54 protein-coding genes, 3 tRNA genes and 1 pseudogene (1 of these 58 running past the window's edge) are annotated in these 55,478 nt (G+C 63.7%); 15 read left to right on the top strand and 43 right to left on the bottom strand.

Features of this window, described 5'->3' with window-relative positions:
• Nucleotides 1-110: 110 nt before the first annotated feature.
• From IFT60_RS06000 to IFT60_RS06045, 10 genes are all read right to left on the bottom strand, one after another.
• Nucleotides 111-1,655, bottom strand: a complete 1,545-nt coding sequence (locus IFT60_RS06000; protein WP_192050546.1) for a 2-isopropylmalate synthase — start codon at nt 1,653-1,655, stop codon at nt 111-113.
• Between the two features lie 52 nt (nt 1,656-1,707).
• Entirely contained in the window at nt 1,708-2,577 is an 870-nt protein-coding gene (gene pssA / locus IFT60_RS06005; protein ID WP_192050548.1) for a CDP-diacylglycerol--serine O-phosphatidyltransferase, read from the bottom strand.
• A gap of 139 nt (nt 2,578-2,716) precedes the next feature.
• On the bottom strand, nt 2,717-3,481 hold the full coding sequence (locus IFT60_RS06010) for an SIMPL domain-containing protein (RefSeq protein ID WP_192050550.1): 765 nt from the start codon (nt 3,479-3,481) through the stop codon (nt 2,717-2,719).
• 251 nt (nt 3,482-3,732) lie between these two features.
• Nucleotides 3,733-4,749, bottom strand: a complete 1,017-nt coding sequence (gene ilvC / locus IFT60_RS06015; RefSeq protein WP_192050552.1) for a ketol-acid reductoisomerase — start codon at nt 4,747-4,749, stop codon at nt 3,733-3,735.
• Nucleotides 4,750-4,893: 144 nt separating this feature from the next.
• Nucleotides 4,894-5,385 (bottom strand): acetolactate synthase small subunit, encoded by a 492-nt coding sequence (ilvN, locus tag IFT60_RS06020; RefSeq protein ID WP_192050554.1) that lies wholly within the window; start codon nt 5,383-5,385, stop codon nt 4,894-4,896.
• On the bottom strand, nt 5,386-7,119 hold the full coding sequence (locus IFT60_RS06025) for an acetolactate synthase 3 catalytic subunit (protein ID WP_192050557.1): 1,734 nt from the start codon (nt 7,117-7,119) through the stop codon (nt 5,386-5,388).
• Between the two features lie 590 nt (nt 7,120-7,709).
• Nucleotides 7,710-8,597: an ABC transporter permease gene (locus IFT60_RS06030; protein ID WP_192050559.1), complete on the bottom strand. Its 888-nt coding sequence runs from the start codon at nt 8,595-8,597 to the stop codon at nt 7,710-7,712.
• Nucleotides 8,594-9,439 carry an ABC transporter ATP-binding protein gene (locus tag IFT60_RS06035; protein ID WP_192050561.1) on the bottom strand — a complete coding sequence of 282 codons (846 nt, stop codon included), beginning with the start codon at nt 9,437-9,439 and terminating at the stop codon, nt 8,594-8,596. The genes IFT60_RS06030 and IFT60_RS06035 overlap by 4 nt, the downstream gene beginning before the upstream one ends.
• Before the next feature lies 1 nt (nt 9,440).
• Entirely contained in the window at nt 9,441-10,460 is a 1,020-nt protein-coding gene (locus IFT60_RS06040; protein WP_192050564.1) for an ABC transporter substrate-binding protein, read from the bottom strand.
• Nucleotides 10,461-10,472: 12 nt separating this feature from the next.
• On the bottom strand, nt 10,473-11,363 hold the full coding sequence (locus tag IFT60_RS06045) for a TauD/TfdA dioxygenase family protein (protein WP_192050566.1): 891 nt from the start codon (nt 11,361-11,363) through the stop codon (nt 10,473-10,475).
• 214 nt (nt 11,364-11,577) lie between these two features.
• On the opposite strand from IFT60_RS06045, the gene IFT60_RS06050 reads away from it, so the two are divergent.
• The 4 genes from IFT60_RS06050 to IFT60_RS06065 are packed head-to-tail and all read left to right on the top strand — an operon-like array spanning nt 11,578 to nt 13,874.
• Complete coding sequence (locus IFT60_RS06050) at nt 11,578-12,147, top strand: RNA polymerase sigma factor (protein WP_192050568.1); 570 nt, start codon at nt 11,578-11,580, stop codon at nt 12,145-12,147.
• Nucleotides 12,144-12,539 (top strand): DUF3619 family protein, encoded by a 396-nt coding sequence (locus IFT60_RS06055; RefSeq protein WP_192050570.1) that lies wholly within the window; start codon nt 12,144-12,146, stop codon nt 12,537-12,539. Before IFT60_RS06050 ends, IFT60_RS06055 begins: the two co-directional genes overlap by 4 nt.
• Nucleotides 12,536-13,351 carry a DUF3106 domain-containing protein gene (locus tag IFT60_RS06060; RefSeq protein ID WP_192050572.1) on the top strand — a complete coding sequence of 272 codons (816 nt, stop codon included), beginning with the start codon at nt 12,536-12,538 and terminating at the stop codon, nt 13,349-13,351. The genes IFT60_RS06055 and IFT60_RS06060 overlap by 4 nt, the downstream gene beginning before the upstream one ends.
• Nucleotides 13,338-13,874, top strand: coding sequence for an RDD family protein (locus tag IFT60_RS06065; RefSeq protein ID WP_192050574.1), 537 nt, complete (start codon nt 13,338-13,340; stop codon nt 13,872-13,874). The genes IFT60_RS06060 and IFT60_RS06065 overlap by 14 nt, the downstream gene beginning before the upstream one ends.
• Nucleotides 13,875-14,028: 154 nt before the next feature.
• Here the strand turns inward: IFT60_RS06065 and IFT60_RS06070 are convergent, their stop codons facing one another.
• From IFT60_RS06070 to IFT60_RS06125, 12 genes are all read right to left on the bottom strand, one after another.
• Nucleotides 14,029-14,763, bottom strand: a complete 735-nt coding sequence (locus tag IFT60_RS06070; protein ID WP_192050577.1) for an rRNA pseudouridine synthase — start codon at nt 14,761-14,763, stop codon at nt 14,029-14,031.
• The gene (gene ltaE / locus IFT60_RS06075; RefSeq protein WP_192050579.1) at nt 14,760-15,794 is read right to left on the bottom strand and encodes a low-specificity L-threonine aldolase; all 1,035 of its coding nucleotides are present in this window, start codon (nt 15,792-15,794) and stop codon (nt 14,760-14,762) included. Before ltaE ends, IFT60_RS06070 begins: the two co-directional genes overlap by 4 nt.
• A 17-nt stretch (nt 15,795-15,811) precedes the next feature.
• Nucleotides 15,812-16,708 (bottom strand): class I SAM-dependent methyltransferase, encoded by an 897-nt coding sequence (locus IFT60_RS06080; RefSeq protein WP_192050581.1) that lies wholly within the window; start codon nt 16,706-16,708, stop codon nt 15,812-15,814.
• Nucleotides 16,695-16,889 (bottom strand): Fe-S cluster assembly protein IscX, encoded by a 195-nt coding sequence (gene iscX / locus IFT60_RS06085; protein ID WP_192050583.1) that lies wholly within the window; start codon nt 16,887-16,889, stop codon nt 16,695-16,697. Before iscX ends, IFT60_RS06080 begins: the two co-directional genes overlap by 14 nt.
• Before the next feature lie 25 nt (nt 16,890-16,914).
• Nucleotides 16,915-17,256 carry an ISC system 2Fe-2S type ferredoxin gene (gene fdx / locus IFT60_RS06090; protein WP_192050585.1) on the bottom strand — a complete coding sequence of 114 codons (342 nt, stop codon included), beginning with the start codon at nt 17,254-17,256 and terminating at the stop codon, nt 16,915-16,917.
• 155 nt (nt 17,257-17,411) lie between these two features.
• Nucleotides 17,412-19,301 carry a Fe-S protein assembly chaperone HscA gene (gene hscA, locus IFT60_RS06095; RefSeq protein ID WP_192050587.1) on the bottom strand — a complete coding sequence of 630 codons (1,890 nt, stop codon included), beginning with the start codon at nt 19,299-19,301 and terminating at the stop codon, nt 17,412-17,414.
• Between the two features lie 173 nt (nt 19,302-19,474).
• A complete protein-coding gene (gene hscB / locus IFT60_RS06100) occupies nt 19,475-19,990 on the bottom strand; it encodes a Fe-S protein assembly co-chaperone HscB (RefSeq protein WP_192050590.1) in 516 nt (171 codons plus the stop codon).
• Nucleotides 19,991-19,996: 6 nt separating this feature from the next.
• The gene (iscA, locus tag IFT60_RS06105) at nt 19,997-20,320 is read right to left on the bottom strand and encodes an iron-sulfur cluster assembly protein IscA (protein WP_192050592.1); all 324 of its coding nucleotides are present in this window, start codon (nt 20,318-20,320) and stop codon (nt 19,997-19,999) included.
• 25 nt (nt 20,321-20,345) lie between these two features.
• Complete coding sequence (gene iscU / locus IFT60_RS06110) at nt 20,346-20,732, bottom strand: Fe-S cluster assembly scaffold IscU (protein ID WP_192050594.1); 387 nt, start codon at nt 20,730-20,732, stop codon at nt 20,346-20,348.
• Between the two features lie 26 nt (nt 20,733-20,758).
• Nucleotides 20,759-22,015, bottom strand: a complete 1,257-nt coding sequence (locus IFT60_RS06115) for an IscS subfamily cysteine desulfurase (protein WP_192050597.1) — start codon at nt 22,013-22,015, stop codon at nt 20,759-20,761.
• Nucleotides 22,016-22,035: 20 nt separating this feature from the next.
• Nucleotides 22,036-22,509 carry a Fe-S cluster assembly transcriptional regulator IscR gene (gene iscR / locus IFT60_RS06120; RefSeq protein WP_192050599.1) on the bottom strand — a complete coding sequence of 158 codons (474 nt, stop codon included), beginning with the start codon at nt 22,507-22,509 and terminating at the stop codon, nt 22,036-22,038.
• 326 nt (nt 22,510-22,835) lie between these two features.
• Nucleotides 22,836-23,612, bottom strand: a complete 777-nt coding sequence (locus tag IFT60_RS06125) for a uracil-DNA glycosylase family protein (RefSeq protein WP_192050602.1) — start codon at nt 23,610-23,612, stop codon at nt 22,836-22,838.
• A gap of 144 nt (nt 23,613-23,756) precedes the next feature.
• Between IFT60_RS06125 and IFT60_RS06130 the strand changes: the two genes are divergently transcribed.
• Complete coding sequence (locus IFT60_RS06130) at nt 23,757-24,200, top strand: CBS domain-containing protein (protein ID WP_192050604.1); 444 nt, start codon at nt 23,757-23,759, stop codon at nt 24,198-24,200.
• 233 nt (nt 24,201-24,433) lie between these two features.
• Here IFT60_RS06130 and maiA read toward each other — a convergent pair whose 3' ends face one another.
• Both maiA and IFT60_RS06140 read right to left on the bottom strand, forming a co-directional pair.
• Complete coding sequence (gene maiA, locus IFT60_RS06135; protein ID WP_192050607.1) at nt 24,434-25,078, bottom strand: maleylacetoacetate isomerase; 645 nt, start codon at nt 25,076-25,078, stop codon at nt 24,434-24,436.
• Complete coding sequence (locus IFT60_RS06140; RefSeq protein WP_192050609.1) at nt 25,075-26,100, bottom strand: fumarylacetoacetate hydrolase family protein; 1,026 nt, start codon at nt 26,098-26,100, stop codon at nt 25,075-25,077. Before IFT60_RS06140 ends, maiA begins: the two co-directional genes overlap by 4 nt.
• Nucleotides 26,101-26,193: 93 nt before the next feature.
• Here IFT60_RS06140 and IFT60_RS06145 point away from each other — a divergent pair, with 93 nt between their 5' ends.
• The 3 genes and pseudogenes from IFT60_RS06145 to IFT60_RS06155 all read left to right on the top strand — a co-directional run bounded on the left by IFT60_RS06145 (nt 26,194) and on the right by IFT60_RS06155 (nt 28,407).
• Entirely contained in the window at nt 26,194-27,117 is a 924-nt protein-coding gene (locus IFT60_RS06145; RefSeq protein WP_192050612.1) for a LysR family transcriptional regulator, read from the top strand.
• Between the two features lie 17 nt (nt 27,118-27,134).
• Nucleotides 27,135-27,695, top strand: a pseudogene (locus IFT60_RS06150) (gamma-glutamylcyclotransferase); the annotation flags it as partial.
• Between the two features lie 556 nt (nt 27,696-28,251).
• Entirely contained in the window at nt 28,252-28,407 is a 156-nt protein-coding gene (locus IFT60_RS06155; RefSeq protein ID WP_192050615.1) for a hypothetical protein, read from the top strand.
• Nucleotides 28,408-28,526: 119 nt separating this feature from the next.
• On the opposite strand, the gene IFT60_RS06160 is transcribed toward IFT60_RS06155, so the two are convergent.
• Complete coding sequence (locus tag IFT60_RS06160; RefSeq protein ID WP_192050617.1) at nt 28,527-29,714, bottom strand: PA0069 family radical SAM protein; 1,188 nt, start codon at nt 29,712-29,714, stop codon at nt 28,527-28,529.
• Nucleotides 29,715-29,769: 55 nt separating this feature from the next.
• Nucleotides 29,770-30,393, bottom strand: a complete 624-nt coding sequence (locus IFT60_RS06165) for a tRNA-uridine aminocarboxypropyltransferase (RefSeq protein WP_192050620.1) — start codon at nt 30,391-30,393, stop codon at nt 29,770-29,772.
• A 271-nt stretch (nt 30,394-30,664) separates the two neighbouring features.
• Here IFT60_RS06165 and IFT60_RS06170 point away from each other — a divergent pair, with 271 nt between their 5' ends.
• Together IFT60_RS06170 and IFT60_RS06175 are read left to right on the top strand one after the other, a co-directional pair.
• The gene (locus IFT60_RS06170) at nt 30,665-31,957 is read left to right on the top strand and encodes a dienelactone hydrolase family protein (RefSeq protein WP_192050622.1); all 1,293 of its coding nucleotides are present in this window, start codon (nt 30,665-30,667) and stop codon (nt 31,955-31,957) included.
• A gap of 131 nt (nt 31,958-32,088) precedes the next feature.
• Entirely contained in the window at nt 32,089-33,279 is a 1,191-nt protein-coding gene (locus IFT60_RS06175) for an esterase/lipase family protein (protein WP_192050624.1), read from the top strand.
• Between the two features lie 160 nt (nt 33,280-33,439).
• On the opposite strand, the gene IFT60_RS06180 is transcribed toward IFT60_RS06175, so the two are convergent.
• Nucleotides 33,440-34,354, bottom strand: a complete 915-nt coding sequence (locus IFT60_RS06180) for a pyridoxal-phosphate dependent enzyme (protein ID WP_192050626.1) — start codon at nt 34,352-34,354, stop codon at nt 33,440-33,442.
• Between the two features lie 9 nt (nt 34,355-34,363).
• Entirely contained in the window at nt 34,364-36,274 is a 1,911-nt protein-coding gene (locus IFT60_RS06185; protein ID WP_192050629.1) for a hybrid sensor histidine kinase/response regulator, read from the bottom strand.
• Between the two features lie 241 nt (nt 36,275-36,515).
• Here IFT60_RS06185 and IFT60_RS06190 point away from each other — a divergent pair, with 241 nt between their 5' ends.
• Together IFT60_RS06190 and IFT60_RS06195 are read left to right on the top strand one after the other, a co-directional pair.
• Nucleotides 36,516-38,777, top strand: coding sequence for an ATP-binding protein (locus tag IFT60_RS06190; RefSeq protein WP_192050631.1), 2,262 nt, complete (start codon nt 36,516-36,518; stop codon nt 38,775-38,777).
• Between the two features lie 5 nt (nt 38,778-38,782).
• Nucleotides 38,783-39,238, top strand: coding sequence for a response regulator (locus IFT60_RS06195; RefSeq protein ID WP_192050633.1), 456 nt, complete (start codon nt 38,783-38,785; stop codon nt 39,236-39,238).
• 12 nt (nt 39,239-39,250) lie between these two features.
• On the opposite strand, the gene IFT60_RS06200 is transcribed toward IFT60_RS06195, so the two are convergent.
• Nucleotides 39,251-40,903 carry a response regulator gene (locus tag IFT60_RS06200; RefSeq protein ID WP_192050636.1) on the bottom strand — a complete coding sequence of 551 codons (1,653 nt, stop codon included), beginning with the start codon at nt 40,901-40,903 and terminating at the stop codon, nt 39,251-39,253.
• Between the two features lie 169 nt (nt 40,904-41,072).
• Here IFT60_RS06200 and IFT60_RS06205 point away from each other — a divergent pair, with 169 nt between their 5' ends.
• Nucleotides 41,073-41,366 (top strand): hypothetical protein, encoded by a 294-nt coding sequence (locus tag IFT60_RS06205; RefSeq protein ID WP_192050638.1) that lies wholly within the window; start codon nt 41,073-41,075, stop codon nt 41,364-41,366.
• Between the two features lie 83 nt (nt 41,367-41,449).
• On the opposite strand, the gene IFT60_RS06210 is transcribed toward IFT60_RS06205, so the two are convergent.
• The 4 genes from IFT60_RS06210 to IFT60_RS27030 all read right to left on the bottom strand — a co-directional run bounded on the left by IFT60_RS06210 (nt 41,450) and on the right by IFT60_RS27030 (nt 44,302).
• On the bottom strand, nt 41,450-42,082 hold the full coding sequence (locus IFT60_RS06210; RefSeq protein WP_192050640.1) for a PEP-CTERM sorting domain-containing protein: 633 nt from the start codon (nt 42,080-42,082) through the stop codon (nt 41,450-41,452).
• 436 nt (nt 42,083-42,518) lie between these two features.
• Nucleotides 42,519-42,594, bottom strand: a tRNA-Asn gene (locus tag IFT60_RS06215).
• Nucleotides 42,595-42,729: 135 nt separating this feature from the next.
• The gene (locus tag IFT60_RS06220; RefSeq protein ID WP_192050642.1) at nt 42,730-43,929 is read right to left on the bottom strand and encodes an RNA-guided endonuclease InsQ/TnpB family protein; all 1,200 of its coding nucleotides are present in this window, start codon (nt 43,927-43,929) and stop codon (nt 42,730-42,732) included.
• 211 nt (nt 43,930-44,140) lie between these two features.
• Entirely contained in the window at nt 44,141-44,302 is a 162-nt protein-coding gene (locus IFT60_RS27030) for a MerR family DNA-binding transcriptional regulator (RefSeq protein WP_192050644.1), read from the bottom strand.
• Between the two features lie 66 nt (nt 44,303-44,368).
• Between IFT60_RS27030 and purT the strand changes: the two genes are divergently transcribed.
• A complete protein-coding gene (gene purT / locus IFT60_RS06230) occupies nt 44,369-45,583 on the top strand; it encodes a formate-dependent phosphoribosylglycinamide formyltransferase (RefSeq protein ID WP_192050647.1) in 1,215 nt (404 codons plus the stop codon).
• Nucleotides 45,584-45,777: 194 nt separating this feature from the next.
• Here purT and IFT60_RS06235 read toward each other — a convergent pair.
• The 4 genes from IFT60_RS06235 to IFT60_RS06250 all read right to left on the bottom strand — a co-directional run bounded on the left by IFT60_RS06235 (nt 45,778) and on the right by IFT60_RS06250 (nt 48,346).
• Nucleotides 45,778-45,853, bottom strand: a tRNA-Asn gene (locus IFT60_RS06235).
• A gap of 121 nt (nt 45,854-45,974) precedes the next feature.
• The gene (locus IFT60_RS06240; RefSeq protein ID WP_192050649.1) at nt 45,975-46,775 is read right to left on the bottom strand and encodes a PEP-CTERM sorting domain-containing protein; all 801 of its coding nucleotides are present in this window, start codon (nt 46,773-46,775) and stop codon (nt 45,975-45,977) included.
• A gap of 231 nt (nt 46,776-47,006) precedes the next feature.
• Nucleotides 47,007-47,082: transfer RNA gene (locus tag IFT60_RS06245), tRNA-Asn, on the bottom strand.
• Nucleotides 47,083-47,134: 52 nt separating this feature from the next.
• Nucleotides 47,135-48,346, bottom strand: coding sequence for an amino acid aminotransferase (locus IFT60_RS06250; protein ID WP_192050652.1), 1,212 nt, complete (start codon nt 48,344-48,346; stop codon nt 47,135-47,137).
• A 115-nt stretch (nt 48,347-48,461) separates the two neighbouring features.
• Here IFT60_RS06250 and uvrB point away from each other — a divergent pair, with 115 nt between their 5' ends.
• Nucleotides 48,462-50,567, top strand: a complete 2,106-nt coding sequence (uvrB, locus tag IFT60_RS06255) for an excinuclease ABC subunit UvrB (protein WP_197986236.1) — start codon at nt 48,462-48,464, stop codon at nt 50,565-50,567.
• 177 nt (nt 50,568-50,744) lie between these two features.
• Here uvrB and IFT60_RS06260 read toward each other — a convergent pair whose 3' ends face one another.
• From IFT60_RS06260 to IFT60_RS06285, 6 genes are all read right to left on the bottom strand, one after another.
• The gene (locus IFT60_RS06260; RefSeq protein ID WP_192050654.1) at nt 50,745-51,206 is read right to left on the bottom strand and encodes an RES family NAD+ phosphorylase; all 462 of its coding nucleotides are present in this window, start codon (nt 51,204-51,206) and stop codon (nt 50,745-50,747) included.
• A 134-nt stretch (nt 51,207-51,340) separates the two neighbouring features.
• Nucleotides 51,341-51,781 carry an FKBP-type peptidyl-prolyl cis-trans isomerase gene (locus IFT60_RS06265; RefSeq protein WP_192050656.1) on the bottom strand — a complete coding sequence of 147 codons (441 nt, stop codon included), beginning with the start codon at nt 51,779-51,781 and terminating at the stop codon, nt 51,341-51,343.
• 86 nt (nt 51,782-51,867) lie between these two features.
• The gene (locus IFT60_RS06270) at nt 51,868-53,910 is read right to left on the bottom strand and encodes a hybrid sensor histidine kinase/response regulator (protein WP_192050659.1); all 2,043 of its coding nucleotides are present in this window, start codon (nt 53,908-53,910) and stop codon (nt 51,868-51,870) included.
• 1 nt (nt 53,911) lies between these two features.
• The gene (locus tag IFT60_RS06275; protein ID WP_192050661.1) at nt 53,912-54,508 is read right to left on the bottom strand and encodes a MarC family protein; all 597 of its coding nucleotides are present in this window, start codon (nt 54,506-54,508) and stop codon (nt 53,912-53,914) included.
• 154 nt (nt 54,509-54,662) lie between these two features.
• Nucleotides 54,663-55,202 carry a phosphoribosyltransferase gene (locus IFT60_RS06280; RefSeq protein ID WP_192050664.1) on the bottom strand — a complete coding sequence of 180 codons (540 nt, stop codon included), beginning with the start codon at nt 55,200-55,202 and terminating at the stop codon, nt 54,663-54,665.
• A 28-nt stretch (nt 55,203-55,230) separates the two neighbouring features.
• A protein-coding gene (locus IFT60_RS06285; protein WP_192050666.1) for an adenylosuccinate synthase crosses the window boundary here: on the bottom strand, nt 55,231-55,478 show its end. 1,069 nt of this gene lie beyond the right edge of the window; the window shows 248 of its 1,317 coding nt (coding positions 1,070-1,317); the start codon falls outside the window, past its right edge — the gene reads right to left on this strand; it ends in the stop codon at nt 55,231-55,233.

The following is a 55,478-nucleotide window of genomic DNA, read 5'->3' on the forward strand; positions in this document are numbered from 1 at the left end:
GTCTGTTTGAACTCTTTCGTGTACTTCATACCGCTCCAAAAGTTGTGCCCAACTTTTGGGGGTCAGTTCACTTGTGCCCACGCGCCACGCGGCTTATGCGTGTCGAATCCTCACAACTGCGGATTCACCCGCTCCACCTTCGAGTGCAGCTTGTTCAGCCCCGACAGATACGCCTTGGCCGAGGCCACGACGATGTCCGGATCCGCTCCCACGCCGTTCACGATCCGCCCCTGGCGCGACAGGCGCATCGTCACCTCCCCTTGCGACTCGGTGCCGTTGCTGATGGCGTTGATCGAGAACAGGATCAGGTCGGCGCCGGTCTTGGCCTGGCTTTCGATGGCGTTCACCGTGGCGTCGACCGGGCCGTCGCCCGAGCCTTCGCAGGCGAATTCCTGGCCGTCGATCGAGAATACGACGCGCGCATGCGGCAGTTCGCCGGTTTCGGAACGCTGCGCCAGCGAGACGAAGCGGAAGTACTCGCCCTCTTGCGCATGGTCTTCGGCCGATACCAGCGCCATGATGTCTTCGTCGAAGATCTCGCTCTTGCGGTCGGCCAGTTCCTTGAAGCGGGCAAAGGCGGCGTTGACTTCGGCCTCGGACTCAAGCTCGATGCCGAGTTCCTGCAGGCGCGCCTTGAAGGCATTCCGGCCCGACAGCTTGCCCAGCACGATCTTGTTCGCGTGCCAGCCGACGTCTTCGGCGCGCATGATCTCGTAGGTTTCGCGCGCCTTCAGGATGCCGTCCTGGTGGATTCCCGAGGCGTGGGCGAAGGCGTTCGCGCCGACCACCGCCTTGTTCGGCTGCACCGCAAAGCCCGTGATCTGCGAGACCATTTTCGAGGCCGGCACGATTTGCGTGGTGTCGATGCCGACCGTGAGCTTGTAGTAGTCGGCGCGCGTGCGCAGCGCCATCACGACTTCTTCCAGCGCCGTATTGCCGGCCCGTTCGCCGAGGCCGTTGATGGTGCATTCGATCTGGCGCGCGCCGCCAATCGCCACGCCGGCCAGCGAATTGGCGACCGCAAGCCCGAGGTCGTTATGGCAGTGCACCGACCAGATGGCCTTGTCGGAGTTGGGCACGCGTTCGCGCAGGCGGCGGATGGTTTCGCCGAAGACTTCGGGCGTGGCGTAGCCGACCGTGTCGGGGAAGTTGATGGTGGTGGCGCCCTCGGCGATCACCGTTTCCAGCACGCGGCACAGGAAATCCTCGTTCGAGCGGCTGCCGTCTTCCGGGGAGAATTCGATGTCGTCGGTGTGGTTGCGCGCGTAGCGGATGGCCAGTTTGGCTTGCTCGAGCACCTGCTCGGGCTCCATGCGCAGCTTCATCTTCATGTGCAGCTCGGAGGTGGCGATGAAGGTGTGGATGCGCTTGCGCGCGGCCGGTTGCAGGGCTTCGGCGGCGCGGGCGATGTCGCGGTCGTTGGCGCGCGAGAGCGAGCAAATGGTGGAGTCGCGCACCGCGCTTGAGATCGCGCGGATGGCTTCGAAGTCGCCGGGAGAGGCGGCGGCGAAGCCGGCTTCGATGACGTCGACCCGCAGGCGTTCGAGCTGGCGCGCGATGCGGACTTTTTCGTCCTTGGTCATCGAGGCGCCGGGAGATTGCTCGCCGTCGCGCAGGGTGGTGTCGAAAATGATGAGGCGGTTAGGGTCGAACATGGGTACTCCGTCAGCGCTTGTTGATGAACGAGCGCCGACGGTCCACGGGACCCTAGCGGCGCTCGGCTTGATCGTTCTCGATCGGATCGTCGGTCGGGATAATGGAGACCCGCTTGCCCTTGGCGCGCTGGATCACGAACACCACATACCCCGACAAGCCGTAGACTACAAAAATCGGCCACAGGACTTTCGGCGGATCGATCGCCACCAGCGCAAAGGCCAGCGCGATCAGGAACACCACGATGAACGGTACCGACTTGCGGAAGTTCACGTCCTTGAAGCTGTAAAACGGCACGTTCGACACCATCGTCAGGCCGGCGAAGATGGCGATGCACCAGCTCACCCAGTCCACCTGGCGCGCGCTGATGTTGATGTCCGGGTCGGTCATGAACATGATGAAGCCGACCACCAGCGCCGCCGCCGCCGGGCTGGGCAAGCCCTGGAAGAAGCGCTTGTCCACCACCTCGATATTCGTGTTGAAACGCGCCAGCCGCAACGCCGCGCCGGCGCAGTACACGAAGGCGGCGATCCAGCCCAGTTTGCCGAGCCCGCGCAGCGACCACTCATAGATCACCAGCGCCGGCGCCGCGCCGAACGACACCATGTCCGACAAACTGTCGTACTGCGCACCGAACTCCGACTGCGTATTCGTCAGGCGCGCCACCCGGCCATCGAGCCCATCGAGAATCATCGCGATGAACACGGCCCAGCAGGCGTGCTCGAAGCGCTGGTTCATCGCCATCACGATCGCGTAGAAACCGCAGAACAGCGCACCCGTCGTAAAAGCATTCGGCAACAAATAAATGCCGCGACCGCGTGGGCGGCCCTTGTCTTCCGCCCGGCGGCCGAAACGCTTCAGGCGGGAAAATCGTGGCGCACGGGGCGATGTTCCATTTTTCTTACGTCGTGGAAAGGCTGGCATAAGGTTCCGTATTCAAGTAGTGATCGCGCTGCTGGCTTCGAGCGCCGTTGCCCCCATTATAGAGGGGCACACGGCATGTTAGCGAACGGATACTATTGGATTTCAGCCAGCAAACGCGCAGGCTTGCCGGGATGAATCCTTACTTGAACTTCACTTTCCCAACCAATCGCATCTGCAGCGTGGTTTCTCCCGGTTCGAAACTCGGTTCCGGCATCGCGTCCGACATTGGCGCAGGCGCGCCAGCGCGCATCATCATCGCCTTCTCGCTGCGGTCGCCCGCATAATTGCCCGACCCTTCAAAATCCACCGTATCGAGGATCGCATCCGCCGGCTGGCGCCCCATCGCGCGCGCGATCGAGACGATGCGTTCGTTCAGATTGCGGTAGGTCTCGGCAATGCGGCGGTCGTCCAGCATCTTTTCGGTTGCCGGCGCCAGGCCGAAGTTGATGCCGTTGATCTGTAATACTTTCTGCGCCGCGGCTGCCGTCTTCGGCAGTTCGGCCAGGTTGGTCGTCTTCACCTCCAAATATTGACCGACGCGCCAGCCACTCGGCACGGGTTTTATTGGCGTGCGGCTCGCGGGTAGCGGCTGCACCGGCGGCTCCGGATAGACCGGGTAGGTGTAATAACCCTGGGTCTTCAGCTCGGCCTTCGGATCGGCGCGGCGCACGATCTCGGTGCCCTCCTTCATCTTGCGGTTGACGCGGGCTGCGGCCGCCGCCTTGTCCTTATCGAATTCTTCAACGGCGAAGGTGACGATCGCCTGGTCGTTGGCATGGCGCACTTCGCCATTGGCCGGGACGATGACCATGGTGCCGGCGGTAGACGCTGCCGGCTGGGTTTGCGCGCCGGCATGGCTGGCTGCCAGCAAGCTGGCGATGAGGACGAGTTTTGGAAGGGACATGGTTTTCTCCGGGCTAAGTAAAAGTGACTTTACTTATACGATACCGTCGCGTTGCTTTCCGTCGTGATTTTGTAATGGAAAGTTGCATTTGATACCGTAGCCTGACGAACGCCGTCCTCCGCTGTAGGGTGGACCGGGCCACGAGAGGCGGGTTCTCCCGTCCACGCGTTCACCTGGCTTGTCATCCAGCCCGGTGCGACTTCGAGCATGTCACGCGTGGACGGCATAGCCGTCCACCCTACCTGCACTGTTCAGTTCTTCGACTGGTCCACGAGTTTGTTCTTCGCGATCCACGGCATCATCGCGCGCAGCTTGGCGCCGACTTCCTCGATCTGGTGCTCGCTGGTCAAACGGCGGCGCGAGATCAGCGTCGGGGCGCCGGCCTTGTTTTCGAGGATGAAGCTCTTCGCGTATTCGCCGGTCTGGATGTCCTTCAGGCACTGGCGCATCGCGTTCTTGGTGTCTTCGGTCACGATGCGCGGGCCGGTGACGTATTCGCCGTATTCCGCGTTGTTCGAGATCGAATAGTTCATGTTGGCGATGCCGCCTTCGTAGATCAGGTCGACGATCAGTTTCAGCTCGTGCAGGCACTCGAAATAGGCCATTTCCGGCGCATAGCCCGCTTCGGTCAGGGTCTCGAAGCCGGCCTTGATCAGCTCGACGGCGCCGCCGCACAGGACGGCTTGCTCGCCGAACAGGTCGGTCTCGGTCTCTTCGCGGAAGTTGGTCTCGATGATGCCGGCGCGGCCGCCGCCGTTGGCCATGGCGTAGGACAGCGCGACGTCGCGCGCGGCGCCCGACTTGTCCTGGTAGACCGCGATCAGGTGCGGCACGCCGCCACCCTGGCGGTAGGTGCCGCGCACGGTGTGGCCCGGCGCTTTCGGCGCGATCATGATGACGTCGAGGTCGGCCCGCGGCACGACCTGGCCGTAGTGGACGTTGAAGCCGTGGGCAAAGGCGAGCACGGCGCCCTGCTTGGCGTTCGGTTCGACGTTTTCCTTGTAGACCTGGGCGATGTTCTCGTCCGGCAGCAGGATCATGATGATGTCGGCGTTTTTCACCGCGGCGTCGACTTCGGCGACCTGCAGGCCGGCCTGCTCGACCTTGTTCCAGGAAGCGCCGCCGCGGCGCAGGCCGACGGTGACTTTCACGCCGGATTCACTGAGGTTCTGGGCGTGCGCGTGTCCCTGCGAGCCGTAGCCGATGATGGCGACGTTCTTGCCTTTGATGAGGGAGAGGTCGCAATCTTTGTCGTAGAAAACTTTCATGGTCTTTTGTCCTGTATTTTGGTTAGTTACGTTTTATGTGCCACGTGGGTGGCTGTTCATTTGTGCGGTTATTGGCTGCTCGACCTTCCCGCGTGGGCACAAGTGCCCACCCTACGAAGTCAGGCGATTGGGGCGTAGCCCCAATCAGACCTTTAAAATTCGCTCGCCGCGGCCGATGCCGGAGCCGCCGGTACGGACGGTCTCGAGTATGGAGGCGCGGTCGATGGCGTCGATAAAGGCGTCAAGTTTGCTCTTGGCGCCGGTCAGTTCGATCGTGTAGCTCTTCTCCGTCACGTCGATGATGCGGCCGCGGAAGATGTCGGCGGTGCGCTTGATTTCCTCGCGCTCCTTGCCGACCGCCCGCACCTTGAGCAGCATGAGTTCGCGCTCGATGTGCTGGCCCTCGGTCAGGTCGACCACTTTCACCACTTCGATCAGGCGGTTCAGGTGCTTGGTGATCTGCTCGATGATGTCGTCAGAGCCGGAGGTCACGATCGTCATGCGCGACAGCGTCGCATCTTCGGTCGGCGCCACGGTCAGGGTTTCGATGTTGTAGCCGCGGGCTGAAAACAGGCCCACCACGCGCGACAGGGCGCCGGCTTCGTTCTCCAGGAGAACCGAGATGATGTGTCTCATTTACAGGTCCTCCGAGCCGAGCAGCATTTCAGACAGGCCCTTGCCGGCCTTGACCATCGGCCAGACGTTCTCGCTCTGGTCGGTGATGAAGTTCATGAACACGAGGCGGTCTTTCATTCCGAATGCTTCCTTCAGCGAACCCTCGACGTCGGACGGCTTTTCGATGCGCATGCCGACGTGGCCATAAGCCTCGGCCAGCTTCTCGAAGTCCGGCAGCGAGTCCATGTACGACTCGGAATAGCGCGAACCATAGTCGATCTGCTGCCACTGGCGCACCATGCCGAGGAAGCGGTTGTTGAGCAGGATGATCTTCGGCGTCAGGTGGTATTGCTTGCAGGTGGCGAGCTCCTGGATGCACATCTGGATCGAGCCTTCGCCGGTGACGCAGGCGACCGTCGCATCCGGGTTCGCCATCTGCACGCCCATCGCATACGGCAGGCCGACGCCCATCGTGCCCAGGCCGCCGGAATTGATCCAGCGGCGCGGCTTGTCGAACGGGTAGTACTGGGCGGCCCACATCTGGTGCTGGCCGACGTCGGAGGTGATGAAGGCGTCGCCATTCGTCACCTGCCACAGTTTTTCGATGACCGATTGCGGCTTGATGACGAGGCTCGAATCCTCGTACTTCAGGCAATCGCGGCTGCGCCATTCCTCGATCTGCTTCCACCAGGCGGCGAGCGGCGCCGGATTGGCACGCGAAGTACCTGCGGCATCGAGCTGGGCCAGGAATTCGGTCAGCACTTCCTTGACGTTGCCGACGATCGGGATGTCGACCTTCACCCGCTTCGAGATCGACGAGGGATCGATGTCGATGTGGATGATCTTGCGCGGATGGCTGGCGAAGTGCTTCGGGTTGCCGATCACGCGGTCGTCGAAGCGGGCGCCGATCGCGATCAGCACGTCGCAGTGCTGCATCGCCATGTTCGCTTCGTAGGTACCGTGCATGCCGGGCATGCCGACGAACTGCGCGCTGCTCGAGCGCGATCCGCCCAGGCCCATCAGCGTGTTGGTGACCGGCGCGCCGAGCTTGTCGACCAGGCGGTTCAGTTCGTTCGACGCATTGGCCAGGATCACGCCGCCGCCGGCATAGATCATCGGACGCTCGGCGGTTTGCAGCAGCTGCACGGCCTTGCGGATCTGGCCGGCGTGGCCCTTGTCGACCGGTTTATAGGAGCGCATCTCGATTTCGCGCGGATATTCGAACATGCACTTGTGCATGCTGATGTCCTTCGGGATATCGACCAGCACCGGACCCGGACGGCCGGTACGGGCAATGTAGAAGGCTTTCTTGATGGTGTTAGCCAGTTCCTTGACGTCCTTGACCAGGAAATTATGCTTGACCACGGGGCGGGTGATTCCGACCGTGTCGCATTCCTGGAAGGCATCCTGGCCGATCGCATGGCTCGGCACCTGGCCGCTGATCACCACCATCGGAATCGAATCCATGTAGGCGGTGGACAGGCCGGTGACGGCATTGGTGACGCCCGGACCGGAGGTGACGATGGCGACGCCGACGGTGTTCGAACTGCGCGAATAGGCGTCTGCCGCATGGACGGCTGCCTGCTCGTGGCGCACCAGGACGTGCTGGAATTTGTCTTGCTGGAAGATGGCGTCGTAGATGTACAGCACTGCGCCGCCAGGATAGCCAAAGACGTGTTTCACGCCTTCCTCGGCCAGGCAACGGACGACGATTTCAGCACCGGTGATCGGCACTGATGAAGCTTCGTTATTCATGAATCATTCCTTTCAAGACCCAGAGGGAGTTTGATCGGATGCCCGTTCCTAACGAAATACGGTTTACCCCACAGCGCTGTCAGCTTCCCTTCTTTCTGCGGTCACGTCGAACTCCCGGATATCCATTGATACCCTTTGGAACGGCGCTGGGCGCAACTCGTTTGGCTGAGTGTCTGTAGCGGCTCGACGCATCTCTCGCGCTTGTGGCGCGGGTTGGAGCAAACTGCCTACAAATGAAAGCGTGTCATTGCCGAACAGGCCTTGTGTGCCGGTCTGGCTGACGGTGAAGCTTTGGGGGTGCAAAGCGTGAAGAACACCTTACTGCGTTGCACCATTTTGGTCAAGATAAAAAATTGAAAAGAGAATATGCACCGGTTGGGTGCGTATAGGCGGGGGATCGTGCGGTGCAGCGATGAGGTTGGCGCAGGCGGTATGCGGGCGGTGAACGCGTGGAGTCAGGACTCCACCCTACGGTACGCAGCGGCCAACGGTAATTGGATCTTGCAACGGACGGTCGAGCACCGTAGGGTGGACTCCCGAGTCCACGCGTACGTGCAGCGGTGAACCACCACCGCCTGAACTCGCCACTATCAGCGCTCCATCCCCCACTTGCGCACGGTCACCCGTTCCAGCGTCTGGAACACGATATTCTCCACCGCCAGCCCGATGATGATCACCGCCGCCAGCCCGGCGAACACCTTGTCCGTGAACAGCTCGTTGCGGCTCTGGAAAATGAACCAGCCCAGCCCGCCCTGCCCCGACGTGGTGCCGAACACCAGCTCGGCGGCGATCAGCGTGCGCCAGGCGAAGGCCCAGCCGATTTTCAGGCCCGACAGGATCGCCGGCAACGCCGCCGGAATCAGGATCTGCAGCACGAAGCGCAGGCCGTTGATGCCGTAGTTGCGCCCCGCCATGCGCAGCGTCTCCGGCACCGCGCGAAAACCCGCGCTGGCGTTCAGGGTCAGCGGCCACAGCACCGAATGCATCAGCACCATGATCAGGCTGCCTTTACCGAGCCCGAACCACAGCAGCGCCAGCGGCAGCAAGGCGATCGCCGGCAGCGGGTTGAACATCGAGGTCAGCGTCTCGATCAGTTCGCGCCCGACGCGGTTCGACACCGCCAGCCAGGTCAGCAGGAAAGCGCCGGCCACGCCCATCAGGTAGCCCTGCGTCAGCACGGCGAACGACATGCCGATATAGCCGAACAGCTCGCCCGAGACGATGCCGTCGACCAGCGCCCTGCCCGTCTGCAATGCGGTCGGCAGCAGCAGGTCGTTGTCGTACCAGCGTGCCAGCAGCTCCCAGATCACGGCCAGCACCAGCAGCATGCCGGCCTTGCGCAGCCAGGCGTAACCGGTGAAGAGCGAAAAGCCGGGCGCGGCGGTATGCACCTGCGCGGCTGCGACGCCACCGACGGAAGGCGCCGCCAGCGCCAGCTCATATTCGGGACGAATCGGGGGATCTCGGAAAGCGTTCATGCGTGTACAGTCAAAGGTGCGGGGTGGGACGGCGCCAGGGCCGGCGCGGCCTCGAACAGCAGGCGGTGAATGCGTTCGTTGGCCGCCTGGAATTCGACGCTGCCGGCGCTGCCCAGGTCGAACTGGTGGCTGTTGAGCTCGGCACGGACGCGGCCCGGGTGCGGGCTCAGCAGCAGGATGCGGTTGCCGACCACCAGCGCTTCCTCGATCGAGTGGGTCACGAACAGCATCGTGAAGCCGATCTCTTCCCACAGGATTTGCAACTGCTCCTGCATCGTCCGGCGAGTGAGCGCGTCGAGCGCGGCGAAGGGCTCGTCCATCAGCAGGATTTCCGGCTGCATGGCCAGTGCGCGCGCGATCGCCACGCGCGCCTTCATCCCGCCCGACAGGGTGTGCGGGTAGGCATCGGCAAAGCGGGCCAGCCCGACCTTGCCCAGCCAGTGGCGGGCGCGCTCGCGGGCCTCGGGCTTCTTCATGCCGCCCGCCAGCAGCGGGAACATGACGTTGTTCTCGACCGTCTTCCAGGGCGGCAGCTGGTCGAATTCCTGGAATACGACGATGCGGTCCGGCCCCGGTCCGATGATCGGCTTGCCACCGAGGCGCAGGCTGCCGGCGCGCGGCGCGATGAAGCCGCCCACGGCTTTCAGCAGGGTCGACTTGCCGCAGCCCGAGGGGCCGAGCAGCACGAAGCGGTCGCCGCGGTGCACGTCGAAGCTGACGTTTTCGGTGGCGCGCACTGTGCCTTGCGCGCCGGCGTATTCGATCGTCACGTGCTCGGCACGCAGCAAGGGGCCCTGGGGCGGCACGACCTGCAGAGGAGGCACGCTTGTATCAACTCGCATCTCAACTCCCCGAAGCCAGCGCCGGATGCTCGAAGAAGTAATCCTTCCAGCTGGCCGGCTTTTTCTTGATCGCACCGACCTCGTGCAGGAACTGCGCCAGGCCCAGCGTGTTCTGCGGCGCCACCTTGAACTGCACCTTCGGATTCTTGATCACTTTCACCAGCAGCGCGCGGTCGATGCTGCCCTTGTTCACGCGCAGGTAGGCGTCGGCTGCCGCTTCCGGATTGGTGCTGGCCAGCTGCGCCGCTTCCACCAGCGCATCGATAAAGGCGCGGTAGGTCTTCGGATTCTCTTTCACATATTTTTCGGTTGCATACAGCACGGTCGCCGAGCTCGGGCCGCCCAGCACCTGGTAAGAGTCGAGCACGACCTTCGCTTTCGGGTTGCCGGCCAGTTCCTGGTCCTGGAACGGCGGATTGCCGAAGTGGGCGTTGATCTCGGTGCCGCCGGCGATCACGGCGGCGGCGGCGTCCGGATGCGGCACGGCTTGCGTGTACCCGTCGAGTTTCTTGAACTGGGTCGGGCCCCACTGCCTGGCGGCCGCCATTTGCAGGATGCGCGCCTGCACCGAGACGGTCACGGCCGGCAGCGCGATGCGGTCTTTCGGGCCGAAGTCGGCGATCGATTTCACGGCCGGGTTGGTGCTGATCAGGTAGTACGGGAAGTTGCCGAGCGACGCGACGGCGCGCACGTTCTGGCGGCCATTGGTGCGGTCCCAGATGGTCATCAAGGGGCCCAGGCCGGCGCCGACCACGTCCACCGAATTCGACAGCAGCGCGTCGTTGACGGCGGCGCCGCCCGACAGCTTGACCCAGTCGACGTCGATGTCGACGCCATGCTTCTTGCCGTGCTTTTCGATCAGCTTCTGGTCTTGCGCGACATTGAGCAACAGGTACACCACGCCGAATTGTTCGGCGATGCGGATCTTGCCTTCCGCCTGGGCGGCGGGTGCCGCAGCAACCAGCGAGATGGCCACAAGCGCGACCGGCAAGGCGGCGGCGATTTTTTTCAAGCTAAACATGGATTCTCCTGGTCAGAACGGGACATCGCCCGCGATCGTGGTGCGGTATAGCTTGCGGCGCTGTTCGGGCGGGCAACCGGCGGCCAGGTGCATCAGCGAGCGGTTGTCCCAGAACACCACGTCGTGCGGCTGCCACTGGTGGCGGTAGATGAACTCGGGCTTCGTGCTGTGTGCGAACAGGGCATCGAGCAAGGCGCGGCTGCGTTCTTCCGGGATGTCGAGGATGCGCGTGGTGAAATGCTCGCTGACGAACAGCGCCTTGCGTCCCGTTTCCGGATGGGTGCGCACGACCGGATGGCGCACCGCCACCACTTCGTCGATCTGCGCCTGGGTCAGCGCCGGGCGCCATGGGTTCAGTTTGCGCAGGTCTTCGTAGCGCGCCAGGTAGCTGTGCTCGGCCTGCAGGTTTTCCACTTCGCGTTTCAGATCGTCCGGCAAGGTGTCCCAGGCCAGGTGCTGGTTGGAGAACAGGGTATCGCCGCCCTCCGCAGGCAATTCCTGCGCATGCAGCATCGAGCCCAGGCTCGGGGTGGCTTTATAGGACAGGTCGGAGTGCCAGTAATGGCCGGCGTCGCCCAGGCCGATCGGCTCGCCGTTTTCGCGGATGTTCGAAATCACCAGCACTTCCGGCGTGCCGGCCAGCTGGAACTGGCGCAGCACGTGGATCTGCAGTTCGCCGAAGCGGCGCGAGAACTCTACCTGCTGGGCCGGCGTGATGCGGGTGTCGCGGAACACAAGCACGTGGTGGTCGAGGTGGGCACGGTGCACGCGCGCCAGGTCGGCGGTGCCGAGCGGACGGGTCAGGTCGAGGCCGAGCACTTCGGCGCCGAGCGGGGCATCGAGCGGGCGGATGTCGAATTCTTGTCGTAAGGATGTGACGAGAGTCGGATTATCGAGAAGCATGATAGCTGCGCGGAGTCATAGTCAAAGTTGGATTCAGGTTATCCAGCCCGGATGGGCTTGAGAACGAATGATTCCGACTATGCTCATGCGTTTTTTGAAAGCCCGGAGCTTCACTGAGCAATTAGAGTGCAGGCGGAGGGGAATTTTGCTAGGATTCGTGAGTTTTCCATAAAGCACGGACCAAGCATCCGGGCGCATCACCCTCCTTCATCGCATGGCGACAGACAAAGAACTAGGCGACTTCCTCGAGAACGTCGAACGGCGCGCCTTCAAGCAAGCCGTGTATGCGGTGCGCAAGGACGAAGCCGCGCTCGACATCGTGCAGGACGCGATGATCAAGCTCGCCGAAAAATACGGCGACAAGCCGGCCGCCGAATTGCCCATGCTGTTCCAGCGCATCCTGCAGACGACCATCCTCGATTACTTCCGCCGCGAAAAGGTGCGCAATACCTGGGTGAGCCTGTTCTCCGGTCTCGGCCGCCGTGGAAATGAGGATGAGGACTTTGATATACTCGATGCGTACGAAGCGGAAGAAGGTTCGGCCGCGGCGGAATCCAGCATGGATCAGGTCGAACGCGCACAGACCTTGCGCCTGATCGAAGCGGAGATACAAAAGCTCCCGGCGCGTCAACGCGAAGCCTTCCTTATGCGTTACTGGCAGGATATGGACGTGGCTGAAACGGCCGCGGCAATGGGGTGCTCGGAGGGCAGTGTCAAAACACATTGCTCTCGCGCTACGCATACTCTCGCCGATGCCCTGCGGGCCAAGGGAATAAAATTATGAATACCGACGACATCAACCTGGCGTACAAGCTGCGCCACGCCCTGAACGAAAATCTCGACGCGCTGCCGGCGTCCACCACCGAGCGCCTGGCCGCCGCACGCGCGCTGGCGCTGTCGCGCAAGAAAGCGGACGCGCCCGCCGCGCACAAGCGCCGCCGCTTCCTGAATCTCGACTTCCATTTCTCGGGCGCCGGTCTCGGCCGCCTCGGCGTGGCCATTCCCCTGCTGGCGCTGGTGGTCGGCCTGGGCGGGCTGTACCAGTACGACCAGCAGCAGCGCATCGCCGAACTGGCCGAACTCGACGCGGCTGTGCTGGCCGACGAACTGCCGCTGACGGCTTACCTCGACCATGGCTTCAATGCCTACCTGGAGTCGCAACAGCGCCAGCAATGACGACACCCCCTTCCAAGCCCCGCCGCTCCGGCTGGATCGCCGCGGTGGCGGCGCTGCTGGCCGCGCTCGCGGCCTGGCTCGTCTGGCTGGTCTGGCCCGATGCAGGAACCGGCGGTCCCGGCGGCACGCAGGGCGTGGCCACCACCGCCAGCGTTCCCGGCACGCCCGCCAGGAGCGCGCGCCTCGCCGACAAGCCGCTGTGGCGCGACCTGACGCCCGCCCAGCAGGTTGCCCTCGCCCCGCTGCATCCCGAATGGGATGCGATGGATGGCGTGCGCAAGAAAAAATGGCTCGAAATGTCGCGCCGCTTCGGCTCGATGAACCCGGTCGAGCAGGGCCGCGTGCACGAGCGCATGCGCCAGTGGATGCGCCTGACGCCCGAGCAGCGCGACCTGGCGCGCGAAAACTACAACAAGGCGCGCAAGCTCGCGCCCGGCGACCGCGCCGCCAACTGGGAAAGCTACAAGCAGCTCTCCCCCGGCGAGAAACAGCGCCTGGCGCAATCGGCCGCGCGCAAGAACGCGGCCACGGCCATCACCCCGCCGGCCGCCAGCACCATTGTCGCCCCCACCAGTTGCCCGGCCGGCACCACGCGTCGCGGCGCCTCCTGCATTTCGCTGCAGGCGCCGGCCACGCTCCCGGCCGCGCCGGCGGTCACCCAGCCGGCGCCCGTCCCTGCGCCGGCGCCGGTGTCGGTGCCCGCGCCGGCCGGCTCGCCGCCGCCCGCCGCGCCGCCGCCGGCTGCTCCGGCGCCGGCGGCCCCCACCGCCCAACCCGCCACCGCCCCCGCGCCATCGAATGCAAACGGCTAATCCCAGCGCAGCACCCGCCCCTGCCCTTATCGGCACCCCGACCGTCAGGCGCCGCGTCATCGCCATGGTCTATGAAGCCTTCCTGCTGATCGCGGTCGAAGCGCTCGCGGTCTTCATCTACATCTTCGTCACCGGCAACCGCCAGGCGCCGGCCTACCGCGCCGGGCTGATGGCCTTCCTGTTCCTGGTGACGGCGGCGTATTTCGTGCACGCCTGGAGCGGCAGCGGTTTTACGCTCGCGATGAAGACCTGGCGCATCAAGGTGGTCAAGGTGGGCGCTGCGCGCGTGCCGCTGAAGAATGCGCTGGTGCGCTACCTGCTGGCCTGGGGCTGGTTCGCGCCGGCGCTGGCTGTCGGCGCGGTGCTCGACCTGCATCATGTCAGGGAGTGGGCGGTCGTGCTGACGCTGGGGCTGGTGGCCTGGGGGGCGACGGCGTTTCTCGACAAGGACCGGCAATTCCTGCATGACCGGATTGCGGGAACGAGGTTGATTGCGTTGCCGAAGGTGGGGAAAAAGAAGTAACGGGCTGCGTTTGCCGCTGCCTGTTTGCGAACGGTGTAACGCGTGGAGTCGGGACTCCACCCTACGAAAGGCCATCACACGTAGGGTGGAGTCCTGACTCCACGCGTTGCGGAAGCACCTTAGCCCGGCAGCCTGAACTCGCCGGGCCGTCAAATCAAAACCGCTCGTACTCGGTTAAATACCGCCACTGCCCCTGCGGCAGCCCCCCCATCGACATCCGCCCCACGCGCAGGCGCTTGATGTCGGTGACGGTCAATCCCACCGCCGCGCACATGTGCTCGATCTGGCCAGCGCGCATGCCCTTGGCGGCAAAGCGCAGCCGTCCTTCGCTCTGCCAGCTGACCTTCATCGGGTTGACCGGCTTGCCGCTGAAAGTGAGGCCGTGGTTCAGCAGCGCCAGGCCGCCATCCCTGATCCCGCCCGACACCTCGACCACGTACTCGTGCTCGACGCGTTCGCCGTCGTCCAGCAGCTTGCGCACGACGCGGAAGTCCTGGCTGTAGACCAGCAGGCCGCTGGCGTCGGTTTCCAGCGGCGTGCACAGCGTCAGGCGCGCCAGGTGGCGCTTCAGGAAGCGCGGCTGGCCGTGGCCGCCGACGACCAGCGACTCGGGCGTCAGGCAATCCAGCGCCGTGATGCCGCGCGCGCCGACGCCGGAATTCATCCCGGCCGGCTTGTGCAGCAGGATCGTGACCGGCGGCGCTTCGTCCATGCTGGCGCCCGGCAGCAGCACCACGCTCTGCGCCGGTGTCACGCGCGAGGCGGGATCTTCGACCACGAGGCCGTCGACCGTGACGCCGCCATTGGCGATGTAGCGTTCCGCTTCCGCGCGCGAACAGGCCGCCAGTTCGGCGACGCGCTTTGCTAGGCGAATTCCGTCTTCGCTCATACTGTACGCCAGTTCTGGAAGAAGGATTTGAAGGCGGCGACGACGGTATCGACGTCGGCGCGTGAAACGTCCAGGTGGGTCACCAGGCGCGTGCGCGGGCCGATCGAGGCGCGGATGCCCTGCGCGGCCAGATGTGCGCTCAGCGGCGCGCAGGCGGCGGCCGGGATGTCCATCCAGAAGATGTTGGTCTGCGGCGTACCGACCTTCAAGGCGTCGATCTCACCCAGCCCGCGCGCCAGCAGCGCCGCGTTCTCGTGGTCGTCCGCCAGGCGCTGCACGTTCTGCTCGAGCGCGTGGTGCGCGGCCGCGGCCAGCACGCCGGCCTGGCGCATGCCGCCGCCCAGCATCTTGCGCCAGCGCTTGCCCTGCTCGATGAACGCTTTCGGTCCCAGCAGCACCGAGCCGACCGGCGCGCCCAGGCCTTTCGACAGGCAGACCGACACCGTATCGAAGCCCTTCACCACTTCGCGCAGACTGATGTCCTGCTTCACCGCCGCATTGCATACGCGCGCGCCGTCGAGGTGGGTCGCAAGACCCTTGGCATGCGCCAGCGCCGTGGCGGCGGCGATGTAGTCCTGGCCGAGCACGCGTCCGCCGATCGTGTTTTCCAGCGCCAGCAAGCGGGTGCGGGCGAAGTGCATGTCGTCGGGCTTGATGTAGGCTTCGATGTCGGCCAGCGCGATGCTGCCATCGAGCTGGTTGGCGATCGGCTGCGGCTGGATCGAGCCCAGCACCGCGGCGCCGCCGCCTTCGTACTTGTAGGTGTGCGCTTCCTGGCCGACCAGGTATTCGTCGCCGCGGCCGCAGTGCGTCATCAGGGCGATCAGGTTGGTCTGCGTGCCGCTCGGCGCGAACATGCCCGCTTCATAGCCGAACAGGTCGGCCGCGTAGTCCTGCAGGCGGTTGACGGTCGGGTCGTCGGCATAGACGTCGTCGCCGACTTCGGCGGCGGCCATCGCGGCGCGCATGGCCTGCGACGGTTGGGTCACGGTGTCGCTGCGCAGGTCGATCCAGGTGATGTTTTCGCTCATGGTTTCAGGTCGTGTATTCAAAGCGCGTCAGTGGTTGCGGCTTCAGTTTGCGAAGCATAGAAACGCTGGCCCATCTCTTCCAGGCCTAGCGTGGACAGCACTTCCTGCAGGCGCTCGCTCGGACGGCGGCGCGGCAGGTTCTTGTAGGTGGCCACGATCAGCTCGTTCTTCATCGAGTGCTCCCAGCCGACCAGTTCGGTGACGGTCACCTCGTAGCCGTGGGCCTCGAGTTGCAGGCAGCGCAGCACGTTCGTCACCTGGCTGCCGAATTCGCGCGTGTGGATCGGGCGGCGCCAGATTTCGGTGAGCGGGCTTTTCAGGTCCCTGCCCTTGTTCTTGCGCAGCACCGACGCCACTTCGGCCTGGCAGCACGGCACCAGCACCATGTGTTTCGCCTTTTTCTTCAGGGCGAAGTCGATGGCGTCGTCGGTGGCGGTGTTACAGGCGTGCAGCGCGGTGACGACGTCGATCGTCTCGGGGAGCTTATCCGAAGTCGTCGACTCGGCCACCGACAGCGGCAGGAAGGACATGTTCGCAAAACCCAGGCGCGCCGCCAGCGCGGTCGACCTGGCGACCAGTTCGTCGCGCGTCTCGATGCCGTAGATGTGCGAGGCATCTTGCAGGCCCTTGAAGAACAGGTCGTACAGGATGAAGCCGAGGTAGGACTTGCCGGCGCCATGGTCGACCAGCGAAACCGTCCCCTTTTCCGCGCGCACGTCGTTCACCAGCGGCTCGATGAAGTTGATCAGGTGGTAGACCTGCTTGAGCTTGCGGCGGCTGTCCTGGTTCAGCTTGGCGTCGCGCGTGAGGATGTGCAGTTCCTTGAGCAGTTCGATCGACTGCCCGGGACGCACTTCCGCCGGTAATTCCGGCGCTGCCGGAGCCTTGATGGGGGTTTGCTTAGCGTGCTTCATCGATCCATGCTGCCTGAATGGCTTCCAGTACGCGCTCGCCGCCGCGCTTGTGGTCGTCGTCGAAGCCTTCCAGCGCGACGACCCAGTTGTGGAGGTCGACGAAGCGCACGGTCGCGGGATCCACGTCCGGGTACTTCTCGAACAACGCTTCGGCGATGGCCGCCACCTCGTTCCACTTCATGGCAGTTTCCGTTATCCGTGGGTTTTCAGTGATTCTTCTCTGCCGCGTGGTTGATCGTGTACTTCGGGATCTCGACCACGAGGTCTTCTTCCGCCACGATCGCCTGGCACGACAGGCGCGAGTTGGGTTCCAGGCCCCAGGCCTTGTCGAGCATGTCTTCTTCTTTTTCTTCCTGCTCGTTCAACGAATCGAAGCCTTCGCGCACGATCACGTGGCAGGTGGTGCAGGCGCAGACGCGATCGCAGGCGTGTTCGATGTCGATGTCGTTTTCCAGCATGACGTCGCAGACGGACTTGCCGGCAGGGGCGTCGAGGACGGCGCCGTCGGGGCAGAAGACCGGGTGGGGCAGGATGACGATTTGTGGCACGTTGTTACCTCTAAAATAATGTATATCGTTTTGTGGCCGGGGTTAGTAGGGTGGGCACTCGTGCCCACGCGGTGATACGCGGCGGCGAGATCATCGCGCACGATAACGGAGCCCGTACGTATCACCGCGTGGGCTCAAGAGCCCACCCTACGAAATCACACCTCGTCCAGCGACTTGCCGGCCAGCGCCTGGCGCACGCTCTTGTCCATGCGCCGCGCGGCGAATTCTTCGGTGCCGTGCGCGAGTGCCTGGACTGCATCGTGCAGCGCATTCTGGCGCTGGCCCGGCTCGACCGCCGTATCGTTGGAACCGGCGATCGCATCGCGCACGCCCTGCAGCAGCGTCGCCACCGACGCCTGCTCGGCATCGTCGAGCAGCGCGCTGTCGCTGTCCAGCGCCGACTGGGTCGCCAGCAGGATGCGTTCGGCCTCGACCTGCTCTTCGCGCAGCGCGCGCATCTGCATGTCGGTTTGCGCCGAGCTGTACGACTCCTGCAGCATGCGCGCGACGTCGTCGTCGCCCAGGCCGTACGACGGCTTGACGGTGATCGACGCTTCCACGCCCGAACGCGTCTCGCGCGCGGCGACCGACAGCAGGCCGTCGGCATCGACCTGGTACGTGACGCGAATCCGCGCCGCGCCGGCCGCCATCGGCGGAATGCCGCGCAGTTCGAAGCGCGCCAACGAGCGGCAATCCGACACCAGCTCGCGCTCGCCTTGCACGACGTGCACCGCCAAGGCCGTTTGACCATCCTTGAACGTCGTGAATTCCTGCGCACGCGCGCACGGAATCGTCGAATTGCGCGGAATGATCTTCTCGACCAGGCCGCCCATCGTCTCGATGCCGAGCGACAGCGGCGTCACGTCCAGCAGCAGCCAGTCGTCGCCGGCGGCGCGGTTACCGGCCAGCAGGTTCGCCTGGATCGCGGCGCCCAGCGCCACCACGCGGTCCGGGTCGATGTTCGCATGCGGGATGGTGTGGAAAAATTCCGAAACAGTGCGCCGCACGTGCGGCATGCGCGTGGCGCCGCCGACCATCACCACGCCGTCGACGTCTTCCACGCTGACGTCGGCGTCGCGCATGGCCTTGCGGATCGCGTTCATGGTCTTGGCAACCAGGTGCTTGGTGATCTCGGCGAAGGTCTGCGCGGTGACGTTCACGTGCACCAGTTCGCCCGAGTTCAGGACGGCGTCGACCGTCGTTTCGTCGTTGGTCGACAGCAGTTCCTTGGCCTGGCGCGCCTTGACCATCAGGGTCGCGGTGTCTTCTTCCGAAAGCGGCGCCAGCTTGGCCTGTTCGGTAATCCAGCAGAACAGGCGGTGGTCGAAATCGTCGCCGCCCAGGGCCGAGTCGCCGCCGGTGGACAGGACTTCGAACACGCCTTTCGAGAGCTTCAGGATCGAAATGTCGAAGGTGCCGCCGCCCAGGTCATACACGGCATAGACGCCTTCGGAACCGTGGTCGAGCCCGTAGGCGATCGCCGCGGCGGTCGGTTCGGACAGCAGGCGCAGCACGTTCAGGCCGGCCAGCTGGGCCGCGTCCTTGGTGGCCTGGCGCTGGGCGTCGTCGAAGTAGGCGGGCACGGTGATGACCGCGCCGACCAGGTCGTCGCCGAGCGAATCCTCGGCCAGCTGGCGCAGGGTGGCGAGAATCTGGGCCGAGGTCTCGACCGGGCTTTTCACGCCGGCGACGGTGCGGATCTGGACCATGCCTTCGCCGTCGACGAAGTCGTAGGGCAGGTTTTCGGCGTGGGCGATGTCCTTCAGACCGCGGCCCATGAAGCGCTTGACCGAGACGATGGTGTTCTTCGGGTCGGTCGTACGGTGCGCCTGCGCCTTGCGGCCGATGTGGGCGTTGCCGTTGGGGAGATAACGCACGACCGATGGCAGCAATGCGCGGCCGTCCTCGTCGCTGAGCACTTCGGGAATCCCGCTGCGCACGGTGGCGACGAGCGAATTGGTGGTGCCCAGGTCGATGCCCACCGCCAGCCGGTGCTGGTGCGGCGCGGTCGACATGCCGGGTTCGGAGATCTGCAAAAGTGCCATGTTCGTGTTACCTGGTTGTTATTTTGTGTGGTGCGGTGGCCGTTGTAGGGTGGGCGCCCCGTGCCCACGCGGAACGATGCGCCAACGTGACGCATGCTTCACGCGTGGGCACGGGGCGCCCACCCTACGTGTTCATGCGCCGGTTGAACGCGTGGACGGCGTAGCCGTCCACCCTACGATTCGATCGCCTCGAACGCGTACTGTACCTCGTCGCCGAATTTGTCGAGGAACATCAGCGAACGCACGCCCTGCGCCGCCGCGTCGAAATCGCCGGCGTCGAGCTGCTCCCCTACCCGCTTGAGCATCGTCTTGCGCTCGCCGCGCACCTGCGCGTCCAGCTCGTCCAGCGCCTCGGCATCCTTGGCCGCGCGCGCGTCGCCGAGCGCTTCGCGCCATTCCATCTGCTGCATCAGGAAGGCCATCGGCATCGCCGTGTTCGACTCGGTTTGCAGGTCGACGCCGTTCAGCTCGCACAGGTACTGCGCGCGCTTTTGCGGGTGCTTCAGCGTCTGGTAGGCTTCGTTGGCACGCGTAGCCCATTGCATGGCGACGCGCTTTTCGGCATCGGTGGCGTTCACGAAGCGGTCCGGGTGCACGCGGCCTTGCACCTCACGGTAGGCCGCGTCCAGCGCGGCCTGGTCGACGTCGAAGCGCGCCGGCAGCTGGAACAACTCGAAATGATTCTGCATCACGACTTAAATACGGAAGCTCTCGCCGCAACCGCAATTGTCCTTGACGTTCGGGTTGTTGAAGCGGAAGCCTTCGTTCAGTCCCTCGCGGGCGAAATCGAGTTCGGTGCCGTCGATGTAGGCCAGGCTCTTCGGGTCGACGAAGACCTTGACGCCGAAGGACTCGAAGACGTTGTCCTCGGGCGCCGCCTCGTCGACGTACTCCAGCTTGTAGGCCAGGCCGGAGCAGCCGGTGGTGCGCACGCCGAAACGCAGCCCGAGGCCCTTGCCGCGACGCTCGATGTAGCGGTTGATGTGCTTCGCCGCTTTTTCGGTGAGTGTGATTGCCATGCGTTCCTCTCCAGCCTTGATTGCTTTATACGGTTGCGTGCTTGGTCTTGTAGTCGGCGACAGCGGCCTTGATCGCGTCTTCCGCCAGGATCGAGCAGTGGATCTTCACCGGCGGCAGCGCCAGTTCTTCGGCGATCTGCGTGTTCTTGATGGCCAGTGCCTGGTCCAAGGTCTTCCCCTTGACCCACTCGGTCACCAGCGAGCTCGAGGCAATGGCCGAACCGCAGCCATAGGTCTTGAACTTCGCGTCTTCGATCAGGCCCTGCTCGTTGACCTTGATCTGCAGCTTCATCACGTCGCCGCAGGCCGGTGCGCCGACCATGCCGGTGCCGATCGATTCGTCACCCTTGTCGAAGGCGCCGACGTTGCGTGGATTCTCGTAGTGGTCGAGTACTTTGTCCGAATATGCCATGGTAGTGCTCCCTTGAATTCTTTAGATTAATGTGCGGCCCATTGGATCGAACTGATGTCGATCCCGTCCTTGAACATGTCCCACAGCGGCGACAGTTCGCGCAGTTTGCCGACCTTCGATTTCAACAGCTCGATCGTGAAATCGATGTCCTCTTCGGTCGTGAAGCGGCCGATGGTAAAGCGGATCGAGCTGTGCGCCAGTTCGTCGCTGCGGCCCAGGGCGCGCAGCACGTACGACGGTTCCAGCGACGCCGAGGTGCAGGCCGAACCCGACGACACGGCGATGTCCTTGATCGCCATGATCAGCGACTCGCCTTCGACATAGTTGAACGAGACGTTCAGGTTGTGCGGCACGCGGTGTTCCATGTCGCCGTTGATGTAGACCTCTTCGATCTCCATCAGGCCCTTGGCCAGGCGGTCGCGCAGCGCTTTCACGCGCACCAGTTCGTCGTCCATCTCGATCTTCGCGAGGCGGAAGGCTTCGCCCATGCCGGCGATCTGGTGGGTCGGCAGCGTGCCCGAACGCAGGCCGCGCTCGTGACCGCCGCCGTGCATCTGCGCTTCCAGGCGGATGCGTGGCTTGCGGCGCACGTACAGGGCGCCGACGCCCTTCGGACCGTAGGTCTTGTGCGCGGTGAAGGTCATCAGGTCGCACTTGGTGGTGGCCAGGTCGATATGCACCTTGCCCGTCGCTTGCGCGGCGTCGCAGTGGAAGATGATGCCTTTCGCGCGGCACAGTTCGCCGATCGCGTCGATCGGCTGGATCACGCCGATCTCGTTATTCACCAGCATGACCGAGACCAGGATCGTGTCCGGGCGGATCGCCGCTTCCAGCTGCTCGATCGTGATCAGGCCGTTGTCCTGCGGCTCGAGGTAGGTCGCCTCGAAGCCCTGGCGTTCCAGTTCGCGCACGGTATCGAGCACCGCTTTGTGTTCGGTCTTGACCGTGATGATGTGCTTGCCCTTCGTTTTATAGAACTGGGCCGCACCCTTCAGGGCCAGGTTGTTCGACTCGGTCGCGCCGGACGTCCAGATGATTTCGCGCGGATCGGCACCGACCAGGGCGGCGACGTGGCCGCGCGCTTCTTCGATAGCGGCTTCGGCCGACCAGCCGTACATGTGGCTGCGCGAAGCCGGATTGCCGAACTGCTCGCGCAGGAACGGGATCATCTTGTCGGCCACGCGCGGGTCGACCGGCGTCGTCGCCGAATAATCCATGTAGATCGGGAAATGCGGCGCAGTCACGAAGCTCTGCTCGATTTTCTTGTCCAAAGGTGCGTTCATCAGTTCACTCCAGTATCACTTCAAGTTTGTGCGGTAGCAGCGGCGCGGTGCACCACGACGACGGCTTGTTCTTTTTGCTTCTGCTGGTCGACCAGGTCTTGCAGCGAGACCGAATCGAGATAGTCGACCATCTTGGCGTTGAGCGTGGTCCACAGGTCGTGCGTCATGCAGCGGATGCCGCTGGCGGCATCGGACCCGTGGCAATTTTCCTTGCCGCCGCATTGGGTGGCGTCGAGCGGCTCGTCGACGGCGATGATGATGTCGGCCACCGTCACCTTTTCCGCCGGACGCGCCAGGCTGTAGCCGCCGCCCGGACCGCGGATCGATTCGACGATGTCGTGGCGACGCAGCTTGCCGAACAGCTGCTCCAGGTAGGACAGCGAAATGGCCTGGCGCTGGCTGATGCCCGACAGCGTAACCGGACCATTGCCCTGGCGCAGGGCAAGATCGATCATCGCAGTGACAGCAAAACGGCCTTTGGTGGTCAGACGCATCACAACCCCGGTAATGTTAAAATATTGCCCTTGTTCATTTCCTACTTACTTATCAAGTCTGCGTTGCTGATGCGTAAAGACCTGATTAGTTGAACGATTTAGTCAAGTATAGCAAATGTCGGGGGGCTTGTCTTGGCGGGCCCAAAAACGGCCAGGTGGGTGGCGGTGCGTTTTCGAGGGCGGAAACGGCGCGTATCGGCGCGTGGACGGGGGACCCGCCTCTCGTGGCCCGGTCCACCCTACCGATGTAGGGTGGAGTGCTCCACCACACCGGTATGCACCGACGCAACGCGTGCGCACTCCACGCGGTGATACGCGACGCGTCCCTATCGCGTCCGCGATCGGAGCAGTTGCATTGGCCCGAACAGCCGCTGCATCCCCTGATGCCCGATGAACGACAGGTTATACGGATGCTCCGCAACCACCTGCGGCAAGCGCTCGGTCTGCGGCAGCTTCCTCAATTGCTCGGCAATCTTCCCCCACAACACCAGCGTCGGCGGCGCCTCGACTTCGGCCAGCCCCCCCAGCACCGCCTGCAGGAACGGCAGCCAGCCGCGCGCATCGATGGCCGGCGCCACGTGCTTGCGAAACACCAGCGCCGCGTTCAGCAGCAGGAAGCCCTGCGCCGTCAGGTTGTCCTGCAATTGCGCCAGGGTCCCGATCGATCCGTTCGTGCGCGCGGCAGCCGCCACCGGCGCCATGGCCGCGCCGCCGGTGTCGTCCTGCTGCAATTGCCCGTCCGCCACCAGCAGCATCTTCATGAAGTTGCGCAGCGAGGTCGCCCGGTTGACCGGCTTCGACAGCCCGGCCTCGCTCCACAACGCGCCGACGGCGCCATCCATGAAGCTCACCCCGGTCGCGCTGTCGGCGCGCGGGTACGGGCCCTCCCCTACCAGGACGTAACGTACGTTTTCCAACGGCTGGGCAAAGGCGGTGAACAGGCGTCCCTGGGTCGGCAGGTAGTCGTCCTCGGCCAGGGCCGGCAGGTAGCCGGGATTGGCGGCCATGACCGCCTCAAGGCCCCGCGACAGGTGCGGCCGCCAGGAAGGATCGGCAAGGTCGAGGGCATCCAGGATCGGGGACGGAATGGGGAGCTTATTCATGGCGCATGCTGGCGAAAAAGAGGCGGATTGTAGCGCAGCGCCGCCCAACCGGGCGCGGGCGTGCCGCGCGTCAATCTGGCGTGGCGGCGCCGCGAATTCGGGCATATTGATCGCCCCTTCAACACGCAGCAGAGGAGACCAACCATGCAAACCATCCAGGACATCATGACGCGCGATGTGCAGACCATTTCGCCGCAGGACACCGTGCAGCGCGCCGCGCAATTGATGGACGAACTGAACGTGGGCGCCATTCCCGTGCTCGATGGCGACCAGCTGGTCGGCATGATCACCGACCGCGACATCACCGTGCGCTCGGTCGCCGTCGGCCAGAACCCCACATCGACCCAGGTCGCCGACGTGATGAGCACCGACGTGCGCACCTGCACGGCCGACCAGAGCGTGGATGACGTGCTGGACACCATGGGCGACGTGCAGATCCGCCGCATTCCCGTGCTCGATGCGCAATCGAAAGTGATCGGCATCGTCTCGCTGGGCGACGTGGCCACCAGGCACGCGGCCGACGTCGACCTGACGCTCGACGAGATCTCGACGCCGTCCGAGCCGGACCGCTCGACGACCGGGCAATAAGCTCGCTCCCGTAGGGCGGACTTCGTCCACGCGTAAATGCCGCCAACCACCTGCCCTCCCAAGACCATGCCTGGTACCTTTGATGGATCAACAGGACGATTGCGATCTGCGTGCGTCACGCGTGGACGAAGTCCACCCTACAGTGACGACATATCACACGACAGCCGATTAATCGCAATCGTAGGGTGGACTCCGTCCACGCGTTACGTGCGCATCCATCGACCGGTTCAACCTTACTCCGCGTCCGGCTGCTGCGACGGATGCGCGGCGGCAAACGCCGGCAGGTCGACGCACAGTGCGTGGATGCGGCTGATGTTCGGATAGGCGCCGAGATCGATCCCGAAGCGCTGGGCATTGAACACTTGCGGCACCAGGAAGCAGTCGGCGATCGTCGGCGCGGCGCCGTGGCAGAACGGGCCGGCGGCCGGGTCGCGCGCCAGGTGCGATTCGAGGCTGGTCAGGCCTTCGCCGATCCAGTGGCGGATCCATGCGGTCTTCTGCTCTTCACTCAGCTTGAGTTCATGCACCAGGTGACGCAGCACGCGCAGGTTGTTCAGCGGGTGGATGTCGCAGGCGATGATCTGCGCCAGTTCGCGCACGCGGGCGCGGCCGGGGGCGTCCTGCGGCATCAGCGGCACGGCCGGGAAGCGCTCTTCCAGGTACTCGATGATCGCCATCGACTGCGTCAGCGTGATGCGCTCGTCCTGGAAGGCCGGCACCAGTCCGCTCGGATTGATGTTGCGGAATTCATCCTGGCGCTGCTGGCCGCCATCCTTGAGCAGGTGCACCGGCACGGCGTCATAGCCCAGCCCCTTCAGGTTCAGGGCAATCCGCACGCGGTAGGCGGCGGAGCTGCGGAAATACGTATAAAGCTTCATTCTTTCCTCCCGTGATAATGCGCGACCTCGTGGTCGATGGCGCCGAAGATGCTGGCACCGGCAGCGTCGAGCATCTCGATGCGCACGCTGTCGCCGAAGCGCAGGAACGGCGTTTGCGGCGCGCCGTGTTCGATGGTTTCGTACATCCGCACTTCGGCCAGGCAGCAGTAGCCGACGCCGCCGTTGGCGATCGACGAGCCGTGCAGGTTGCCCTGTTTATTCGACACCGTGCCCGAGCCGATGATGCTGCCCGGTCCCAGTTCGCGCGTTTTCGCGGCGTGGGCGATCAGTTGCGCAAAGCTGAAGGTCATGTCCTCGCCGGCGTTTGGCTTGCCGAAGGGTTCGTCGTTGATCGTGACCAGTAGCGGCAGGTGCAGCTTGGAATCGCTCCAGGCATCGCCCAGTTCGTCCGGCGTGACCGCCACCGGCGAAAACGCACTGGCCGGCTTGGACTGGTAAAAGCCGAAGCCCTTGGCAAGTTCGTTCGGGATCAGGTTGCGCAGCGATACGTCGTTGACCAGCATGACGAGGCGGATCGCCCCGGCCGCCTGCTCCAGGCTGGCGCCGATCGGCACCGGCCCCGTGACCACCGCCACTTCCGCTTCCAGGTCGACGCCCCAGTCTTCGCTCATGACGGCGATCGGGTCGCACGGACCGATGAAGGAATCGCCGCCGCCCTGGTACATCAGCGGGTCGGTGTAGAACGAGGCCGGCACCTCGGCATTCCGTGCTTTACGCACGAGCTCGACGTGGTTGATGTAGGCCGAGCCGTCGGCCCATTGATAGGCGCGCGGCAGCGGCGAGTGGCACTCCATCTCGAGGAAGGACTCGGCATTGTCGGCGCTGCCGGCATTCAGGCGGTTGTAGACGGCCTGCAGTTGCGGCGCGACGGCGTCCCAGTCGTCGAGCGCGGATTGCAGGGTGCGCGCGATCTTCGGGACGGCCTGACAGGTGACGAGGTCGCGGCTGACGACGACCAGCGTGCCGTCGCGGCCGCCGGTTTTGAGTGTGGCGAGTTTCATGGACGAGTTCCCCGTTGCGTAGATGCACACATTACAAATCAAACCGGACTATCATACAAACAATATTTTTCGCATCATTTATCAGAATCTCTTATGAATCCGACGCTGCGCCAGATGCGCGCATTCGTGGCACTCGCCAAAACCGGTCACTTTACGTCGGCCGCACAGACCATGCACGTCACGCAATCGGCCTTGTCGGGCCTGATCAAGGAGCTCGAACAGACGCTAGGCGCGCGCGTGGTCGACCGTTCCACCCGGCGCATCGTGCTCACCGAGATCGGCCGCGAGCTGTATCCGCTATTTAGCCAGATGATCGATGATCTCGACGGTGCGCTGGCGAACGTGGCGGACCACACGCAGCTGCGCAAGGGCATCGTGCGCATTGCCGCACCGCAACTGATGTGCTGCACGCTGGTACCAGAAGCCGTCGCCGCCTACCGAAACAGTTATCCGGACATCGACGTCCGCGTGGCCGACAGCCCGGTCGACAACGTGATCGCGCGCGTGCTCAGCGGCGAATCGGACTTCGGCATCGGACCGGAGCGCGAAGCCGCGCCGCAGCTGGAAGCGCGCGAACTGTTCGAGATGCCGTTTTCGCTGGTATTCCCGCAAGGCCATCCCCTGGAAACCAACGAGCGCGTCACCTGGCAGGACGTCGCACGCCATCCGTTCATCGCCTTGCAGGGACAATTCACCCAGCGCCTGCTGGCCGACATGCAGGCGCTGCTGCGCGAGGTTCCCCTGAAACCGGTCAACGAAGTGACCTTCATGACGACCGCGCTGGCGATGGTCGGCGCCGGCCTTGGCATCACGGTCTGCCTGCCGTATGCCGAACCCCTGGTGCGCATGCACAAGCTGCACATGCGCCCGCTCGAAGAGCCGCGCCTGACGCGCCGCTTTTTCGTCTATACGCGCGCCGGACGCTCGCTGTCGCCGGCGGCGGAAAGCTTCATCGATTTCCTGTTTCCGTACGTGGACGCCAAGCGCAGCCAGGCGCGCGAGCAGCCCGGCATTTGATTGGCTAGAATCGGCACATGTCACACAACACGATCGCCATCAACCAGCGCATGGATAAGTTCGACGGCCACCACGAGGTCTGGCTGTTCGGCTACGGCTCGCTGATCTTCAAGGCCGATTTCCCCTACCTGCGACGCCGCCCGGCCAGCATCGGGGGTTGGACGCGCCGTTTCTGGCAAGGTTCGCACGACCACCGCGGCACCGAAACCGCACCGGGCCGCGTCGTGACCCTGGTGCCGGAAGACGGCGCGGTCTGCCACGGCATGGCCTACCTGGTCACGCCCGAAGAGTTCGCCCACCTCGACCATCGCGAAAAGAACGGCTACCTGCGCCTGGCCATCGACATCGTGTTCGACGACGGCGGCAGCGAAGAGGGCCTGGTCTACATCGCGACCCACGAGAACGCGGCCTTCCTGGGCCCGGCCACCGAGCGCGAGATCGCCGCCCAGATCGCCGCCGCGCGCGGACCGAGTGGACCGAACAGCGAGTACCTGCTGGAGCTGGCCAAGGCATTGCGGGCGCTGGGCAAGGATGATGCGCATGTGTATGCCATCGAACGGCACCTGGAAGAGCTGAGCAGGGACCAGGTCGCCGCAGGCCTTACAATGCCGCCTGCATCTCACTTACCAGAAACCGTTATGGACACCAAAGACCAGCGTTACCTCGTTCAACAAAACAAGATCGCCGACGGCGACAAGAAGCCGCCCGTGTTTGCCCGCGTCATGCGCAGCAAGGAAGGCAAGTTCGAAGGCGTTTCCTTTATCAAGAACAAGGAAAAAGCCACGGTCATGACGGTGGCCGAAGCCCAGGAAGTCATCGACTGGGCGGCGAGCAAGAAGAGCAATGCCAAGGAGTACGCGACCAAGGTGATTTGCCTGGAGCAGTAACCAGGACTGCGCCGGACGTCATGCACCTTACCGCCGTCGGGTAGACTCCCCGAGCCCACGCGTAAACGTCGCAATGTGTTGGCTTCGCTTTATGAAAGACCGTGCCAACACGATGCAGGCTTCACTTATGGCACGTGATTGAGGCTATTGGCCTAATGCCGTTCAGTTACACGGGCGCCGTCTTTTTGCGCCTGCGATCACAATCCTTTTCACCGGCAACCGCCGATTAACCGTTGAGGAGAAAATCATGGCCAGAACGCCAAACGATGACCGTAGCGACAGCAAAAATCCCAACAACGACGCATACCAGTCGAGCCTGGATAATCGTGCCGGGCAGCTTAACCCGGAAGATGAGCGGTACGGGGGCGGCAAAGTGCCGGAATCCGACGACGATGCGAAATAACCGCTGCGCCAGGTAAGCAGCCCGAAATGGTTCATCAGGTTCGCCACATTCGGGCTGGGCAGTGATCGATACGCAGGGCCCATGCGGCGGGTCCTGCGTGTCGTGGCGTCAAGCCGGTCTCAAAACAAATCCATCTGCCCCGCCGTCCTGCCCGCCTTGCCCAGCGCCGCCGGCACCACCAGCGGGCGCCGGAACTGCGAGGTATCGAGCCGTTCGAAGCGGCTGCCCAGCTTGCCCAGGCCCAGGCGCTCGACGGTCTTGGTGAAGCGCTGGCGAATCAAATCCGCCCACACGCCCTCGCCGCTCATGCGCTTGCCCCAATCGCTGTCGTAATCCTTACCGCCGCGCATCTCGCGCACGCGGTTCATCACGCGCTGGGCCCTCTCGGGAAAATGCGCTTCCAGCCATTGCTGGAATAGCGGGTTGACTTCGAAGGGCAAGCGCAGCACGGTGTAATGGGCACTGACGGCGCCGGCGTCGCGCGCCGCTTCCAGGATGCGCTCGATCTCCGGTTCGGTAACAAACGGGATGATCGGCGCCACGCTGACGCTCACCGGAATGCCCGCCTCGGTCAGGGTGCGGATGGTGCGCAGGCGCCGCGCCGGCGCCGCTGCCCGTGGTTCCAGCGTGCGCGAGATTTCCGAGTCGAGCGTGGTGATGGTCATCGCGGCGCAGGCTTGCCCCTTGGCCGCCATCGGCGCCAGCAAGTCAATGTCGCGCTCGATCAGGGAGGACTTGGTGATCATCCCGACCGGATGCTGGCATTCGCTCAGCACCTCCAGCACCTGGCGCGTGAGGCGATACTCGCGCTCGCAGGGTTGGTAGGCGTCGGTGTTGACGCCGATGGCAATGTGCTCGGGCTTGTAGCCGGGATGGGCCAGCTCGCGCCGCAGCAGTTCGGCCGCGTTGACCTTGGCGAACAGGCGGGTTTCGAAGTCGAGGCCGGGCGACAGGCCGAGGTAGCTGTGCGTCGGCCGCGCGAAGCAATAGATGCAGCCATGCTCGCAGCCGCGGTAGGGATTGAGCGATACGTTGAAGGGGATGTCCGGCGAGGCGTTGCGCGAGAGGATGCTCTTGGCGACTTCGTCCGTTACCTGGGTCTTAAAGGCAGGCCCGTGGCCGATGTCGATCTCGGAGTCAATGCCAGCGTCCCAGCCATCCTCGAAGGCTTCGCGGCCGTTGACTTCGTAGCGGCCTTGCAGGTTCGAGACGGCACCGCGCCCCTTGCGTGCCGCGAACGGACGCGGCGGCAAGACTGCTTGCTCGGCACTGTATTCACGGTCAATTGTTCGTTCGCGCAGTTCCATCGGGGCACCTGTACTGTATGTTTATACAGTATATTACGCCGCTCCCTGTATCAACTCAAGCCTGGCGTGTGCGCGCGACGCCCGGCGGCACAAAAGCCGCCTGTTGTTGTACGAATCCGTCAAACGCTTCGAACAAAGGCGCCACGGCGGTCATGTCCCCCATCGCCTGGCCCAGCGCATGGGCGCCTGCCTCCATGCTCGACAGCTGGTCGGCGGCATGGGCCTTGCGGATGCGATAGCCCGAGGACGGCATGTCGCTCAACGCCAGACGCGGCAATGCCTGCAAGGCCGGGTTCAAGTACAGCATCTTGCGGCTCTTGCGCCAGGTGGCGTCGAGCACGACGACCAGCAACTGGCTTGCGGGCGCCAGTCTGGCGGCGTCGGCAACGACCGATCCGGGCGTCTCCGGGTACAGCAGTACCGGCGTGCGTCCCTCGGCATGCAGCATCGCATCCAGGGCGTCAGGCTCGAACGCCTCGCCCACCGCCAACCGGCTGCCCGCCACGCACAGGTGCAGCAGGCGCGCACTGTTCTTGGCATTCGCCACTTCGAGTGGGTGTTGCAGGACCAGCAAGTTGGCCGACAGCGCTACTGGTCGCACCCAGGCGCAGATGCAGGCGCTTTGCGCGCGCAGGCAGCTTGCACAGGCTGCGCGGCGGGACGGCTGATTGGATGTCATCGAAAGGTCTGCAAAAGACCACGATTGTAGCTTAGCCAGTTCCCCACACTATCCGACCAACACTGAAAAAAAGGCAATCTTGTTCGCTTTCTCAGGCTTTGGCGCCACCTTCCCTTGTTTCGTTGTTGAGAGAAATAAGCATCTTTACCACACACAAAAATTTACCTCTGGAATTGCCGAAATGGATATTGCTCTGGCCCGCTCAGGTGCCTAGAATCAATTCATTCCTTCCAGCAATGCTGCCGCACCCGCAGTCTTTCCAGAGTTGCCCATGCTTAGCGTTTCCTCCTCCGTTCGCAAAATCACCACCGCCCTGCTCGCCAGCCTGGCCTTGTTGCCCGGCATCGCGATCGAGCAGGAGCTCGAACTCGATTACCGCATGAACGAGCAGATTGTGCAGGTGCCGGCGGGGCCGGAAAACCGTGCGATGCTGGAAACCACCGTGTTCCGCCCGAACGGCCCCGGCCCCTTCCCACTGCTGGTCATCAACCACGGCAAGGACCCGGGCCGCCCGAGCGCCCAGCCGCGCGACCGCTTCTATCACATGGCGACCGCGTTCGTGAAACGCGGCTATGCGGTGATGGTGCCGATGCGCCAGGGTTTTGCGAACTCGACCGGGCGCTACCGCGACCGTGGTTGCGACATGACGGCCAACGGCTACCTGCAGGCCGACGACATCCGCTCGACGCTCGACTATGCGCGTACCCAGTCCTGGATCGACGCCAAACACGTGATCGTGGCCGGCCAGTCGTACGGCGGCCTGGCGACGATGGCGCTCGGCACCCAGGACCTGCCCGGCGTGCGCGGCCTGATCAATTTTGCCGGCGGCCTGCGCGACGACAGCGACCGCTGCGCCTGGCGTTCGGCGCTGGTCTCGGCGTTTGCCGAGTACGGCGCCAACAGCAAGGTGCCGAGCCTGTGGATGTATGGCGAAAACGATTCGCTGTTCGGCCCGGACCTGGCCAACCGCCTGCACGAAGCCTTCGTCCAGGCCGGCGGCAAGGCGCGCCTGGTCGAGTTCCCGTCGTTCAAGCGCGACGCCCACGGCATGCTCGCCAGCCGCGACGGCGAAAAGATCTGGCTGGACGACACCGTGCGCTTCCTGAAAAGCGTGGGCATGCCGACCGAGGTGATCCACAGCGTGCCGCTGCCGCCGACCCCACCGCGTACCGAGTATGCCCAGCTGGAGGACATCGAAGCCGTGCCCTTCTTGTCGGAAAACGGCCGCAAGGCCTACGCCGACTATCTGACCAAGATGACGCCGCGCGCGTTTGCCGTCTCGCCGAGCGGCGCCTGGACCTGGGCCGAGGAAGGCGAAGCACCGGAAGCGCGCGCGCTGGCCACCTGCTCGGCGAAAAGCAGCGAGCCGTGCAAGCTGTATTCGATCGACGACTACATCGTCTGGAACGGCAACCGGGTCGACGCCGCCGAGAAGGCCAGCATGACCGCCTCGATTGCCGCACCGGCCGATGCGAACGCGCCGGGCGCGGTCGGCAGTACCGGGGCGCGCCCGGCGGCGCCCGTCCCCGCTATGACTACCGGCGCGGTTGCTACTGCGCAGTAATTCGTTTCGTCAAGCCGGCGGCGCACTGTTCTGGTGCGCCGCCGCAGCCTTCCCTGCGTACCTTCGATCTGGCGCAAACCCATCCTTTACGCGCACTCCGACAATAAGCAACCGCCCCTTCGGAGTGCTATATGCCGCGTTCGTTCTGGAGCCTGTTCGCCGCCCTGATCTTGCTGCTGACGCCGCTGTGGAATCCTGCGCGCGCCGCCAACAACCATCCAATCGTGCTGGTGCACGGCTTCCTCGGCTTCGGCCCCGACCAGTTTCCGCGCAGCGGCTTCCTGTACTGGGGCGGCAAGGGCGACGTCGCCGGCCATTTGCGCACCTATAACGGGCCGCGCACGGTGTTCACCGCCGTGGTCGGCGCCATTGCCACCAACCGCGAGCGCGCGGCCGAACTGTACGCCCAGCTCAAGGGGGGCTGCGTCGACTACGGAGCGCAGCGCCTGGCCGCCGATGGGTCGGTGCGGGCCGTCCAGTGCTGGGCGGCCGACCCGGCGAATAATCCGCAGGGCTATCCGGCGGCGCTCTATCCGGCCTGGGATGCGGCGCATCCGCTGCACATGATCGGCCACAGCCAGGGCGGGACCACGATTCGGGCGCTGGTCGAATTGCTCGAACATGGCGACGTGAACGCCGCGGATGCGAACGGAAATCGGGGCGACCTCTACCGTGGCGGCAAGGTCGGCTGGATTCGCAGCGTCACCACGATCTCGTCGCCGCACAACGGCACCAGCCTGCGCGACGCCGTGCTCGACCTGCTGCCCCAGCTGCGTTCGCCGCTGCGCGACTGGCTGCTGGCCAACCTGGCCAACTGGGAACTGGCGCCCGACGGCGCGCGCAACTTCAATGCCTGGGCGCGTACCTCGCCGCACGTGGTTTATTTTTCGATCGGCACGCAGGCGACCGAAGCCGGCGCCCTCTGCTGCAACGGCACCGACCGCCTCATCGCACCGCTGCAGAACCGCCATTACCAGTACCCGCGCAGCGACATGTTCGCCTATTACAAAACCTATGCGGGCGAGTGGATCGTGCCCTCGATGCTGCAGCACGGGATGGGCGGCTACACTCAGGACACGCCGGGCCGGGTACGCATCGACCGCGCCTGGTTCGCCAACGACGGCGTCGTCAACACGGTCAGCATGCGCGCACCAGGCGGGCACCCGGTGCGGGAGTTCGACGGCAGGCCGGAACCGGGAACCTGGAATTACCTGGGGACCTATCGCGGGTACGATCATTTCGATGTGCTGAACTGGCCGAACAACGGGCCGTCGGCGGATGTCATCTACGAGCGAGTGAGCGATATCCTTTTCGGGTTATAGGTGTAGGGTGGTCGGCTCCACCACGCCATGATGAACAGCGCCTGCGCATGCGCCGCCCACGCGGTGATTGTTGGCGGCAAGATCATCCGGCACGTCAGCGGAGCCGCTACCTATCGACGCGTGAACGGGAAACCCGCCTCACGTGGCCCGGTCCACCCTACTACATCCGCAGTTGCTCATCCCAAGCCTGCAACTGCGCCACGGTCGCCGTCGCCCCGCCACAAACGATCACCAGCACGTTCTCGAATCCAGCCAGCGGCCCCTCCTCCCGGTAAGCCAGCGCCAGCGCCGCGCCGCACGCCGGCTCCACCACGACCCGGTGATCGTCCATGAAGCGCAGGCAAGCCTCCACCGCATCATGGTCGCTCACCACGACCGGCGTGATTGGGTGCGTGCGCGCCAGGTCAAAGGCGTGCTGCGACACCTTGCGCGCGCCGAGCGAGGTGGCGATGCTGGCAATGGCGGGCAGTTCGATGCGTTCGCCGGCGGCGAGCGACTGCGCATACGAATCGGCGCCGGCAGTTTCGACCGCGAACACCGGCACGTCAATCCAGCCCTGGCGGCGCAGTCCGGCCACCACGCCGGCGAGCAGCCCGCCGCCGCCCACGGCCAGCACCACCGCATCCGGACGCACGCCGGTGCGCGCGACTTCGTCGATCATGCTCGCGTGGCCTTCCCACAGCAGCGGGTCGTCGAAAGGGTGGATGAAGGCGTCGTGTTCGCCGAGCAGTGACAGCGCATGAACATTCGCTTCCTGGAACGACAGCCCGTGCACCAGCACCTCGGCGCCTTCGCGCGCCAGCAAGGCGCGTGCACGGGCGCTGGTGGTCTCCGGCACCACGACCAGCACCGGCAAGCCGAGGCGGCGTCCGGCGTGGGCCGCCGCCAGCCCGGCATTGCCGCCGGACGAGGCGACGATGCGCCGTGCCCCGCGTGCGGCCCGGGTTTCACAGGCGTGGCCGATGCCGCGCAGCTTGAACGAACCGCTCGGCTGCAACGCTTCCATCTTGAGCCAGACGCGCGCGCCGGGAAAGGCGGCGGAGGCCAGTAGCGGTGTCTCGATATGCAGTGTCATCAAGCGGCCTCAGACCGCCGTGCGCAAGGCGCGCGCCAGGTCCGACAGCCGGTACGGCTTGTTGACGAAGGCGAAATCTTCGAGGTTGGTGTCGCCCAGCACCAGCGCCGGCAGCGGGTAGCCCGAGGCGAGGATGATCTTCACCTCCGGATAATGCTGGCGTGTGTGGTTCGCCAGTTCGACGCCGTTCATCCCGTGCGGCATGATGATGTCGCTGAACAGGATGTCGACCGCGCGCCCGCCCAGCAGGTTCAGCGCTTCGTTGGCGTCCGATGCCGTGACGACTTCATAGCCCATGCTGATGAACAGCGCCGAAGCCACGTCCATCAGGTCGGGCTCGTCTTCGACGATCAGCACCAGTTCCAAGCTGTCCTTCCGTGCCGTCTCGCCGTCCTGGCCGGGCGCGGCCGGCAGGAAGATCGAGATCGCCGTGCCTTCACCGGGCGTGGTGCCGATCACGACCTCGCCGCCCGACTGCTTGATGAAGCCGTAGACCTGGGACAAGCCCAGGCCCGTGCCCTTGCCGACTTCCTTGGTCGTGTAGAAGGGTTCGAAGGCGCGCGCCGCCGTCTCCGGCGACATGCCGGTGCCGGTGTCGGTCACCGTCACCCGCACGTAGGGTCCCGGCGCCAGGCCGCGTACTTCCTGCCCGACGAGGTCGACGTTGGCGGTCTCGATCTGCAGGCTGCCGCCGTCTGGCATGGCGTCGCGCGCATTGACGACCAGGTTCAGGATCGCCGATTCGAAACGCGCGCTGTCGATCACGGTATTGCGCACGTGCGGGTCGAGCCGCACGTGGAAATCGATCGCCGCATTCACGGCGCGCCGCAGCACCGACTCGAAGCCGGAAATGAGGCGATTGACGCTTCGTGTTTCCGGCTGCAGCGGCTGCTGGCGCGCAAAGGCCAGCAATTGCTGGGTCAGCGTGGCGCCGCGGTCGATCGCGCGGCGCATGCTGTCCAGTGTCTTGGCGTCCGCATTGCCGCCGCGGCCCAGGCTCAATACCTCCAGGCCGCTGGCCAGCACCGACAGCAGGTTGTTGAAGTCGTGCGCGATGCCGCCGGTGAGCTGGCCGATCGATTCCATCTTCTGGGCCTGGAACAGCGCCAGGTTGGCCTCGGCCAGCGCGGCGTCGGCCTTCTTCTTTTCGGTGAGGTCGCGCGTGATCTTGGCAAAGCCGATCAGTTCGCCCATGTCGTCGCGGATGGCGTCGATCACGACGTGCGCCCAGAAGCGCGTGCCCTCCTTGCGCAGGCGCCAGCCCTCGGATTCGTAGCGCCCTTCGCACGCGGCGGTGCCCAGCGCCCGCGCGGGCAGGCCGGCGGCGCGGTCTTCCTCGGTGTAGAAGGTCGAAAAATGCCGGCCGACTATCTCGTCGTAGCTGTAGCCCTTGATGCGCTCGGCGCCGACGTTCCAGTTGGTGACGGTACCTTCGGGCGAGAGCATGTAGATCGCGTAGTCGGTCACGCCCTGCACCAGCAGGCGGAAGCGTTCTTCGCTGGCGCGCAATGCCTGCTCGGCCTGGCGCTTGTCGGTGATGTCGCGCGTGATCTTGGCATAGCCCAGCAGCGTGCCCTGCTCGTCGTAGATCGGGTCGATGACCACGCTGGCCCAGAAGCGGGTGCCGTCCTGGCGCATGCGCCAGCCTTCGGCTTCGTACTTGCCCTCGACCAGGGCGGTCGCCAGTGCGCGCTCGGGCAGGTTGGTGGCGCGGTCTTCGGGGGTATAGAAGCGCGAGAAGTGTTCGCCCAGGATTTCGGGCGCCTGGTAGCCCTTGAAGCGCTGGGCGCCGGTGTTCCAGCTGCTGACATGGCCGTCGGGGTCGAGCATGTAGATCGCATAGTCGCTGATGCCGGAAATCAGGTACTGGAAGCGCTGTTCTTCGGTCAGCTTCTTCTTGGCGGCGATTCGATTGTTCATGGATACATGGCGGCGTTGGCGGGTAACGACCAATGATAAACCGAAAAGCCCGCCACCGGCCACGCGAAAGTTGCCGTATCGACCATGCCTTGCCGGGCTCGGTCAAGCGCGAATCGCCTCAAAAACATGATGATTCGTGCCGCTGCCGCGACGCCCGCCGCGCCTGCATTCCACCGCACCGGGACCTGTCTTTCCACGTTAAAATAACATCTTTGTCACCCGCCTCACGCGCACGCGCTCCATGATTCCACCCGTACCTGCACCGCTCGACCTGTCCGGCTGCGCCCGGGAACCGATCCGCACGCCCGGCAGCATCCAGCCGCACGGCTTCCTGCTGACGCTGTCCGCCGCCGGCGATGTATTGCAAGCCAGCGCCAACCTGGCGCGCTGGACTGGCGTCGATGCCGAGGCTGCCTGCGGCCAGCCGCTGGCGCAGGTCATCGGCGCCGAGGCGGCCGCGCGCCTGTTGCCCGCCCTGACAGGCGGCACCCTGGGCGACAGGCCGTTTTACCTGGGCACGATCACGGCCGGCAACGGCCTGCATTTCGATGCGCTCGGCCATGCCTGGGATGGGGTGGTCATCCTCGAATGCGAAGCCGTCGAACGCGCCGAAGCGCCGGACTTCCGCCACTTGTATCCGCTGCTGGGCGACTTCCTGCTGAAGGTGAACGAGTCGCAATCGGTCGAGTCGCTGGCCGAACTGGCGGCATACCACGTGCGCATGGTCACCGGTTTCGGACGCGTAATGGTCTACCAGTTCGACCGCGACGGCCATGGCCACGTGATGGCCGAGTCGAAAGACGATTCATACCACTCGTACATGGGACAGCGCTTCCCCGCGTCCGACATCCCGTCCCAGGCGCGCGAGCTGTACGCCCTGTCGCGCATCCGCCTGATCCAGGACGCGAACTACGTGCCCTCGCCGCTGGTCCCGGGCGACAATCCCGTGACGGGTGCGCGCAACGACCTCTCGTTTGCCGCCCTGCGCAGCGTCTCGCCGGTGCACCTGCAATACATGCGCAACATGGGCACGCTGGCCTCGATGTCGGTATCGCTGATGGTCAAGGGCAAACTGTGGGGCCTGATCTCCTGCCACAACGAGGAAGCCTGCCCGCTGCCGTTCGAGAAGCGTACCGCCTGCGAGCAGCTCGGCCAGGTGCTGGCGCTGTGCATCGAGTCGCGCGAGGATGCGAGCGAGCTGCAGTTCCGTCTCGAAGTGCGGCGCATGATGGTCGCCATGCTCGGCAACCTCACCAAGGGCGCCGACGTCATCGACAACATGAGCAGCGTCTTCCCCGAACTGCTGCGCTTTGCGCGCGCCGGCGGCGTGGCGGTGGTGGCCGAGGAGCGTGTGCTGACCTTTGGCGACACGCCCGACGTGGCGGCGATCCGCAACCTGGTGTCCTGGCTCGAAGCGGAAGGCCACGGCGCCGACATCTTCCATACCGACGCGCTCTCGAGCATCTACCCGCGCGGCGCGGCGCTCAAGCGCAATGCCAGTGGCCTGCTGGCGATGCCGATCTCGCGCCTGCACAAGCACTACCTGCTGTGGTTCCGTCCCGAGGTGGTGCATACGATCGAGTGGGCCGGCAATCCGCATGAAAAGGAGGTTGCACCGGGTACGCTGGTCCAGCTCACCCCGCGCACCAGCTTTGCCACCTGGCGCGAAGAGATCCACGGCGTCAGCCTGCCCTGGCACGTCGCCGAGATCGAACTCACCGGCGAATTCCGCAGCGCGCTGCTGGGCATCGCGCTCGAACGCGCCGAACAGATGGCCGAACTGGCCGAGGAACTCGGGCGCGCCAACAAAGAACTCGAAGCGTTTTCGTACTCGGTCTCGCACGACCTGCGCGCGCCGCTGCGCCACATTGTCGGCTTTTCCGACCTGCTGCTGGAATCGAGCGGCAGCGAAGACGCCACCATGCGCCAGCGCTTCCTCACCAACATCAAGGAATCGGCGCGCCTGGCCGGTAAACTCGTCGACGATTTGCTGAGTTTCTCGCAGATGGGCCGCGCCGCCCTGCGCCCGGTCGATGTCGACATGTCGAAACTAGTCGCCTCCTGCATCGACAAACTGGCCATGGACGTCAAGGGCCGCAACATCGAGTGGGACCTGCAAGCACTGCCGCGCATCACGGCCGACCCGACTTTTCTCCACCTGGCGGTGATGAACCTGCTGTCGAACGCGGTCAAGTTCACCGGCCAGCGCGACCCGGCCATTATCCGCGTCTGGGCCGAGCAGGATGACGCGGGCACGGTCTTCCACTTCGCCGACAACGGCGCCGGCTTCAACATGGATTACGTGCACAAGCTGTTCGGCGTGTTCCAGCGCCTGCACCGGATGGAAGACTTCCAGGGCACGGGCATTGGCCTGGCCAACGTGCGCCGCATCGTCGAACGCCACGGCGGACAAGTCTGGGCCGATTCGATCCAGGGCCAGAGCGCCACTTTCTCCTTCAGTATTCCGCGAACACTCGCACTTTCAACGCAACCGCGAGCTTAAACACAATGCTAAAACCCATCCTGCTGGTCGAAGACAATCCACACGACCTCGAACTGACCCTGGTGGCGCTGGCGCGCAGCCAGCTGGCCAACGAGGTCGTGGTCGTGCGCGACGGCGCCGAAGCGATCGATTACCTGCTGCGCCGCGGCGAATTCGCCGAGCGCCCGGAAGGCAATCCGGCCGTTACCCTGCTCGACCTGAAACTGCCGAAAGTCGACGGCCTGGAAGTACTGGCGACCATCCGCCAGACCGACAAGCTGAGAAGCATGCCGGTCGTAATGCTGACCTCGTCGAAAGAAGAACAGGACCTGGTGCGCAGCTACGAGCTGGGCGTGAACGCCTATGTCGTCAAGCCGGTGGATTTCAAGGAATTCGTGCGCGCGATCGCCGACCTGGGCATCTTCTGGGCGGTGCTGAACGAACCGCCGCCGGGGTCGCAGCGCTACGTGCGTCCGACCTGACGCATCGTTGAATCAGGCGGCCGGTACGGCTTGCGTACCGGCGTCGGCGCCGGCTTTTGAACGGCGCAGCAAATGACGGATGCGCGCACTGAGCGCGTCTGGATGATACGGTTTCTGCAGCAGGTGCACCGAGGCGCTGACCTTGCCCTCGTGCGCCAGTACCCCTTCCGCATAGCCCGACGTGTAGAGCAGCTGCGCCTGCGGCAAATGCTTGCGCACGATCTCGCCCAGTTGCAGGCTGCTCACCGGCCCCGGCATGACCACGTCGGAAAACACCAGGTCGATATGGCGTCCGCTTTCGACGATCGCCACCGCGCCCGCCGCGTCGGCCGCTTCCAGCACCTGGTAGCCGAGCGCGGACAGGATCGCGCAGGTCGAGCTGCGCACGTCTTCCTCGTCTTCCACCACCAGGATCGTCTCCAGGCCGCCGTAGAGCGGCACCTCGACCGGCGCTTCCGGCTGCGCCGCCTCGGTGGCGCTGCGCGGCAGGAAGATGCGCACGCTGGTGCCGCGGCCCACTTCGCTGACGATGGCGATGTCGCCGCCCGATTGCTTGACGAAACCATAGGCCATCGACAGGCCGAGGCCCGTGCCCTGCCCGACCGGCTTGGTGGTGAAGAAGGGTTCGAAGACGCGCTGCAGGATCTCGGGCGGCATGCCCTTGCCGCTGTCGGCGATTTCGATGAAGACGTACTCGCCGGCCGCGGCGCCCGGCGGCAGTTCGATGCCGCGCACCTGGGTGGCGCCGCCGGCATTGCCGGCGCGGATGTGCAGGGTGCCGCTGCCGCCCATCGCATCGCGTGCATTGATGGCCAGGTTCAGCAGCACGTTGTTGAGCTGGTCCGGATCGGCGACCGTGCTCCACAGCGCCGGATCGATGTCGGTGACGATGCGCGCATTCGGCCCCAGCACGCGCCGCATCATGTCGTCCATCTGGCGCAGCAGGTGGCCCGGATTGAGCACCACCGCCTGCAGCGGCTGGCGCCGCGCGAACGCGAGCAGGTGCGACGACAGCTTGGCCCCGCGCTCGACGCCGGCCAGCGCCATCTCGACGCGGGTACGCGCCGCCTCGTTCAGGCCGCCGACGAGTTTGAGCAGTTGCAGGTTGCCGCCGATGATCTGCAAGACGTTGTTGAAGTCGTGCGCCACGCCGCCGGTGAGCTGGCCGATGGCTTCCATCTTCTGCGCCTGGTGCAGCGCCGATTCGCTCGCGGCCAGCTGCTGCTGGCTCACGCGCAGCGAGGCGAAGGCGGCATCGCGCTCGCGGCGGGCGATGCAGGCGGCGTTGTGGTACTGGACGCGGGCAACAAGCTCGCGATGATCGGGCCACTTCACCATGTAGTCGTTGACGCCGGCGGCAAACGCCTGCGCCTTGATCTCGGGGTCGTCCTCGGACGACAGCATGATGACGGGGATGTGTTCGGTATCGGGACAGGCGCGCAGGCGGCGCGTGAACTCGAAGCCGTCGAGGTCGGGCATGCGCAAGTCGACCAGCACCACCGTGACTTGCAGTTCGCGCACCAGGTCGACCGCGCGGGCGGAACTCGACTCGTAGTGCAGCACGTGCTTGATGCAGGTTTTCAGCCCGTGCTCGATGATTTGCTGGGCAAACGGTTCGTCATCGATCAGCAGGATCGAACAGGTACTGGTATCGTCTTCGATCATCGCTGGAGACCCCACTAGTGCGGACATTACAGAGGCCAGGTTGCATTTTGTGAAGCATTGATTCTACACCAATGTGAATAACGAGTTCATCAAATTAACTATTCCGCTTGACACTCCGGGATTCGCCACCACCTTGTATTGACAATTTATTTTGCCGTCAGGGAGCTCCGTGCACGATCCACTCTGCCCCTTGTGCGGTCGCGAACTGGGCACCGTCAACATCGACCGTCACCACCTGGTGCCGAAGACGTTCAAGGGCAAGGAACAGTTCCCGATCCATAAGATCTGCCACCGTAAAATCCATTCGGCCTTTACCGAGCGCGAACTGCTGCGCACCTATCACACCTGGGAGGCGCTGCGCGGACACGACGAGATCCGCGCCTTCATCGACTGGGTGGCGAAGAAGCCGCCGAACTTCTATACCCGCACTTATACGTCGAACGACAAGAAGCGGCGAAAGTGACGAAATTGATTCTGACTTGACAATGAAAAACGCCAACCCGAAGGTTGGCGTGATTGCTGCATGCCTTGCCGGCCATGCACCGTTCAGACGTTCTTGCGGCGACGGATCATGCCCATGGCGCCCAGGGCCAGGCCCAGCAGCGCGAAGGAGCCAGGTTCCGGAACCTGCGCAACGGCCGCGGTTTGACCAGCCGTGATCGACAGGCCGGTGTTTTCATAGCCGTAACCGAGGACCGATGCAGGGAAGCCGTTACCGGCGGTCGTGCTCATCAATGCCCAGCCATAGTTCACGATGCCGGTCGACTCGTTCAGGAAACGCAGGCCGACGTATTCCTGGCCGGTGACGTTGAATGCGGTGCCACGGGTCTGGAACTGATTGTATTGGCCGCTTGCGGAGATCAGGTCGCCGAACGACAGCACGCGTGCTTCCGCCGAGGTACCGGGCGTGCCGGTGGCAAGGATACCCGACGGGGCGGCAGCGGCGTAGAAGGTGAGACCCGAGTTGTTGTTGTAAGGATTGAAGTCGTAGCCGGCGATTTCGGTCGTGCCGCGCGCACCGGTGACAAAGTTGAAGTAGACACCGTCGATGTTATTCGGGACAGCGACCGGGGCGTTGGCGAAACTGACGGAGACGACTGCGGCCTGCGCTGCGGGTGCGAGGAACAGCGAGGCAACGGCACCGGCGAGCAGGACGCGCGAAATAGCAGAAAATTTCATGTCTTATTCCTAGTTTGGGATGTGGGTTCGTTCACGCGACTCTTCAATGGCCGCGCTTTCCATTAAGCAAAAGTTGCGCCATGTTCATTATTTTTAGTTAAATCAAGAACTTGTAAAGACAGGACAGCTTTTTCGTGTCCACAGTGTAAATAAATCCGACGACGTGGCTGTGGAAGGCAGTTCTGCAACACGCAATTCCAGGCGCATAAACGAAAAAGGCCACGTCATCGACGCGGCCTTTTGTTTACTGCCGAATTCTGGCTCCCCGACCTGGACTCGAACCAGGGACCTGTGGATTAATAGTCCGTCGCTCTACTGACGTAGGGTGGGCATGCCCACGCGGAACGACGAGCAGTGTTTGCAGGAATGCCTAGCACACAAACGAAAAAAGAGCGCCGATCACTCGACGCTCTTTTTAACGCATTTCTGCATATTCTGGCTCCCCGACCTGGACTCGAACCAGGGACCTGCGGATTAACAGTCCGTCGCTCTACCGACTGAGCTATCAGGGAATTGAGGCAACATTATAGCGGGCGGATCGCAGTTTGGCGAGTCCTGTACGAAAATAGACATTCTGCACCCACCGCGCACCCTTCCCGCCCCGCTTTGCTATAGTCGCAGCACTGTTCTTCCAGACTTACGCAAAGCTAAGCATCGTTAACTTTTCGCTGGATTCCTGCTTCGCCGGGGCCGGTTTCGTCCTGCGCTTCACGCACAGGACCAGCGCCTTCCCCTCCACAGGCTGACACGGTGGAACTCACCGCCATAGTTCTCAAATTAATTGCTGCGTTGATGTCGCGATCATGCAGCGCGCCGCATGCAGGGCATGTCCACTGACGGATGGCCAGGTCAAGTGCGTCAAGCTTGTGACGACAGCACGAACAGGTCTTGCTGCTGGGGTACCAGCGGTCGATGACGACTACTTGTCCACCGCGCCGCTGCGTTTTGTACACGCGTTGGCGACGCAGTTCGGCAAACCCCATGTCGGCAATTGCACGCGACAAGCAACGGTTGCCGAGCATGCCCTTGACGTGCAAGTCCTCGATGCCGATGGTATGAAAGCGCCGGACAATACTGGCGCTGAGCTTGTGCAAGCCGTTCGCGCGCACGTTGACGATCCTGGCGTGCAGGCGCGCCAGTCTGGCCTTTGCTTTTTTACGATTGCACGAACCCTTGACCTTGCGCGACAGGCTGCGTGACAAGCGCCGCAATCGATCCAGCAAGGTGTGCAGTGCTTTCGGATCCGCGACTTTCTCTCCGGTCGACAAGGTGGCCAGGTGCGTCACACCAAAGTCGACACCAACCGCGCCTTGGTTTTCGGCTGGCGGTAGCTGTGCGTCCTGGGTGTCGACGGTAATGCTGGCATACCAGTGGCCAGCCCTTTGCGAGACGGATGCGGAGACAATTCTCCCCGTAAAACGCAGGGTTTCGCGCATTCTCAGCCACCCGAGTTTCGGGATCCGGATGCGTTTGCCATCGACGCGAAACTGGTCATTGGTCAAGGTGAATCGGTCATCGATACCTTTGCGGCGGAACTTTGGGTAGCGTGCCCGTTTCTCGAAAAAGTTCTGGAAGGCGCGGCCAAGTTGGATGATCGCCATCTGTGGCGCATTCTTTGTGACCTCCAGCATCCACGGAAACTGCCCGCGCTTGATGGCGTTCAGTTGGCGGCGCAACGCCGCCTCATTCGGCTTCGGCAAGGCTGGATCGGCTTTGCATGCTTCGAACTGCCGCTGCCATTGAGCCAGTGACCAGTTGTAGGCAAAGCGCGCCGTTCCGGCCGCACGCGCCAGATGCGTTGCCTGCACCTTGTTGGGATCGAGCCGGATACGGTGGGCCAGGATCATTACGCCTCCTTCACCGCCTGTCTGATAGCGTCGATCAGTTGATAGTTCATGCCGGAGTCGAGATCGCGATCACTTCGAACGTCCAGCCCTGGCTCGCGCAGTACGCTGCCCGCAGTACAATTCCAGTAACCTGCTTCTGGCGTTCGAGATCAGCTTTCTGGTCGTGACTCGATACCTGAGCATAGGCATCGTGCTATGCAATGCCAGCGCCTCATGGTGCAGTTCCAAACGCAGCGCAGCCAAGGTCGTATCGGCGTTGATTACCCTGGGTGCGGATCGGGACCGATCGTCCGTTGGCCTCCCAGCGCCGTAAGGTGTTAGTCGAGACGCCGAGCGTCTTTGCCGCCGTGCCGATGAGTACAATCTTGTTCATAATGCGTAGGACTGCGCATATTTAACTAAGTTCCTGCACAAAACCCGCACTTACCTCGACAAGACCATGACCACTCCCCGCATTTTCGGCACTCCCCTCTCCCCCTCCGCCACGCGCGTGATGCTGCTCGGCTCCGGCGAACTCGGCAAGGAAGTCATCATTTCCCTGCAGCGCCTCGGCGTCGAAGTCATCGCCGTCGACCGCTACCCGAACGCGCCCGGCCACCAAGTGGCGCACCGCGCGCACGTCATCGACATGACCGACGGCGCCGCCCTCGCCGCCCTGATCGAACAGGAACGGCCGGATCTCGTGATTCCCGAAATCGAGGCGATCGCCACCGATACCCTGGCCGCACTCGAGGCGGCCGGCACCATCACCTGCATCCCGACCGCGCGCGCCACCCAGCTGACCATGAACCGCGAAGGCATCCGCCGCCTCGCCGCCGAAGAGCTGGGCCTCGCCACCTCGCCCTACCGCTTCGCCAGCAGCCTGGAAGAACTGCAGGAAGCCTGCGCCTTGGTCGGCTTCCCCTGCGTGGTGAAACCGGTGATGTCGTCCTCGGGCAAGGGCCAATCGAAACTCGACAGCGCGGCCGACGTGCAAGCCGCCTGGGATTACGCCGCCGCCGGCGGACGCGTCGACGCCGGACGCGTGATCGCCGAAGGTTTCATCGACTTCGACTATGAAATTACGCTGCTGACGGTGCGCTCGCGCGGCGCCGACGGCAGCACGCAGACCAGCTTTTGCGCGCCGATCGGCCACAAGCAGGTGCAAGGCGATTACGTCGAATCGTGGCAGCCGCACCCGATGAACGCGCTCGCGCTGCAGCGTTCGCGCGAGATCGCCGAAAAGGTCACCGGTAACCTCGGCGGCTACGGCGTCTTCGGCGTCGAATTGTTCGTCAAGGGCGACATGGTCTGGTTCTCGGAAGTAAGCCCGCGTCCGCACGACACCGGCATGGTGACGATGGCGACCCAGGTGCAGAGCGAATTCGAGCTGCACGCCAAGGCCGTGCTGGGCCTGCCGGTGAACACGGCGCTGCGCGCGCCAGGCGCCTCGGCGGTGATCTATGGCCAGCTGGACGCACAGGGAATCGCCTTCGAAGGCGTGGCCGAAGCACTGCAGGTACCGGAGACCGACATCCGCCTGTTCGGCAAGCCCGAATCGTTCGCGCGCCGGCGCATGGGGGTGGCGCTGGCGACGGCGGCCGATGTGAAGACGGCGCGCGAGCGCGCGCTGGCGGCGGCGGCGAAGGTGAAGCCGGTACCGGGCCGCGCATAAGGGCTGAAAAAGAAAAAGGCCGCGTTATCGACGCGGCCTTTTTCTGAATGCCCGGACCTGCGGTTTGCAGGGTGGGCCGGGCCGCGCAGGACTCTGTGCCCACGCGGAACAACGAACAACGATGACGTCGTTCACGGACGAAAAAAAAGAGCGCCGATCACTCGACGCTCTTTTTCACGCATTCCTGCATATTCTGGCTCCCCGACCTGGACTCGAACCAGGGACCTGCGGATTAACAGTCCGTCGCTCTACCGACTGAGCTATCAGGGAATTGAGGTTGGCATTATAACTGCTCAGCGGTATTCCACAAGACCCCGCACGCAAGTTTTTTCCGTGGGGTGCCGGCGCCTTGCCGGAACCGCATCACCCCCTTGCCTGCCCGCCTCCGTACTCAGGCGCGGCGGCGCATGGCGAGTCCTGCAAGCGCAATGCCAAACAACGCCAGTGTGCCTGGTTCCGGTACGTCAGCGGCGCGCGCGGCCAAGTCGAATTCGGCGCTACGGAAGCTATTTGCCAACGGCAGGCTGGCGAAGCTTGTGCTGCCCAGGAATGCGCCGGCGGTCGAGTATTGATAGAAGGTTCCGCTACCGAATTGGCTGATCCACAGCGTACGGGTCAGCGGGTCCATGGCCAGGTCCCAATCCATGCTGGTAACCTGAGGAGTTGCAATGGTACCGAGCAAGGCGCCGGTCATCGAATAATGGCTCAGGCCGCTGCAACGATCGCAGGAAATCCAGAAACTGTTATCGACCGCATCGTAGGTCAGGCCGCCACCGCCCCGGTTGGTGTTGAACATCAGGCTGCCGTTGCCCCAATCACGGCCGAAGCGATAGACCGAACCGTTTTGCCACGAGATGGCGTAATTGTATTTGCCATCGCTGGTACCGTCGGAGAAGGTGAGGCCAAGCGATGGCAACGCGTAGGTACCGCCCAGCGCGGCGCCAGTGAGCGAATACTGGCCGCCGGTCTCGCCGGCCGCGTAGCCGGTCGTGCGCACATCGTTATACACGGCGATCGGGAATGCCCGCTGTTGCGGCGCCGCTGCCCAGGTATTGACGACCTTGCCGGTGACGGTATCGACACTGTGCATGCGGCGGCCATCGCCATCGCTCAGGTACATGATGCCGGCGAAAGCGGATTGAGATAGCAAGGAAGCTGCGACCAGAGCGAGGGATTTCGAAGCGAAGGACATAAAAACCTGAGGTTGATTGAGTTGCCTATAAATAAGCAATATTTATGCCAATCAACAAAATCAATGACTTATATCAACTAAAATTATGTTGTGTAAATATTTTCGACAGGAATTCGAAGCTCCACGCGATCAATGACTGCCCAACTGCCTATATACGTCCCAACATACGGGACGAACGAAAAAAAGAGCGTCGATCGCTCGACGCTCTTTTTCACGCATTTCTGCATATTCTGGCTCCCCGACCTGGACTCGAACCAGGGACCTGCGGATTAACAGTCCGTCGCTCTACCGACTGAGCTATCAGGGAATTGACTTGCTCTTTGCTACCAAACAACGTTTAGCAGCGAAGAAGCAAGATTTTAGAGGACTTTTGCGATTGCGTCAACGACGAGATCGATGTTCTTCGAATTCAGCGCGGCAACGCAGATGCGGCCGGTGTCGACGGCGTAAATCGATTCGTCGCGCAGCTTGCCGACCTGCTCTTTCGTCAGGCCCGAATACGAGAACATGCCGACCTGTTCGCGGACAAAACCGAAGTCGCGGCCCGGCGCTCGTTGCGCCAGCTTTTCGACCAGCGATTCGCGCATCTGCTTGATGCGCACGCGCATGCCAGCCAGCTCGTCTTCCCACAGCTGGCGCAGTTCCGGCGTCGACAACACCGTCGCCACCACCTTGCCACCGTGCAGTGGCGGGTTCGAGTAGTTGGTGCGCACCACGCGCTTCAGTTGCGACAGCAGGCGCGCCGCTTCTTCTGCACTCGAGGCGACCACCGACAGTGCGCCGACGCGCTCGCCGTACAGCGAGAACGACTTCGAGAACGAGTTCGACACCAGCAGCGGGCCGCCGGCTTCGACGAAACGGCGCACTACGGCGCCGTCTTCGGCGATGCCCGCGCCGAAACCCTGGTAGGCCATGTCGAGGAAGGGAACCAGGCCGCCGGCCTGGACCGCTTCGATCACCTGGCCCCACTGCTCCTGGGTGAGATCCGCGCCGGTCGGGTTGTGGCAGCAGGCGTGCAGCACGACGATCGAACCGGCATCCATCTTGCGCAGCGAGGCCAGCATGCCGTCGAAGTTAACGCCATGGGTGGCCGGGTCGTAATAGGTGTAGTTGTTGACGATGAAACCGGCCGATTCGAACAGGGCGCGGTGGTTTTCCCAGCTCGGGTCGCTAATGAAGACTTGCGATTCCGGCGAAAAGCGCTTGAGGAAATCGGCGCCGATTTTCAGGGCGCCGGTGCCGCCGATCGCCTGCACGGTAATCGCGCGCTTCTCTTGAATTACGGCGCTGTCGGCCCCAAATACAAGCTCTTGCACAGCCTTGTCGTACGCTGCCAGGCCTTCGATCGGGAGGTAGGTGCGCGGCGACAACTGTTCCATCAACTTCGCCTCGGCCTGCTGGACGCACTGCAGCAGAGGTACCTTGCCGTTATCGTCGTAATAAACGCCGACCCCCAGGTTGATCTTGGCCGGGTTGGTATCGGCATTGAATGCTTCGGTGATGCCCAGGATCGGGTCGCGCGGGGCCATGTCGATGGCGCCGAAGAGGCTGGCGGAGGCGGAAGAAGTCATCGTGATAAACTGATTTTGTCGGTGGATCGCAGCAGTTGTATAGACAGCGGGACTACAGCGATACCTCTGCTGCAGTGCCGCAAACGAGTCCCCATTCTAGCAAAGGTCTGAAAGTATGGCTGATTTATCCATTGCAAATAGCCCCGAACCGACGGTCATCACCTTCCCGGGCTCACCATTCAAACTGCACCAGCCCTTCCCCCCCGCCGGTGACCAGCCGACGGCGATTGACGGCCTGGTCGAAGGCATCGAAGACGGTCTGATGTATCAGACACTGCTTGGCGTGACCGGTTCCGGCAAAACCTACACGATGGCGAACGTGATCGCCCGCGCCGGCCGTCCGGCGATCGTGTTCGCGCCGAATAAAACCCTGGCCGCCCAGTTGTATTCGGAGTTCCGCGAATTCTTCCCGCAAAACGCGGTCGAGTATTTCGTCTCGTACTACGATTACTACCAGCCGGAAGCCTATGTGCCGCAGCGCGATTTGTTCATCGAAAAGGACTCGTCGATCAACGAGCACATCGAGCAGATGCGCCTGTCGTGCACCAAGTCCTTGATGGAACGGCGCGACGTCGTCATCGTCGCCACCGTGTCGGCGATCTACGGTATCGGTAATCCGAACGAATACCACAAGATGATCCTGACGCTGCGCCATAAGGACAAAGTGGCCCAGCGCGACATCATCGCGCGCCTGATCCAGATGCAGTATTCGCGCAACGAGATGGATTTCGGCCGCGGCACTTTCCGCGTGCGCGGCGACACCATCGACATTTTCCCGGCCGAGCACGCCGAACTGGCGATCCGCGTCGAAATGTTCGACGACGAAATCGAGTCGCTGCAGCTGTTCGACCCGCTGACCGGCCGCGTGCGCCAGAAGATCCCGCGTTTTACGGTCTATCCGGGCTCGCACTACGTCACCCCGCGCTCGACCGTCCTGCGCGCGGTTGAATCGATCAAGGCCGAGCTGAAGGATCGCCTGGAAGAGTTCCGCCAGCAGAACAAGCTGATCGAAGAACAGCGCCTCGAACAGCGTACCCGCTTCGACCTCGAAATGATGGCCGAGATCGGTTTTACGAAAGGCATCGAGAACTATTCGCGCCACCTGTCGGGCGCGATGCCGGGCGAACCGCCGCCGACCCTGGTCGACTACCTGCCAAAAGACGCGTTGATGTTCATGGACGAGTCGCACGTGCTGGTCGGCCAGCTGTCCGCCATGTACAACGGCGACCGTTCGCGCAAGACCAACCTGGTCGACTACGGCTTCCGGTTGCCGTCGGCGCTGGACAACCGGCCGCTGAAATTCGAGGAATTCGAAGGCAAGATGCGCCAGACGATTTTCGTTTCGGCCACGCCGGCCGAATACGAGAATTCGCATGCAGATAACGTGGTCGAGCAGGTAGTACGCCCGACCGGCCTGGTCGACCCGGTCATCCTCGTGAAACCCGCCCTGTCGCAGGTGGACGACGTGATGAGCGAGATCAACGACCGCGTCAAGAAGAACGAGCGCGTGCTGATCACCACGCTGACCAAGCGCATGGCCGAGCAGCTGACGGAATACCTGTCCGACCACGGCGTCAAGGTACGTTACCTGCACAGCGATATCGAGACCGTCGAGCGTGTGGAAATCCTGCGTGACCTGCGCCTCGGTACTTTCGACGTGCTGATCGGTATTAACCTGCTGCGCGAAGGCCTGGACTTGCCGGAAGTATCATTAGTTGCGGTGTTAGATGCCGACAAAGAAGGTTTCCTTCGTTCCGAACGGTCGCTTATTCAAACCATCGGCCGCGCTGCGCGTAACCTGAACGGCGTGGCGATCCTGTACGCCGACCACGTGACCGACTCGATGCGCCGCGCCATCGATGAAACCGAACGCCGCCGCGCCAAGCAGATCGCGTTCAACGAGGCGAACGGCATCACCCCGAAAGGCGTGCAGAAGAAGATCAAGGAAATGATCGACGGCGTCTACAGCAACGCCGCGCAGAAAGCCATGGTCGAGGGCGCGCAGGGCATGGCGGACGCCGAGGCGACGGCCAAGGTGGAATCGATGAGCGAGAAGCAGATTTCGAAAGAAATCAAGCGCCTCGAAAAGCTCATGGTCGACCATGCCAAGAACCTCGAGTTCGAAAAGGCAGCGCAGGTGCGCGACCAGTTGCATGTGCTCAAGCAGCAGGCGTTCGGGGCGCCGGGGGCGGACAACGTGGTGTCGATGTTGGGCAAGTAAGACGAACGGCGCCGAGGGCGCCGTTTTTTGTTTACACGTCTGGAGACATGGCCGCGTGCCGGCATGCGATGTACCGCGTGGAGTCGGGACTCCACCCTACGATCAGTGGTATTCGTAGGGTGGAGTCCCGACTCCACGCGTTTACCCCGCCAGCAATCCTGCGGACCGCTTCCTGCGTTACCGCTTGAACATCCTCGGATCAAACCTGAACGTCCGCGCAATACTCAACTTCACCCCCTCATACGCATGATGCGCTGGATTGATCACGAGATTCACGCCCTCCCCCACGATCACCGACGGCACCCGCATGTAAAGATATTCGTGCTTCTTCAGGAACGCCGTCCCAAATGCAGCCGCGCTGCCGCCGTCATCGAGCGCATCCCATCCTTCCGGCAATTCATCGGCCGACACCTCCAGCCCCAGCGCCGGATCGTCCGGCAAATCGATCGCCACCAGCACCAGCGGCTCCTCGTCGACTTCTTCGGTGTGCACGAACTTTTCCAGCACCGCCAGCTCCACCGTCGCCGCCGCATACAGCGCCGGCTGGCCCTCGCTGTGCCAGTGACCGCCACTCTCGCGGGCGCCCTTGCAGTCGCGGTCGAGCGCCGCTTTTTCGATTGCAATTCTCCAGGTTCTCATTGGTACTTATGCTGAAACGATAGTGCCTTTAGCATACATCGCAGCCTCGGCAGGCTCCCACACGAATCCTGCCAGAAAATCCCCAATAAAAAACGGCCCGCAGGCCGTTTCATGGATATCACCGAATGCAGTGCTTATTTCACGTCGATCAGCTCGACATCGAACAGCAGCGTCGCGCCTGGCGGGATCGGACCGGCGCCGCGCGCGCCATAGCCCAGTTCCGACGGGATGATCAGCGTACGCTTGCCGCCGACCTTCATGCCGGCCACGCCCTGGTCCCAGCCCTTGATGACGCCGCCCATGCCCAGCGGGAAGGTGAACGGGTCGCCGCCGACCGAGCTGTCGAACTGCTTGCCGCGCTGTTTTGGCGCTTTCGGCTCGTACAGCCAGCCGGTGTAATGGACCACGACCGTGTTGCCGCTGACGGCTTGCTTGCCCTTGCCGACGACGGTGTCGATCGTCTTCAGCTGCGCAGTGCGGGCCGGGGCGGCCGGGGCGGCGGGGGCTGCAGCGGCGGCGGCGATGCCGGTGGCCAGGGACAAGGCCAGACCGAGGGCCGAAATTGCGTATTTCATGTGTTTTACCTTTATCGAGTATGTCGTCGGCGCATGGCCGTGCGGCAGTATTGCCGAATCAGGCAGTTCGCACAAGACGAGCAGGCTTAACGCGCCTTGCCCTGCACCGATGCCAGGATCTCGCCCACTTGCGCCAGGTCGGCGGGCTTGACCAGGTGGTGGTTGAAGCCGGCTTCCTCGGCCTGGCGGCGGTCGTCTTCCTGGCCGTAGCCGGTCAGCGCGACCAGGGTGGCGCCCGCCAGTTCCGGCAGCGCACGCAGTTTGCGCGCCAGCGCGTAGCCGTCGGTATCGGGCAGGCCGATGTCGAGCAGCATGACCTGCGGCCGCTCCAGGCGCGCCCGCTGCAGGGCGCCGCGGCCGTCGTACTCCACCGACACGGCATGGCCCTGCACTTCCAGCAGCATCGCCAGCATTTGCGCCGCGTCCTGGTTGTCGTCGACCACCATCACGCGCAGCGGTTCCACCTGCGCCGCGCCGTCCGCACCAATCGCCTCGTCCGACGCCAGCGCGCCCGCGCTCAGGCGAGGAAGACGGATCTCGAACTGGCTACCCTGCCCCGGCCCCTTGCTGCGCGCTTCGACGCTGCCGCCATGCAGCGTGGCCAGGCTTTTTACCAGGGCCAGGCCGATGCCCAGGCCGCCTTGCGAGCGGTCGGGCGTACGTTCGGCCTGGGTGAACAAATCAAAAATATACGGCAGCACCTCGGGTTCGATGCCGATGCCGTTGTCAGTGACACACACCACCACCTGGTCGTCCGGCGCGCTGACCTTCATGACGATCTCGCCGCCAGACGGCGTGTACTTGGCGGCATTGTTCAGGATGTTGGACAGCACCTGCACCAGGCGCGTGCGGTCGCCCATCACGTGCACCGGTTCGCCCGACAGCTGCATCGTCAGCGAATGGCGCTTCGATTCGATCAGCGGGCGCACCTGCTCCAGCGCGCCGGCCACCACCGCGTTCACGTCCAGCTCTTCCTTTTCCAGCGTGACCAGGCCGCGCGTGACGCGCGAGACGTCCAGCAGGTCGTTGACCAGGTCGGTCATGTGCTCGGCCTGGCGCGCGATGATCTCGCTGGCATTCCTCACGCCCTTGGCGTCGAGCGTGCCGAGTTTCAGCAGCTGGGCCGCGGTCGTGATCGGCGCCAGCGGGTTGCGCAGTTCGTGCGCCAGCATGGCCAGGAACTGGTCTTTCTGGCGGTTGGCGGCGCGCAGCTCGTCCTCGACCTGCTTGCGCACGGTCATGTCGCTGCCTTCGACGAAGATGCCGACCACGTTCCCCGCCGGGTCGCGGATCGGCTGGTAGATGAAGTCGAGGTAACGGCGTTCGAGCGGCGCTCCCGGCTCGCGCGCCACGTCGAGCGGCACCGCATGGCCGACAAAGGGCTCGCCGCTGGCGTAGACCTGGTCGAGCAGTTCGAAGAAGCCCTGCCCTTCCACTTCCGGCAAGGCTTCGCGCGCGGTCTTGCCGACCAGGTCCGAGCGGCCGATCAGCTCGTTATAACTTTTGTTTGTAATTTCAAACAAATGTTCGGGGCCGCGTAATACGGCGATGATGCCGGGCGCCTGTTCGAACAGGGTCATGAGGCGCTTGTTCTCCTCGTCGCGGTAGCGCTCGGCCAGCACCTGCCCGGTGACCTCGACGCAGGCGCAATGCATGCCCGCGACTTCGCCGCTGTCGTCGCGCGCCGGCGAATACGAAAAGGTGAACCAGGTCTGCTCGTCATAGCCGTGGCGGCGCATCACCAGCGGCAGCTTTTCCATGTAAGTCGCCTGGCCGCCCAACGCACGCTCGATCAGCGGATGGATGTCGTCCCAGATCTCGGACCAGATAGCGTGGAACGGCGCGCCGAGTGCGGCCGGGTGCTTGTCGCCCAGGACAGGGATGTAGGGATCGTTATAGAGGAAGCCCAGGTCTTTCCCCCAGGCGCAGAACATGGGGAAGCCCGAACCCAGCATCAGCGACACGATGCTGCGCAAGGCCGGCGGCCAGGTCGACGGCTCGCCCAGCGGCGAGTGGGACCAGTCTTGCGAGCGCATCAGCGCGCCCACCTCGCCGCCGCCGCTCAGGAAGCGCAGCGATGGATCCTCCGCGCTGTCTTGGGTGCTTACCGCCATGCCTGGATCAGTCATATCAAAGTGTCTTCACGAATTCGCGGATACCGCCGAGCAGCATCTCGACCGACATCGCCGTCAGGATCAGGCCCATCAGGCGCTCGAACGCCGTCATCACCTGCGGCCCCAGCTTCTGCTGCAGGCGTTCGGCGCTGAGGAACACCATCAGCCAGACGACCCCGACCGCCGCCAGCGCGGCCACGTGCACCATCGTTTCGGACAGCGTATTCGCGCTGAACAGCAGCACGGTCGCCAACGCCGACGGCCCGGCCAGCGCCGGAATCGCCAGCGGCACGATGAACGGCTCGCCATGCTCGCTCTTGCCGAGGACGCCGTCCGGATGCGGGAAGATCATGCGGATGGCAATGATCAGCAGGATCACGGCGCCGCCGATGCGCAGCGCGATCGGACTCAGGTGCAAGGCGGCGAGAAAGTGCTGGCCGAAGAACATGAACACCAGCAGCAACAAGAACGCGATCGCGCACTCGCGCACTACTACGCGGCCGCGGCGGTGGACGGGCGTGTCCTTGAGGGCGGTGGCGAACAGGGGGACGTTGCCGAAGGGGTCAGTGACGAGGATGAGCAGGATGAAGGTCTGGAAGAAGCTTTGGGTCATGGTTGTTCTTGTTATGAGGTGTCTGGTGAGGCATTTTCGGCAATCTTAACCGATTCACATATTCGCCGTAGCACAATGGGCCGTACAAAAAAAAGGCCAGCGCACCGAAGTGCACTGGCCTTTCCGCATCGTCGGCGCCGGGCCGCGACGGCGATTACTTCTCGAACTTCTTCATCCACGCCGACAGCTGATGCGGACGCAGGCCGTCGTAATCCTCGAACGGCTGGTGGATCCACGGGTTGTGCGGCAGGTCTTCCAGGTGGTAGTCCGGCTTGAAGGCCGAGGTACCTTTCACCCAGATGACGGCCGAGCGCACCTCGGTGACGTCGGCGTAGTTGTCGGTCAGGTGCTGGCGCACCTTCTGCAGGGTGACGCCGGAATCGGCCAGGTCGTCGACCAGCAGGATGCGGCCGGCCAGCGGACCCTTGGTCATCGTCATGTACTTGGCGATGTCCAGGTTGCCCTGCTTGGTGCCGGCTTCTTCGCGGTAGGAGCTGGTCGACAGGATCGCCAGCGGCACGTCGAAGATGCGCGAGATCACGTCACCGGGACGCACGCCGCCGCGCGCCAGGCACAGCACCATGTCGAACTTCCAGTTCGATTCATAGACTTGCAGCGCGAGGCGCTCGACCAGGCGGTTGTATTGGTCCCAGGAGACCCACAGGTCCTTGTCGGTCGATGCAGGAGTATTCATTTCAGTCATTCCTATTTTTATGTGATGCTCAAGCGGCAAACGGGTGGCGCAAGACGATGGTTTCTTCGCGGTCAGGACCGGTCGAGACCATGTCGATCGGGATGCCGACCAGTTCTTCGATGCGCTTGATGTAGGCGCGGGCGTTGGCCGGCAGCTCTTCCATCGACTTGGCGCCGACCGTGGTTTCGGTCCAGCCCGGCATTTCTTCGTAGACCGGCTCGCACAGGGCGGCTTCTTCGGCGCCGACCGGGAAGATGTCGGCATCGACGCCGTTGA

It is taken from the genome of Massilia sp. CFBP 13721, from assembly GCF_014842025.1.
In the GTDB taxonomy this organism is placed as follows: Bacteria; Pseudomonadota; Gammaproteobacteria; order Burkholderiales; family Burkholderiaceae_D; genus Telluria.

Coding starts and splice junctions, on each gene's coding strand:
- IFT60_RS06000 (WP_192050546.1), bottom strand. CDS start 1,655: ATGTTCGACCCTAACCGCCTCATCATTTTCGACACCACCCTGCGCGAC.
- pssA (WP_192050548.1), bottom strand. CDS start 2,577: ATGCCAGCCTTTCCACGACGTAAGAAAAATGGAACATCGCCCCGTGCG.
- IFT60_RS06010 (WP_192050550.1), bottom strand. CDS start 3,481: ATGTCCCTTCCAAAACTCGTCCTCATCGCCAGCTTGCTGGCAGCCAGC.
- ilvC (WP_192050552.1), bottom strand. CDS start 4,749: ATGAAAGTTTTCTACGACAAAGATTGCGACCTCTCCCTCATCAAAGGC.
- ilvN (WP_192050554.1), bottom strand. CDS start 5,385: ATGAGACACATCATCTCGGTTCTCCTGGAGAACGAAGCCGGCGCCCTG.
- IFT60_RS06025 (WP_192050557.1), bottom strand. CDS start 7,119: ATGAATAACGAAGCTTCATCAGTGCCGATCACCGGTGCTGAAATCGTC.
- IFT60_RS06030 (WP_192050559.1), bottom strand. CDS start 8,597: ATGAACGCTTTCCGAGATCCCCCGATTCGTCCCGAATATGAGCTGGCG.
- IFT60_RS06035 (WP_192050561.1), bottom strand. CDS start 9,439: ATGCGAGTTGATACAAGCGTGCCTCCTCTGCAGGTCGTGCCGCCCCAG.
- IFT60_RS06040 (WP_192050564.1), bottom strand. CDS start 10,460: ATGTTTAGCTTGAAAAAAATCGCCGCCGCCTTGCCGGTCGCGCTTGTG.
- IFT60_RS06045 (WP_192050566.1), bottom strand. CDS start 11,363: ATGCTTCTCGATAATCCGACTCTCGTCACATCCTTACGACAAGAATTC.
- IFT60_RS06050 (WP_192050568.1), top strand. CDS start 11,578: ATGGCGACAGACAAAGAACTAGGCGACTTCCTCGAGAACGTCGAACGG.
- IFT60_RS06055 (WP_192050570.1), top strand. CDS start 12,144: ATGAATACCGACGACATCAACCTGGCGTACAAGCTGCGCCACGCCCTG.
- IFT60_RS06060 (WP_192050572.1), top strand. CDS start 12,536: ATGACGACACCCCCTTCCAAGCCCCGCCGCTCCGGCTGGATCGCCGCG.
- IFT60_RS06065 (WP_192050574.1), top strand. CDS start 13,338: ATGCAAACGGCTAATCCCAGCGCAGCACCCGCCCCTGCCCTTATCGGC.
- IFT60_RS06070 (WP_192050577.1), bottom strand. CDS start 14,763: ATGAGCGAAGACGGAATTCGCCTAGCAAAGCGCGTCGCCGAACTGGCG.
- ltaE (WP_192050579.1), bottom strand. CDS start 15,794: ATGAGCGAAAACATCACCTGGATCGACCTGCGCAGCGACACCGTGACC.
- IFT60_RS06080 (WP_192050581.1), bottom strand. CDS start 16,708: ATGAAGCACGCTAAGCAAACCCCCATCAAGGCTCCGGCAGCGCCGGAA.
- iscX (WP_192050583.1), bottom strand. CDS start 16,889: ATGAAGTGGAACGAGGTGGCGGCCATCGCCGAAGCGTTGTTCGAGAAG.
- hscA (WP_192050587.1), bottom strand. CDS start 19,301: ATGGCACTTTTGCAGATCTCCGAACCCGGCATGTCGACCGCGCCGCAC.
- hscB (WP_192050590.1), bottom strand. CDS start 19,990: ATGCAGAATCATTTCGAGTTGTTCCAGCTGCCGGCGCGCTTCGACGTC.
- iscA (WP_192050592.1), bottom strand. CDS start 20,320: ATGGCAATCACACTCACCGAAAAAGCGGCGAAGCACATCAACCGCTAC.
- iscU (WP_192050594.1), bottom strand. CDS start 20,732: ATGGCATATTCGGACAAAGTACTCGACCACTACGAGAATCCACGCAAC.
- IFT60_RS06115 (WP_192050597.1), bottom strand. CDS start 22,015: ATGAACGCACCTTTGGACAAGAAAATCGAGCAGAGCTTCGTGACTGCG.
- iscR (WP_192050599.1), bottom strand. CDS start 22,509: ATGCGTCTGACCACCAAAGGCCGTTTTGCTGTCACTGCGATGATCGAT.
- IFT60_RS06125 (WP_192050602.1), bottom strand. CDS start 23,612: ATGAATAAGCTCCCCATTCCGTCCCCGATCCTGGATGCCCTCGACCTT.
- IFT60_RS06130 (WP_192050604.1), top strand. CDS start 23,757: ATGCAAACCATCCAGGACATCATGACGCGCGATGTGCAGACCATTTCG.
- maiA (WP_192050607.1), bottom strand. CDS start 25,078: ATGAAGCTTTATACGTATTTCCGCAGCTCCGCCGCCTACCGCGTGCGG.
- IFT60_RS06140 (WP_192050609.1), bottom strand. CDS start 26,100: ATGAAACTCGCCACACTCAAAACCGGCGGCCGCGACGGCACGCTGGTC.
- IFT60_RS06145 (WP_192050612.1), top strand. CDS start 26,194: ATGAATCCGACGCTGCGCCAGATGCGCGCATTCGTGGCACTCGCCAAA.
- IFT60_RS06155 (WP_192050615.1), top strand. CDS start 28,252: ATGGCCAGAACGCCAAACGATGACCGTAGCGACAGCAAAAATCCCAAC.
- IFT60_RS06160 (WP_192050617.1), bottom strand. CDS start 29,714: ATGGAACTGCGCGAACGAACAATTGACCGTGAATACAGTGCCGAGCAA.
- IFT60_RS06165 (WP_192050620.1), bottom strand. CDS start 30,393: ATGACATCCAATCAGCCGTCCCGCCGCGCAGCCTGTGCAAGCTGCCTG.
- IFT60_RS06170 (WP_192050622.1), top strand. CDS start 30,665: ATGCTTAGCGTTTCCTCCTCCGTTCGCAAAATCACCACCGCCCTGCTC.
- IFT60_RS06175 (WP_192050624.1), top strand. CDS start 32,089: ATGCCGCGTTCGTTCTGGAGCCTGTTCGCCGCCCTGATCTTGCTGCTG.
- IFT60_RS06180 (WP_192050626.1), bottom strand. CDS start 34,354: ATGACACTGCATATCGAGACACCGCTACTGGCCTCCGCCGCCTTTCCC.
- IFT60_RS06185 (WP_192050629.1), bottom strand. CDS start 36,274: ATGAACAATCGAATCGCCGCCAAGAAGAAGCTGACCGAAGAACAGCGC.
- IFT60_RS06190 (WP_192050631.1), top strand. CDS start 36,516: ATGATTCCACCCGTACCTGCACCGCTCGACCTGTCCGGCTGCGCCCGG.
- IFT60_RS06195 (WP_192050633.1), top strand. CDS start 38,783: ATGCTAAAACCCATCCTGCTGGTCGAAGACAATCCACACGACCTCGAA.
- IFT60_RS06200 (WP_192050636.1), bottom strand. CDS start 40,903: ATGATCGAAGACGATACCAGTACCTGTTCGATCCTGCTGATCGATGAC.
- IFT60_RS06210 (WP_192050640.1), bottom strand. CDS start 42,082: ATGAAATTTTCTGCTATTTCGCGCGTCCTGCTCGCCGGTGCCGTTGCC.
- IFT60_RS06220 (WP_192050642.1), bottom strand. CDS start 43,929: ATGATCCTGGCCCACCGTATCCGGCTCGATCCCAACAAGGTGCAGGCA.
- IFT60_RS27030 (WP_192050644.1), bottom strand. CDS start 44,302: ATGAACAAGATTGTACTCATCGGCACGGCGGCAAAGACGCTCGGCGTC.
- purT (WP_192050647.1), top strand. CDS start 44,369: ATGACCACTCCCCGCATTTTCGGCACTCCCCTCTCCCCCTCCGCCACG.
- IFT60_RS06240 (WP_192050649.1), bottom strand. CDS start 46,775: ATGTCCTTCGCTTCGAAATCCCTCGCTCTGGTCGCAGCTTCCTTGCTA.
- IFT60_RS06250 (WP_192050652.1), bottom strand. CDS start 48,346: ATGACTTCTTCCGCCTCCGCCAGCCTCTTCGGCGCCATCGACATGGCC.
- uvrB (WP_197986236.1), top strand. CDS start 48,462: ATGGCTGATTTATCCATTGCAAATAGCCCCGAACCGACGGTCATCACC.
- IFT60_RS06260 (WP_192050654.1), bottom strand. CDS start 51,206: ATGAGAACCTGGAGAATTGCAATCGAAAAAGCGGCGCTCGACCGCGAC.
- IFT60_RS06265 (WP_192050656.1), bottom strand. CDS start 51,781: ATGAAATACGCAATTTCGGCCCTCGGTCTGGCCTTGTCCCTGGCCACC.
- IFT60_RS06270 (WP_192050659.1), bottom strand. CDS start 53,910: ATGACTGATCCAGGCATGGCGGTAAGCACCCAAGACAGCGCGGAGGAT.
- IFT60_RS06275 (WP_192050661.1), bottom strand. CDS start 54,508: ATGACCCAAAGCTTCTTCCAGACCTTCATCCTGCTCATCCTCGTCACT.
- IFT60_RS06280 (WP_192050664.1), bottom strand. CDS start 55,202: ATGAATACTCCTGCATCGACCGACAAGGACCTGTGGGTCTCCTGGGAC.